Source organism: Acerihabitans sp. TG2, from assembly GCF_035013185.1.
Classification (GTDB): Bacteria; Pseudomonadota; Gammaproteobacteria; order Enterobacterales; family Enterobacteriaceae; genus Acerihabitans.
This window is the reverse complement of sequence record NZ_JAYGJO010000013.1, coordinates 1-57,671: the sequence shown is the minus strand read 5'-3', so window position 1 is coordinate 57,671 and position 57,671 is coordinate 1. Positions and strand designations below refer to the sequence as shown.

Here is a 57,671-nt window from a genome sequence, read left to right as displayed (position 1 = left end):
GAATTGATTACTACCGATGCGCGCGGCGATTTGAATAAACAGATCTCTGATGTTGAGGACATGATTTCCCAAGGCATTAATTATCTGGTGCTGAATCCGCAGGATCCCAAAGCCGGGATGCGCATTACACAAATTGCCAAACGCGCGGGTATTCCTACGGTGATCCTCGATAGCGATATTTCACTGGATGCGCCGGTCATTACCCGAGTGCAGGCCAACAACGCTAAAAATAATATCGCCATTGGCGAGTATGCGGTGGAACAGTTTGGTAATAAGCCAATGAACTGCGTCATTATCAGCGGCAACCAGGGCAACCTGGTCGGTGAAGCGCGCCGGAGCAACTTTATGCTCGGTGTCATGGAAGCCCAATTAAGAAAATATAACCACACCAGCCTGACCATTGTCAGCCAAGGTTGGGGCAACTGGGATCAGCAAGGTGGACTTAAGGCCATGGAAGATATCATCGTTGCCCAAGGTGATAAAATCAACTGTGTTTACAGCGAAATGGACGATATGGCCCTTGGCGCTATTTTATCGTTAAAGGGTGCCAATAAACTTCAGAACGTGAAGGTCTATGCTCACGACGGTTATAAAAAAGGTCTGGAAGCAATTGAACGGGGCGATTTGCAGGCCACTGCAGCGAATAACCCTAATGTCTTGACCGATACCGTACTGGACGTTATCGCTAAGTATCAGGCAGGTAATAAAGATTTTCCTGATTACGTTTATACCCCAACAGTGCTCATCACGAAAGATAACGTTAAGCAAATCTACGATCCTAAATCGCTGTTCTAACGTCATTCTCTCCCCCTTGTTACAAGGGGGGGTGAAAATGAGGAGTTTTTATGGACCAGTATGCAGTCGTTATCGATAAGGTAAAAAAAAGTTTTGGCGGCGTTCATGCGTTGAAAAGTATTAATCTAAAAGTGAAGAAGGGCACCATTCATGCCATTGTGGGCGAAAATGGTGCCGGTAAATCCACCCTGATGAAGATCCTGTCCGGTATCTATATTAAGGACAGTGGCACCATCTACATCAACGGCAAGGAAGTCCATTTCACTTCGCCAAAACAAAGCCGTGAAAACAACATCGGTATTATCTATCAGGAGCTGGCGCTGGCCCCCGATCTTACGGTGGCGGAAAATATTTTCTTGGGTGATCTGGGCTTTGGCGGCCAGTTTATCAACTGGAAAAAAATGAATCGGAAAGCCGGGCGAGTGCTATCCAATCTGGGTTTTCATATTCCGCCCACGGTGAAGCTGGGTACGCTAAGTGTCGCTTATCAACAAATGGTGGAAATTGCCAAGTCTCTAGCCCGGGATGTGAGGATATTAATTCTTGATGAACCTTCGGCGGTATTGTCGAACCGGGAAATCGACATCTTGTTTAGTCAGCTAAAATTATTAAAAGGGCAAGGGGTGACCATTCTTTATATCTCCCATCGACTGGATGAGATATTTGCCATCGCTGACGCCATTACAGTGATAAAAGATGGTGAGACCATTACCGATTTGGATCCTAAAACCTGTACTGAAGATGACATTATTTCCAATATGGTGGGACGTAAGTTTGAAAATCTCTACCCGCCTAAAAACATCCCGCAGCAGGAAATGGTGCTTGAGGTCTATGGCATGTCCACCAAATCGTTGTTGAAGGATATCAATCTGACCGCTAAAAAAGGCGAAATCGTCGGTTTAGCCGGGTTGGTGGGGTCTGGGCGTACCGAAATATCCCGCTGCTTGTTTGGCCTCGATCGCATGAGCGCCGGCCGGATTGTTAAAAACGGTAAGGAAATCACTATCCGCCATCCCGCTGACGCCATGCGTCAAGGTATCGGTATGGTGCCGGAAAACCGCAAAGAGCAGGGCGCTATCTTGTCCCGTCCCATACGGGAGAACATGACGTTATCCAATTTAAAACGGGTTTGCTACCGCTTCGGCATTATAAATTATCCCAAGGAACGAGCACTTAGTGAGGTGTCGCGTCAACGCTTGTCGATAAAATTAGGCTCGGTGGAAGATCCCATATCCAGTCTCAGTGGTGGCAATCAGCAAAAAGTGGTGATCGCCAAATGGCTGGCAACGCAATGCGACTTGCTGATCCTTGATGAACCTACCCGCGGTGTGGACGTCGGCGCCAAGGTGGAAATTTATAACGTCATTCATGAATTAGCTGAAAAAGGCTACGCCATTATTGTTATTTCATCGGAAATGATTGAGGTGATCTCCTTATCTCATCGGGTCTACGTCATGAGTGAAGGGGCGATAAACCAAGAGCTGCAAGGGGATCAGATCACCGAAGAGAACATTATGCGATTCGCCATACCTAAACGCGCTTTAGCGTAGCTGAGGAAACATTATGGAAACGGTAAACCCGACCACTAAAACCACAAGCTCGGTTTTGTGGGCTAAAACACTGAAATTTTTTGCCAGCAATTCCACGCTACTGGTGTTTTTTGTCATGCTGATTGTGGCTAATTTCTTGTCCGATCGCTTTTATAGTCCTGAGAATATCACCAATGTCTTAAGACAAAGTGTACCGTTGGGGCTGGCGGCAATTGGTATGCTGTTTGTGATTCTCACCGGCGGTATTGATCTTTCTGTCGGCTCGATAATGGCGCTGGTGTCGGTGTCGGTGGCGTTGCTGATCCCGGAAATCGGCGTATTGCCCGCCATCGTGGCTGGCGTCGGCGTGGCGACCCTGGTCGGTGCGGCGGCCGGGTGTCTGGTGACGTTTTTTAACATTGCGCCGTTTATCGCCACGTTGGCGATGATGACCATCGCGCGCGGTTTTGCGTTGATCGTCGCCAAAGGGCAACCCATCTTTATCGATGATGTGTCTTATGTGAATTTCGGCACGGGTTACCTGTTTGGGCTACCGCTGCCGGTGTATGTGTTTATTGCCTTTGCGTTATTGGCTCATTTTGTTTATCAGTACACGGTATTTGGCCGATTGGTGATTTCCATCGGATCAAATGAAACCGCCACGCGTTTTGCCGGGGTGCGCGTCGATTGGTATAAATTTGCTGTCTACGCCTTAAGCGGATTGGCCTGTGGCCTGGCGGGCGTACTGGCGTCCACCCGTACCGGTGTGGGTTCGCCGGTGATGTCCATTGGTTTTGAACTGGACGTCATTGCGGCGGTGGTGGTGGGGGGCGCCAGTCTGGCCGGTGGACGGGGCACGATAGTCAATACCATTGTCGGCGTGCTCATCCTGAGTATTATTTCCAATCTTATGAATTTGATGAATATTTCCGGCTATAACCAGCAGGTGGTGAAAGGCGCGATTATCATCATTGCCGTGATGCTGGAAAGTGTTAAATCCCGCGTGCGTGCTTAGGTTAGGGGTTTACATTGTTCGTAGAGCGCACGAAAACGGGTGTACTGTTCGGTGTAAAAAGGGTGGTTAACGTTATCGGGCTCAATGATCTCACCAAAGCGTACGCAGGCGCTGGCACCGTGCCAATCATCCCTTAGGCCGGTGCCGATGGCGGCGGTCCAGGCTGCGCCAAGGCATGATCCGGGGTGGCCCTCCAGGCGCTGTAACGGCACACCGAGCACGTCGGCGACGATCTGCATCCACAGTCGACTGCTCGACCCGCCGTCGGAGACAATATAACGCCGGGTGGGATAACCCAAATCGTGCAGGCTGTCCATATGATGCCTGATGGCATAGGCATAGGCTTCCAGCAGCGCGCGCCATATATGGCCAGCATCGTGGGACAATGTTAGTCCGAATACCACGCCGCGCGCTGCAGGGTCGTGCAATGGGGTTTTTTCTCCCAGAAAATAGGGCAGGCAGAGTACGCCGTCGGCGCCCGGCGGCCGTTGCTGCGCCAGACTGTCAAGGAATTGATGCAATGAGAGACCGGCCAGTTCGGCGGCCTCGCGGTGCTGGCCGGCGAAGTTTTCCGCAAACCAGTTGAGGCCGGACCCGCCGGTGGACATGCAGCCATTTGGCATATACATGCCGGGAATCAAATGATAATCAAGATACAGGCGCGCATCGGGATTGACCGTGACGGCGGCGGTCAACACATCCACCGAACCGCCGAACTTGAGCAACACATCACCCGGGTGGGTAACGCCGGCACCAAGTGCTGAGGCGATCATATCCGCCGCGCCGCCGATCACCGGTGTTCCCTCCGCCAGCCCGGTATGACGCGCTGCCCTCGCGGTTACTGCCCCCAGAATCTCATGTGAATGCACCAGGCGCGGCACTGCCCGGCGCGGCAGATGGGCCAGGGCGATCTGCTCATCATCCAGTGTATGGGTGGTGATGTTGATAAAACCCGCTTCCAGTGCCCAGTTTTGTTCAATGGCAGATTCACCGGTCAGGCGCCAGTTAATAAAATCATAAGAACCGAACACGGTGGCAATCCGTTGATGGATGTCTGGCTCATGCTGCTCCAGCCAGCGGATTTTAGCGCCGACCAACTGTTGATTGATGCCGTTGCCGCTGCGTTTAATAAACGCCGATTCATCCTGCTCGGCGCGGATGGCGGCGACCTGAGGTCCGCAGCGTCCATCGCTTTGCTGAATACTGGGACGCAGCAATGTGCCTTGATCATCAAGTAGCACTACCGCCGGCAGCATACCTGTGACGCCGATCCCGGCAATCTGCGCCGCGTTAATGCCACTGGTGGCCAATAACTCACGGCAGATCTCGCCGACGTTTTGCCACCATTGCTCGGGGTCTTCTTCAGTCCAGCCCGGCTGTGGCGAAAACAGTCGCACCGGACGCGATACAACGGCCAGCACCCGATCAGGCAACTGGAGCAACATACCGATGGTGGAGGTGGTGCCTATATCAATACCCAGCAAGCAGCTCATGCATACTCCCGTCCAGACGCCGTTGTGGCGAGTGTTAACGCAACTTTTCTACTACATCCATAAAGCGTTTAACCCGATCGCCATCAACTGCGTTCCAGGTATATCCATTAATTTTGAAATGTGTGCCGATGATCACGCCGCTGGCCAAACTCAGAACATCATGCACGTTATCGATATTGGTCCCAGTATTGGCAAACACCGGCACATCGGTAACCGCTTCACATACGTTACGCAAATGCGATTGATCCGCCGCCTCGCCGGTGATCGGACCTGAGACTAAAATGGCATCGGCCAAGGAGGAGAACACGGCGCTACGCGCGCGCAGTTCTATGGGGCGATTATCCAGTGAGTGAGCAAACTCGGCGTTGATATTAAACAACAGTTTCATGTCGTCGCGGCCGAGGTTGTGCCGCAGTCTGGACGCGGTGGCGCAGTCTGGCTGCCAGATGCCCATATCCGAAGCGAAGACGCCGGTAAATATTTCGCGCACAAAACTGGCGCCGGTGACCGCGCCGATGGCTACACTGGCTTTAGGATCCCATAGATAATTAACACCGAAGGGCACTTTTAGAACGGGTTTAATCGCCTGAACCACCGCAGACATGGCGGCAACACCTTCCGTTGCGGCGTTAAACACGTAAGGCCGGTCATTTTCATTGCCAAACATAATGGCATCAACACCCCCCGCCTGTAATTTTTCCACATCGGCTAGCACGTCGGTTATCAGCTTATCAATACCACCATCGGCATCGTAGAGCGGTGAACCCGGTAAGGCACCAATATGGGCCATGGCGATGACGGCTTTTTTCTTATTACCAAAAAATTCAAAAATCATGGGATACTCCAGACGACGTAATGAGGAACCTTTATGTCCTGTTTCGGGATTAGCCAGGTCCAGGTAAAAGGGGGGCAATCACCACTTTTATCCTGGCCGCCTCAAGCGCCAGGGCAATAGCCGGAGGCGGCGAGTTTTCTGTAATCAGCATGTCCACTCCTTGCAACGGGGCGATATTGACCAGCGACATGCGTTGGAATTTTGATGAATCGCACAACACCACTTTATAACCAGAACGGCTAAGATAGACCCGCTTTAGATCGACATCTTCAAACGAATAATCATAAAAGCCACTCGCGGTGATGCCAGAAATACCGATAAACGCCACATCGAACCACAATTGTTCAAACTGGGCGACGGCAATGGGGCCGCCCATGGCCATTTCGTCACCGCGCATATATCCGCCAGCCAGATAAATTTCCGGAGCACCGCTGCCCATGCGATGAGCGATACGAACGCTATTGGTGAAAATTTGCATCCGATTGCGTTCCACGAGTTTCTCCGCCACCAAATAGGTGGTGGTGCCCACATCCAGCGCTACTGTTCGGTAGCCGCAGGCAATGTCCGCTGCCACCGCTGCGATCCGCGCCTTGGCTCCGCTGTTGCGGATCAGGCGGGTGCTAAAGCTGGGCTCTTCGCGATCCATGTCCACCGGTGTGCTGTTTTCGGGTAATACCGCGCCACCGTGGATCCGCACCAATTTCCCTTCTGTTTCCAATTCAACCAAATCACGGCGTATTGTCATGTCCGATACGTCAAGCTCGGCGGCGATCTGGCTAACCGAGATAGAGCCTTGTTGGACCAGCACGTTGAGAATATACAGTTGCCGATCCTGTGCAAGCAACTTAGGTCGTTCCGGTTTTTCATCCTGAATCAGGGATTCGTCTTTGTGTACGTTCATACGATATCCATTTTGTCGCCATGTTCGAGTTAATGTGCAAATCAAACATTAATTTGAACATAATGCAGATTATTGAATTTTTATCAAACAAAATCCAGTGTAATTTGTTTTGATTTGTTTGATTAATTGTTGTAGATAATAGTACATCCGACAAAGGAGCGCAAAATGAGCAACGATAACCTCAGCCCCTGTCAATTTTCCGGTTTGGCGGGGCAGGCCGCCATTGTTACCGGTGGTGCCACCGGTATTGGTCGGGCCATAGCCCGCGCCCTCATCGCCCAGGGTGTCCGGGTTGCCATCGGCGACATCAATGAAGTCTCGGTCAAACGCACAGCGGAAGAGTTGGGCCGCGACAGCCTCGGTTTTTATCTGGATGTCAGCTCGCGTGCCTCGGTCAGTGACGCGTTTGCCAAGGTAAATGAGGCGTTTGGCAGCGTCCAGATATTGGCCGCCAACGCCGGTGTTTCCTCCATGCAGCACGCACTCAAACTCACTGATGAAGAATGGGATTTTAATTTTGACGTCAATGCCAGGGGCGTCTTTCTCACCAACCAAATTGCCGCCCGACAGTTCGTTTCCCAAGGCCAGGGGGTGATTGTCAACACCGCTTCGCTAGCGGCAAAGGTTGGCGCACCGTTATTAGCCCACTATTCCGCCAGCAAATTTGCCGTATTGGGTTGGACTCAGGCGCTGGCGCGGGAATTGGCGCCAAAAGGCATTCGGGTAAACGCTGTCTGTCCGGGTTTTGTGAAAACCAGCATGCAGTCGCGTGAAATAGAATGGGAAGCCGAACTGCGCGGGGTTTCTCCCGAACGGGTTATTGCTGACTACATTGCCCAAACGCCGCTGGGACGTCTGGAAACCCCAGAGGATGTCGCGGATGTGGTGGTGTTTCTTTGCTCAGATGCGGCGCGGTTTATGACCGGGCAGGGTGTAAATGTGACCGGTGGCGTCTATACCGGATAATTTGAAACAAAAAGCAACATAATGACTTATATCGAACATTCCGTCTCCTGGACTCCGGAGGCCGACGGCGCGTGTTGGCCGTGAGGATAAAAGACCGTTTGCCATTGTTTTTCGCAGGGTAGACGACAGTGGCGACAGCGTCGGGAGAGTACCAACCCATGGCTTCGATCGAATTACACAACGTGTCGAAAATCTACCAAAGTAACCAATACAGCGTGCGTGACGTTAATCTCACCATCCACGATGGTGAATTTGTCATCTTTCTTGGCCCGTCAGGCTGCGGTAAGTCCACTACTCTGCGTATGATCGCCGGCTTGGAAAGCATTACCTCCGGCGAGTTACGCATCAATGGACAAAATGTCAATCGGATGGCACCCCGGGATCGTAACATCGCGGTGGTATTCCAAAGCTATGCCCTCTATCCACATATGACCGTGGCGGAAAATATGGCCTTCGGTCTGAAAATGCGCGGCACTCCGGTTGGGGTGATTCGGAAAAAAGTTGCCGAAACCGCCGCCATGCTGGGACTTGATCAATTGCTGCACCGAAAACCGGCGGCGCTTTCCGGCGGCCAGCGCCAGCGGGTAGCGCTGGGACGGGCGATTGTCCGCGAGCCGCAGGCTTTTTTACTGGATGAACCACTATCCAATCTGGACGCACAGCTGCGTGCAGAGATGCGAACCGAATTGATAAAACTTCATCGCCGATTGGGAAAAACAATGATTTATGTGACCCATGATCAAGTTGAAGCCATGACAATGGGCGATCGTATATGCATTATGCGTGACGGTTACCTAGTGCAAAGTGGTAAACCCCTAGAGGTGTATGCTAACCCGGCCAATATTTTCGTGGCGCGTTTTCTCTCATCACCGCCAATTAACTTATTGCCTTGCGTGGTGCGGACTTGGGCCAATGGCGTCTCGTTATTGTTGACCGATGATTGTCGAATCCACGTGGCACATTATGCCCAGGCGGATTACCGCCGCTATGATGGACAGACCGTAACCCTCGGCATCCGGCCGGAAGATTTTCACGCCCGGCAACTCGATGCCAATTGGCAACCCTTGCGGTTCAAGGTGACCGGGGTGGAAGCGCTGGGCGCTGAGAATATCGTCACGGGCACCATAGACGATGTGCGTTTTGTGGTCCGCCTTGACCGGCATACCCTGCCGACACCGGGGGATAGCATCATCCTTTATATGGATCCCGAACCGCTCCATTTGTTTGACACCCAGACCGGCGATGTTCTACCGCGCCGGGCTTCGCCACTGCTTGCCAGTTAAGTCGGGAGCACGGTTATGTTACGCAAAATCGCACTGCATCTTGGACTGATTCTCGCCTGCGTTGCGGTGCTACTGCCGCCGCTCTGGGCATTGCGTACCAGTCTGGTTCCCGAGTCTTTGGCCTACAGTACCGACATTTTCCCCGGTTGGTCATGGGAAAACTATCACGCACTGATAACCAAAAATAATTTTCTCACCCACTACGGCAATAGCCTGATTGTCTCCTTATGCTCCGTGGCTGTGGCGATGCCCTTTGCCGCCGCGACGGGCTATGCGTTCGCCCGTTTTAGAACCGGTGGACCGGCGGCGCGTTTTATCATGCTGGCAACGCAAATGCTGCCAGCGGTGGCGCTGGTCTTGCCCGCGTTTGCATTGTTGCGCACCATGGGATTAACCAACTCGCTGGTAGGCTTAACGCTGGTTTACGCAGCGCTTAATTTGCCCTTTCTCACCTGGATTTTGATGAGTTTTTTTGAAGGTATTCCGGTTGATTTGGAGTGGGCGGCCATGACGGATGGTGCCACCGCCTGGGGAGCATTTCGCCATATTGTCCTGCCCATATCCTTACCAGGGCTGGCCGCGGCTGCGGTATTGGGCTTTATTTTGTCATGGAATGAATTTTTGTTTGCCTTGGTGCTCAGTGGGCCGCAAACCGCCACTATCCCGGTGGCATTGGCAGCGCTGCAGACGTCCAACGGCGTGCAAATCGGCAAAGTGTCGGCCGGCGTGATATTGGCCATTTTGCCACTGATTATCGCATCGCATTTTATCCAGAGGTACATCGTTAAGGGCCTGACTTTTGGTAGCGTTAAGTGACGCGCCTTTGGTATTTTCAGTAAAGAAAACACCCGTCTATCTAGACGAAACAGGAGAACACCATGTTGCTAAAGAAAAAAATAGTATGCATATCAGGATTGGTGATGTTGTCCGCCGCCATGGGGGTGCAGGCTAAAGAAGTGGTACTGCGTGCGCTGATGGAAGATGTCCCGGAAACCCATATTATCGAACAAATGTTACCGCAGTTTGAAAAAAAGACTGGAATAAAAGTCCAGTTTGAAAAAATTGGCTACGGCGATATGCATGATAAGCTGGTATCGCAGCTGATTGCGCCACAAAGTTATTATAATCTATTGGAAGTGGATTTTCTTTGGGCCGGAGAGTTCCCCACTGCTAATTGGCTGACTGATCTTACTCCACTAATTAAAAAATCAAAATTTGATACTCAAGCTTTTATTCCATCCATGGTTTCCTTGCTTAATCACGACCCCAAAAAAATATATATCCTGCCGATGTATAATTACTCTATGGGCCTGATTTATCGCACCGATCTCCTGGCAGATAAGACCGTGGCTCAGCAATATCAGGCCGCGACCCAAAAACCGCTGGCGCAGCCGAAAACCCTAGAAGATTACGTTACCCTGGCGAAATTCATTAAACAAACGCAAGGTATCGCCGGCGCGGCGATGCAAGGGCAACGGGGCGATCCCAATAGTATGGAGTTTTCCAATTATCTGTTTGCCGCCGGTGGCGAATATCTGGATGGGAATAATAACGTTGTCCTTAATAGTCCTGCGGGTAAGCAGGCACTGACATTATATGTCGACGCCATCAAAAATGCGGCTCAGGACGGTGCGCTGTCCGCCACCCTTGACGACACCATGCGTCTCATGTGCAGTGGTAAAGCCTTTAGTATGATCACCTATTGGTGGATGTTGCCGCAATTGGACAACCCCAAGACCTGCCCGGCGGTGGCGGGTAAACTGGCACTGGCACCGATGCCGGGTGGTCATGGCGAAAGCGGTGGCTGGGGATGGGGTATTCCTAAAAATGTCTCACCAGAGGAAAAACAAGCCGCCTGGACGTTTATCCAATGGGTACAAAATAAACATGTGGAAACCGAACGGGCATTACAAGGGCATGCGCCGGTGCGCGCCGATGTTTACAAAGATCCGGCGGTATTGGCTAAGTTTCCTTATTACCAGACAGCGGAACAGGTGGTGGCCACCGGGAAGTCTTTCCCGATATTCACCTACTCCGCCCAATATGAAGATGTGCTGGGTACCCAACTGTCTCAGGTGGCAGGGGGTAACGGTAGCATTGACGCCGCCCTGGCGGAATCTGCCACCCAACTTGAAACGCTGTTGAAAAAGTGATGGCTGATGCCGATTAAAACCTCCGCAGTCTCTTTGCGTAAACCTAAACCCGGCGTTGCCGGGTTTGACCGGTTTTGCTTAACCGGCTGGGCATTTGCTTCTCCCGGCCTGTTGGCGCTGGCCATTGTTTTGGGTTTCCCGGTTATTTACGCGCTGGTATTGGCGTTCTCGTCGTTCACGTTGTTACGGCCGACGCTGGCCCCCTTCGTCGGTCTTGACAACGTTATTGCCGTACTGAGTGACGATGCTTTTTGGTCAGCGGCCTGGCTAACGATAAAATATTCACTGATTACTGTTTCCGGGGAATTTATCGTCGGACTGGGCATCGCCTTGATGTTGAATCGGGTGGTGAAAACCCGGCCGCTTTATTTTGCTTTGCTGATCATCCCCATGGCGATGTCGCCGGTATGTGTAGGGCTAATTTGGCGCATGCTGTTGCAACCTAACCTGGGTATTGTCAACCATATGCTGGAAAGTTGGGGATGGCCGCGGGTGGATTGGCTTGGTAGCCCCACGTTGGCCTTTTGGACCATGGCGTTTATTGATATCTGGCAGCAAATGTCTTTTGTGGTGTTGATCCTGGTCGCCGGCCTTGCCGCGCTGCCCCGTGAACCTTACGAGGCAGCGGAAATGGATGGCGCACGAGGCTGGCAGCAATTTTGGTATATTACCCTGCCAATGCTGCGCCCGGTGGCGGCCATCGCCGTGGTGATTCAGTTAATCAATGAACTGCGGACCTATGATTTACCCTATGTGCTCACACGCGGTGGTCCGGGTACTGCCACCGAAGTGCTAAGCTTTTTTGCCTACCGCCGGGCGTTTCTCGGTCTGTCGATCAACGAAGGCGCGGCGGCGGCGTTGGCGTTATTGTTGATTGTGCTGGCCATGACGGTGGTGTTTTTCGCCATGCTTGAGCGACGTCGCTAGCGGCCAGACCGCCAGAGATTATTGGCCGATATCGCGCAGTTTTTTACCTGACATCAGGTTGTGCTCGATTTTTTCCAGCGTGATATTTTTGGTTTCCGGTATCAGTACGAAAGTGACCACCACAAAGGCAACATTCAGCGCGCTATAGAGCCAGAAGGTGGCGGCAGCGCCGATATGGCCGATTAACGTAAGGAAGGTGGCGCCAATAATCATATTGGACACCCAGTTGGTGGTGGTCGAGCAGGTGATGCCGAAGTCGCGGCTTTTCAGCGGCTGGATTTCCGAACACAGGATCCATACCACCGGGGCGGCGCTCATCGCGTAACCGGCAATACACATCATGGTCATGCCCACTGACAGGTAGGAGATACCAGCGGAATGATTGCCCCGGTCAATGAGTTGTAGGCAAATGCCCAGCATCAGTGTGCCAACGGCGATGACGCTAAAGCCAATTTTCAACGCGGGTCTGCGCCCGGCCTTATCCACCATGCCGATGGCGATAAATGTCGCCAGTACAAAGGTCAGACCGACAATCACGGTTGCCATCATTTGCTGATAGGTGGTGGTAAAACCCGCCAGGCTGAATATCTTTGGCGCATAATACATAATGATATTCATTCCGGTAAACTGCTGCATCGCCTGCAGCAACATTCCCAAATAAACCGCGCGTCGTACATTGCTATTGGTCTTGAATAATCCCCAGCCGTTTTGCTTTAATTTGAGACTTTCGCGGATATCGTTAAGTTCCTGGCGCGCTTTTTCCGAGGTGTCGCGTAGCATACGCAACACCTGCTCCGCCTCGATATGCCGCCCTTTCGACGCCAGCCAGCGCGGACTGTTGGGCAGAAAGAATACTGCCGCCAACAGGATCACTGCTGGTATACTCAGTACGCCTAGCATTCCCCGCCAGTTGCCGCTTGCACTAAAGGCGGTATCGGATAAAAAGGCTAATAAAATGCCCAGAGTCACCATTAATTGATACATGGCGATTAATTTACCGCGTACCGACTCAGTTGCCATTTCAGATAAATAGAGGGGGGCGGTATATGAGGCGATGCCGATGGCAAACCCTAGCAGAACCCGGCTTAGTAGCAATACTTCCGCCGATGGCGCCAGTGCCGAACCCAGGGAGCCGAAAATAAACAGTACCGCGCCGATCATCAGGCTATATTTACGCCCTAGTCTGGATGAGAACCAGCCATTGGCCAGCGCACCCAGTGCGGCGCCGAGCATCATGCTGCTGACAATCCATTCCTGTAGCTGGCTGCTTAAGGAAAAATGCTTGGCTATCAGTGGCAGCGCGCCAGCAATAACGCCGATATCCAGCCCGAACAACAGCCCTGCCATGGCGGCGGCAAAAGAGATAAAGGCATTCATAAAACGCGCATTTCCGGTTGTCTGCGGGCCGGATACGGCGTGAGAGGATTTATATTCTTCAGATACTGACATGGAGCGTCTCCACACTGCTTAATATTGGCGATATGCCGAGTAGAGGCTTAACATGGAGCATATCGCTGGCAACGGTGAGACCGGGTCGGCTAAAGATATATACATTCCTGCTACTAAAGCGAAATTTGTGATACATGTATCACAAAACATAGCGCATATGTCCCTAAGTAATGGATATTACAGCTGTAGGGGGACGTGTTAATATTTATCCAGGTTAATCCATCCGGTAGTAGCACGGTTGATAATAAAATAGCGATAAATAGGGTAAAGTACTGCCCGCCGGGCACGCTTTTAATGCTCAGGGTGAAGTGCTAGAGTGAGCTGAATTGCAGGTATTCCCGTCAGCGGGCTGATTTAAAATCCGCGATTCCCAACATAAGAACACGGCGGTAGAGAGCTGTATGGACTTTAAAGACTATTATGCCGCATTGGGTGTCGAACCCTCTGCCGATATTAAAACGATCAAAACCGCTTACCGGCGCCTGGCGCGGAAATATCATCCCGATGTGAGCACCGAGGCCAATGCCGAAAGCAAGTTTAAAGACGTTGCCGAAGCTTATGAGGTACTCAAGGATACCGCTCGCCGTGCGGAATATGACGACTTGCGTAAATACGGTCATGGCGGCCGGTTTGAAGCGCCTCCCGGCTGGCAGCCTGGTGGTCGGACACGGACGTCAAGCAGCGACGCGGGTGCTGGTTTCCAGGATCGTGATTATTCCGATTTCTTTGAATCGGTCTTCGGTGCTCGTACTCAGGGTGGGCCACGTGCCGGGACACCACGCCGCGGGCAGGATGTGGAAATTGAAGTGCCGGTGTTTTTGGAAGAAACGCTGGCGGATCATCAACGCACTATCAACTACCACCTCGCCGGTCCGGTGGAACAGGGGCGCCAGGGCGCACCGGTAAGCAAGACGCTCAAGGTTAAGATTAACGCCGGCGTGACCGACGGCGATCGCATTCGTGTGAAAGGGCAAGGACCGGCGGGTGTCAATGGCGGTGCCCACGGTGATTTGTATCTGATTATACGCATTGCTCCACATCCTCTGTTCGATCTTGATGGTGCCAACCTGCTGGTGACGTTACCTCTCGCACCATGGGAAGCGGCGCTGGGCGCCAAGGTTACCGTGCCTACTCTGACGGGAAAAATCACCCTGAGTGTGCCTGCCAACAGCCAGCCGGGCCAGCAGTTACGTATCAAAGGCAAGGGGCTTGTCAGTAAACAGGGCACTGGCGATTTGTATGCGTTAATCAAAGTGGTCATGCCGCCGCAGTTTGATGAACAGGCGCGGGAGCTTTGGACGCAGTTGGCCATGCACTGTGCATTTAATCCTCGAGCGGAATGGGAGTAATGGGTTATGAGCGAAGTCAGGCTAACGTTGGAAGTTGCTGAAATTTGCCAGTCCGCCGCTATTTCCCGCGATGAATTATTCGAAGTAGTTGCACTTGGTATTATTGTCCCCGAAGAGGACGACGATGACGGCGAATGGCGCTTTGAGCCCGTCGCGTTGCACGACTTGCTGCGGGCGCAACGCCTGCGGCGAGATCTTGAACTGGATTGGGAGGGTATTGCTCTGGCGGTTGGTTTGCTCGATGAAATTACCCGTCTGAGAACGGAAAATCGCCGTCTGTTGCAGCGGCTGGAACGGTTTACCGGTAAGAAACGTCCTTTCAATGTGAAAGATGACGATTGAACATGTTGATTAAACCGGTGTCCTACCTCCAGCCATAGGGATCATGCATCCCTTAACCAACGGTATGAGAGGGTTCATGAGAGCCTTGGTGATCTGTAGGGACAACATTGGGGACACGTTGTTGACGACCCCACTTATTAGCGCATTGGCCAATGAAGGCCATTACCAGGTCGATGTATTGGCCAACAGCTACAATGCTGAGGTACTGGCGTGTAATCCCGATGTGGCTACGGTCTTTATCTATAAAAAAATCCATCATCGTGCCGTCGGAGAATCCCGGTTTGCCGTTATTTTACAGCGGATAAAGATCATGTGGCGCATCCGCCACACCCGTTATGATGTGGCCGTGGTTGCCAAAAGCAACTGGAATCAACGGGTACTGAAATGGGCCACGCTTGCACGCGCGCGGCGTATCCTGGCGTTGGGCACTCTGCCGAATAGGGCAATCACCGATCTGATAAGTCCCCCCCCCGGCACGGAACATTTAGTGCAACGTTTTCAGCGGTTGTTAGTGCCCTTGGGCATCTATACCGAGGCGGGGCCGCTAGTGCTTAATGCCCGGCCTCAGAGCATTGCCGCAATGTCTCACCAGTGTACTATTGATGGTCTGGTGCCGGTGGTTGGCCTGCAAATCAGCGCGCGTCGGCCGCTACAGCGCTGGCCAGCGGCCAATTTTATTGCTCTCGCCCAGCTTATTGCTGCCGCGGGTCCTTGCCGAATTATTTTACTCTGGTCCCCTGGCTCAGCGGATAACCCTGCCCATCCGGGCGATGATGAGATGGCAGCCAAGATCGTGGCCGACTGCAAGTTATCCTGCCTTACGCCTATACCCACCCGATCGCTGGACGAGCTGATTGCCGCGATGCAGCTTTGCGATCGGGTGGTGACCAGCGATGGTGGAGCCATGCATATTGCGGCAGCTCTGGGGAAAGGGGTTGTTGCACTATTCGGCGATAGCGATCCGATCTGTTGGGCACCGTGGAAGGTGCCGCATCTGATATTGCATGCAGCCGATAATAATGTTGTTTCCATTGAGCCTGGACAGGTCTATCGATCATTAATGCAGTTGGCGCCAGGGAACGATAAGAGGGTTTAACGCCGCGCCTGGCTGACCCAGCGGCCGGTCACTGCCGCTTCCACCAACATACCCAGGGTCAGCGGCTGCGGGGACTCGACGGCACCAGCCCAACGCCCGAGGTAACTGATGATTTTCATCGGTAGCGGGCGAATATCCTCTGGGAAATAGGTCAGGTGATCGTAGTCGTCGGCATTGACCGCAAACTGAATAAAATAGTCGTTCATCAGATGGTCGAATTCGTCCCAGGACATATTGAGATCGTCACGTAGTGAAAAAGCCGGGGACAGCGGTCGGTATCTCCCCAACATACTGGGCTGACGTAACGGCCTGATAAACGCATAAACGCGTTCTTGCACCGCTCGCTGCAGGTCTCGATTTTGGCCCTGATTCTGACGTATTGTGGATGCTAACGCTATCATATTGCGCACCGATAAGTGTCTTCAAAACCTGGCTTATCCAGATGTAGTTTTACCAAGACCCCGGTAAATACCTCGTCGGGCGTAATGGCTATCATCGGAAAAGGGCTTCGCGCCAGTTCCGCAGGCAGGCTGTCGAGGGGGATGTAAAATACCCGATGTAGATTCAGATCTTGATAAGCACCGGTATCGCCGGTAAGTCAGCAATTGAGCGTCACGGCCTCACAGCCATCATGATCGCAAAAAATATACCGACATCCTGATAATATGGCGCTCAAGATAACATAAGGGGCATGGGAATGCAGAATAACCGCCAGTTGAGGTCGAAATCGCCAAAGATTGAAGATGACATTAACACTATTTTTGAACGTAGCATGCCATTGTTGCCAAGTTGTTTTATTTCTTCGTCGTTATTCCGCTGTCCATAATATAAATCACCTATTGCGGCGGTTGCAGTGATGCCGTTAACTGCAACACCCTAAGCCGGACTTAGCCGATCGGCTATGTGAATGGCCTTACCGCGAAGCTAAAAAATTCAAATTTTCGACGTTCATCACACTTTTTATGTGAGCTATGTCTAATTTCTTGCCTTTTGTTTACCCCCGAAGGATTATAGCCGTCTATGTTACCGGTAACATTTTTTGTGCCCCGCGTAATCCTGTCATCCGCCTTTGACAAAATATTCTTGCTGCAAGGTAAGGCGAGGCATAACGCATTGATTAAAAAGGGAGTAATAAGGTGATAGAACACAATTTGTCTCTATTCGACAGCGATTTTTTCGCTGCAGGCGGTCCATCCTTTGGTGGTAGTGTGTCTCTGCGCCACATTATCCCCTTGGTATGCTTGGCCGAAGATATGTGCAACCTTACGGGTTCTCCGCTATGAGTACGCTGACATTAATGATCACCGCTGTCGGCTCGGTGTTGATCCTGCTGTTTCTGGTGATGAAAGCGCGCATGCACGCCTTTATTGCTCTGCTGTTGGTTTCCGTTGGCACCGGAATCTTTTCTGGTATGCCGCTTGAAAAAATCGCTGATACCATGCAAGCCGGTATGGGCGGTACATTGGGCTTCTTGGCTATTGTGGTTGCCCTTGGTTCAATGTTTGGCAAGGTGTTACATGAGACGGGTGCTCTGGACCAGATCGCCACCAAAATGGTGCGCTGTTTCGGCGAAAGCCGCGCTTATCTGGCGCTGGGTGTGGTCGGATTGGTTTGCGCGTTGCCATTGTTTTTCGAAGTGGCCGTAATGCTGCTGATCGGGATGGTGTTTGCCGTGGCACGCCGTACCGACGGTAACCTGGTAAAACTGCTTGTGCCCTTGTTTGCTGGGGTTGCGGCGGCGGCGGCCTTTCTGCTACCCGGACCCACGCCAATGCTGTTGGCCTCGCAGATGCATGCTGACTATGGCTGGATGATAGCGATCGGCCTGGCGGCAGCCGTCCCCAGTATGCTGTTGGCCGGACCGGTTTACGGCAGTTTTATCAGTAAATATGTCACTATTCCGATGCCGGCGGAGATCGCCGAGCCAGGCCTGAAAACCGTCGCGCTGCCATCTTTTGGTTTTAGTGTCTCTTTGGTGCTGTTTCCGTTGATTCTGGTGGGGTTGAAGACCATCGGTGTGCGTTTTGTTGAGCAAGGCGGAGTGTGGTACCGTTGGATGGAGCTGGTCGGTCACCCGTTTATCGCTATTTTATTAGCCTGTTTGGTGGCCATTTATGGTCTGGCCTATCGACAGGGTATGAGCAAGGATAAGGTGATGAATATTTGCTCGGCGGCACTGCAGCCGGCGGGCATTATCCTATTGGTCACCGGCGCCGGTGGGGTGTTTAAGCAGGTACTGGTGGATTCCGGGGTCGGTTCGGCCCTCGGCCATGCCCTGGTTAGCACCGGTTTGCCCATTGCCGTGGCCTGTTATGTCCTGGCCGCCGCCATTCGTATTATTCAAGGATCGGCCACCGTTGCCTGTTTGACCACCGTGGGCCTGATCATGCCGGTGGTCGCGCCTCTGGGCCTGAGTGGTGCGCAGATGGCCGCCCTGTCGGTCTGTATAGGCGGCGGTTCCATTGTGTGCAGCCATGTTAATGACGCGGGTTTCTGGCTGTTCGGCAAATTAACCGGCGCAACCGAACTGCAAACCTTAAAAACCTGGACGGTCATGGAAACTATTCTAGGTACCACCGGGGCGGTGGTGGGGATGATCGCCTTCATGCTACTCTAAAATACCCGTCATCTTTCCCGCCACAGGGGCGTTGGCTGCGCGCGTTCACCCGGGTCACTTACTCGAGTAAGCTCCCCGGGGTTCTCTTGCTGGCCGCCTGCCTGTGACGCGAAATCTATAGGGTATTACCCGTCATCTTTCGTGCCACAGGTGCGTTGGCTGCGCGCGTTCACCCGGGTCACTTACTCGAGTAAGCTCCCCGGGGTTCTCTTGCTGGCCGCCTGCCTGTGACGCGAAATCTATAGGGTATTACCCGTCATCTTTCCCGCCACAGGGGCGTTGGCTGCGCGCGTTCACCCGGGTCACTTACTCGAGTAAGCTCCCCGGGGTTCTCTTGCTGGCCGCCTGCCTGTGACGCGAAATCTATAGGGTATTACCCGTCATCTTTCGTGCCACAGCCCAAATCTATACGTGTAGGTTAGAAGCGGTAACCGACACCGACGTTAAAGCCGTTCATTTTAAGTGTGGAATTATTCCCTAAGTTCTTTTGTGTACCTTCGTAACCTATATCCAAGGCCAGGTTTTTTATTGGGTTAATTTGTATGCCGGCACCGTACATGAATGAGGTAGTGCGAAAATGTGCACTCTTATTGTCGGAATTATCGTTCCCTTTATTGGGTTTTTGTGTAGTTTTAACATCAAATACATTCACCCCGGCCAGACCATAGATACTCACAAATTCATTAAAACGGTAAGCAGGACCTGCAGCTAACGAGTAGTTTCTAAATTTGTCTTCAGCATCAACCTTTTGTCCAAAGTCATTCACTCCATTGTAAGAGACATCATTCCCCATATAGGCTAAGGAGGTAATAAGACTCACCGAGCTATCGCCTTCGTAACGGTATTTGAGATTGACACCATGGAGAGCCACATTACCTAAATTCATCACCGGTAATGTACTTTGTGCATACCCTACTGTAACGGTATGATCGTTGGCCAACGTGTTTGTGCTTATTGCCAGGGTGACACAGGTCGCCAGAGATAATAACAACTTTTTCATTGTTCATTCCTTGATTGTAAAATCAATAGTTATTGATAGGTATAAAACGGAATAGCTTGCTAAACTGGGTATATCGTAGCGTAGGTTTACGGGGGGAACTTAAACAAAAGCTAACGCAAAAATAAAATAAAAATTTTTTTTGTGAAACCTTGTGTATAAATTATTTTTGTAAAAAATATATCGCCAAAATGTGTAAGAACCACTTATAATTTATTTAAGTGAATAAGTGAATAAGTGAATAAGTGAATAAGTGAATTTATATTAAAAATACAATGATAAATTATATATACCATTATGCCCATGGATTTGAGTTGAAGGTTGGCGGGGGAAAACAGTGACGATGTTTACTTTTTCTGTGGCGGTTAGAAACAATGAATAGAGCCCAATGCATCTGCTGCTTGGACGATAACGGCGGTGTGACCTTCAATTAAGGTTACCTGATGTGACATTGAGCACAATAAAACAGCACTGTGCCCTCGACAGTACGGGCCGAATTTTTTATAATGCCCATTAATTATTATATTCCACCTTCGCTGTTCGGGTTAAAAGAGGATGTCATGAGCATTGACCCCATCGCATGTCTGAAGAAAGGCCGTGGCCGACCAAAGCAGTTTTGCCGCGACATTGCCCTGGACAAGGCGCTGGAAATGTTCTGGCGCCATGGCTATGAAGCCACTTCCATGGCCGATCTGGTGGACGCAACGGGCGCAAAGGCGCCGACGCTGTATGCCGAGTTCGGAAATAAGGAAGGGCTGTTTCGCGCGGCGGTGGAGCGTTATGTCAGTAAGTTCGCGGAAAAAGGTAAGGCATTGCTCAGGCGTCCTGGCAGCACCGTTGCTGAAGCGGTAGAAGATTTTATGCGCGCGGCGGCGGCGATGTTCACGGATAAGAGTCTGCCATCAGGCTGTTTTATTATCTGTACTTCCGCGGCGTTATCCGCATCCTCGGATGATGTGGCTGAGTTGCTGCGCACTCGTCACCATTTGCAGGAAAACACGCTGCGCGAATTTTTATCAGACCGCCAGGCCACCGGTGAACTGCCACGCCATACCGATATTGCCGCCTTGGCCAAATATCTGGCCTGCACGTTGCAAGGTATGTCGGTACAGGCCCGCGACGGTGCGACCCATGAGGATTTGGACTCCATTGTTTCCTCTTTGATGGCAGTATGGCCGGAACTGATGCGTTCAGAAACCGATTTGCGGATGGCGGCCACCGATACCACCACCACTGTGGGCGTCTGAACAACAACGCCAGGCAGTGTCCTTCCATGGCTAAACACGTCAACGTGATGGTTTAGCCGTTGTTTTATCCTGCGATGATGATCAATGATAACGGTCCGAGGCAGATCAATCCTGACTGATCATGTCCTGCTGGCTTGATAGACCGCCAGGTGGGTATAGGCTGCGTTTAACAGCGGGCTGCCCAGTCCTACTCGATGTCCGATGGTCACCAAATCCCCCAGCACTTGCTCTGCCTCCACCGGATAGCCTTGCATCAAGTCCCGGTACATGGAGGATGTTTGTACCGAGTCTGTGCGGGTCAATAGGGCGGTGGTCTGTGCGATATACTGTTCATTGCGACGATAACCGGCGGAGGTGATAATCGCCAGCACTTCGTTAATCACCCCGTGGGCAAATTGTCCGCCGCCCACCGTCGAGGCCACCTGGCCGATATTGCCGCGCATCAGGCAGGTAATGGCGCCCAGGCTTGCCAGCAGTAGCCACTTTTCCCACATATCGTTGATAATTGACGTGGATAAAAAGGTGTCAAAACCCGCGCCGCTAAGCTGCTGATCCAGCGTCTGGATCCGTTGAGTGGTCGAACCGTCCAGTTCACCGTAGTACAGCTCATGAAGTGGGCTCATGCGTACCACATGGCCCTGCGAATTGAGGGTGGCGGCGATTTTGCACATACCGCCGATGACTGCCGATTTACCATAGCGAGTGGTCAGAATATCGAGATGCTTCATGCCGTTTAGCATCGGCATAATAAGGGTGTCCTGACCCATGGCCGGGGTGATGTCCAACAGCGCCGACTCCAGCGCAAACGCTTTGACGGTCAGGATAATAACGTCATAAGGCTGCTTGATGTCTTCGGCCAGCGTTAACTGGGGGCGCAGGCTGAATTCACCCTCCGGGGTCATTAGTCTTAAACCTTCTTTACGCAACGTTTCCGCGCGGGCGCCGCGCACCAAAAAGGTCACATCTCGGCCGGCCAAGGCCAGTCGGCCACCAAAATAGCCGCCGGTGGCACCTGCGCCAACCACTAAAATACGCATACCGCACTCCTTTATTGTTATCGAAAAGCTAAAATGTACCACCACTAAAATAGTTGCATGTGTAAGCTGTCGTCAAGGATGACGTTCACTGGCTATATAAATAAGTATTATTGACGCAACGATAATTCCATTAATAAATTCGTAATATATATGTAGTTAATGCACTAAATATACTTTTTAGCTTTAGTTAAGTTATAAATTAAAGCGGCGTTGATAAACGTGATGTCTTTTGTTATTTTGGCAATGACAGGTTTTTGTTATTGACTCCGGAGTGTATATGAATACAGACTATAAGCTGTACGGCCTATTTGTTGGCCTAATGGTCACGATTATGATTGTGTGTGATACGGTCGTATACAAAGTTATAAATATATATGACTTTAAAATTACTGCGAGTGGTATTATTTTTTCATTATGTTATCTACTTTCAACTATTTCTACCGAAGTTTACGGCTATAAGTTGGGCGGTCGAACGGTATGGATTATGGTGTTTAGTCAGACAGTATATGTTTTATTAATAAATTTATGCGCAATCATACAAAAAGACTCTAATCTAATATCGGAACACTACTATCACTTATTCCATAATTTCTGGCAGGTTATGGTTGGAACCTGGATCTCAGTGCCTGCATCTTATTTTTGTAATAGTTTATTGATTTCAAAATTAAAGATTTATTTTGGCGGCAGGTTTTTTATTATCCGTTACACATTATCGGCGATGATTGCACAAGCGGTGCTACTGCTGACATCCTACCCTATTAGTTTGTCTTCAAAATATAGTTTCCATGAATTGGTTAATATTATCGCAACCACCTGGTCATACAAGGTGGTGATGTCTATTTTATTGCTTCCTGTCGGTATCTATTTAGTTGGGGTAATAAAGAAAATAGAAAAAACCGATTATTATGACTGGGGTATTTCATATAACCCACTGTCGGTATTTCGGGAGACTAAAGATAATATCAATCACAATAATTTTGAAAAGGAAAAGAAATGAAAATATTACAATTGACCGACTGTCATATTTTTTCAACCCCCGACATGACGTTACATGGACATCCTACACATCGTCACCTGGAAAAAACGATTAACTATATACTTGAACACAAAAAGTTAGGTTGTGAAGCCGTTTTGGTTACCGGGGATATATCCCAAGACGGTTCGTTGGCGTCTTACCAATTGGCGTTACAACAAATCGAACGTTTGCAATTGCCCGTGTTTTATATTGCTGGCAATCATGACGATCCGGATCATCTTGCTTTTATATTCAACAGTTCCCCAGTGGTTAACGACATCAATCACCTATGTCTGGATAATTGGCGTTTTGTGGCGATAAACACAATACAGCCGGGTAAAGACACCGGTTGGTTAGCCGCGCAGGAGTTGGGCCGACTAGAACAACAGCTTTTAACCTATCGAAGCAAAAATATTGCGTTGATCATGCATCATCATCCCCTGCCAGTGGGCATACCTTTAGTGGATGATTACCGATTATTGAATGGCGCCGACATCATGGAGTTATGTCATGCTCATAGTCATATCAAAAGCCTGATTTGCGGGCATGCCCATACTGATTATACGGAAAGGCAAAATCAATGTCTGATAACCGTTGGTCCGGCGACCTGCTTCCAATGGCAGCCAGGAACCCAAGCGATACAAACCATAGCAAAAAGTGGATTTAACCTGCTGGATTTTTCTGAGGACATAACGGCGAACGCGGTCTTTATTTAATGTTTATTTTTAGCGGATTGTGACAATATTTCCACTTTTATAGTCTACAGGTGCCTGAATGTCGTTAATATTAGAAATCGTTTTAATGCTTAACGACATTTTCCTCCCTTGATGAAAACCCGTAGCATAACCTATTTTACACAGATCGTTAGGGTTTATATTTTGGAACATATCAATGTTTTTACAAATATATTCCCCTGAATAAATATTCTCATCCTGCATGTTTTTTATTTTAAATTTATTATTCCTTATTTCTTCTATAATATGATAAGTTTCATAACTTTTTTTAATCGATAGCTCATTTAAATGAATGTGTAAAAGATTTTTTGGATTAATGACACGTAACAAATTTGAATTATTCTTAATGTCAAGGAACGTCAAATGAACAAAGTCATAACTGCCATATTGCTTGAAGATATAGGTGGTTTTGTTAGGCTCGGGTGCATGAACAGTTTCGCTAAGTGTGAGTTGATATTTTGGGTTAAAAATAGATATTAACCAAACTTTTAATAAACGTAATCTCATATTAATCCTCAGCGGGTCATGTGGTTAAACATAATTTTTTATTGCTTTTAGTAAGATGCCGAGAATGTTGGCATTTTTATAGCTAGAGGGTTTTACATCGTGCTCTAAGGTAATAGTGGTAAATAAAAAATTATCATCTTCAATATATAATCGTCTAAAACATGGCGTGAAATCATTTATTTTAATCAAAACAATATCACCATCACAGGGTTCTTCTTCCATGGAAATAATACAAATGGTGCCGGATGAAAAATGTGGATAAAGAGCGTTGTTATGAATAAGTATAGCGATAACCGAGTGATTTTCAGTCGCATCAATTTCAGTGCTATACATAGCATGGTTTTTTAACGAGTTATCAAGAAACCTGTCTATCTCTCCCAGTTTGATTAATGGCATGGTCTGCGCGCGATTGGGTCTGACCTGCTGACGATCTAAATCGGTTTCCGTTAACTCGCTCAGGCTAACATCAAAAAAATGCGCTAGGCTGACAATGGTTGCAAGGGTGGGATTTCCGCTGCCTCTGCGTAAACTATTTATTGTCGCCACGCCCAATCCAGTTATGTTACTTAAAAAAGCACTATCAATGTCTTTTTTAATCATTAGGTGAGACAAGTTTTTTCCTAGGGTATTTAGGGTTTCATTGTCATTCTGTTGTGTTTTAGAATTTGAATTCTGCATTATATTGTCCTTGAGATTTTTTATTATCTCCAAAGATCTTATATCATCGGTTAGAATGAAAAAAGATTTTTTATCATCAAAAAGGCGGTTTTTACATGCTAAACTTCACAGCAAACATTATTGTGTTATCCATTATTATGATGAAGTTATAATAATTAAATATGAAAAGTACCTCAATTCACATGCTCATCTCTTTTTATGTTCGTGAGTATTTTAGATTCCTTATTATTTTAATGAAAGAAATTAATTTTTTTATTATTTCCAAGATAAAATATTGTGTCATTTTATTGTATATCAATGTGGGCCTATCATTTTGCCGATGAGCCCTTTAATTATAGTTATCTCAAAAGGAAATACGATTGTCTAACTTTTTTGAATTACTGATGGCAAAAAATATCGGTTTTACCCGCACCGCCGGTGGGTTGACGTTGATCAGTGAAGATCTTGACCTACGTGGCTGTGCTATTGAGTGTCTGCCAAACTTTTTGATTGTCGTTGGATCATTGATTCTTAACCAATGCCCCTTGGCACGGTTGCCCAATGACATGATGATTTATCACAATCTAGATATAAAGAATACCTTGATAAAAACCTTGCCAAGCAATCTTAAGGTCGGCGGAGCGTTATTAATGGAAAATACGCCGCTAGAATCGCTACCTGAGGCGTTTTATACCGAGTCGACCTTAGACCTTGAAAACACCGCGTTAAGCGTGTTGCCGGAGAATCTGCATGTGGGTGGTTATCTGAATATCCGCAACACCTCAATTCGAGAATTGCCTAAAAACTGGTATCTGGGTGGCCCACTGTTGTTAGATGTGGAAAATATTCGCAGTTCCCTTGCCTGGCGTCGGGTTAATCTTGATGAATTGTACAAAGAAAAAAATAACTTTATCGATTTTTTTGAAAGGTGCGGTTCAGTTAAACCAACAAAAAATCATCAAGATAGCCATGATATCTTTGCGGTTTGGGTATCGGGTCAAATTCAGGTATCCGTCGGGCATTTTTTTGGCTGCCCTCAGTGGTTCGTGCGGCATTGCTATCACAAAAAATTGAATCGTCTGGTGAGTGAATGTGTGCAAGAACTAAAGAATAAGCTCACCGCCGATTGAGGGGAAAAGGGTGTTGAGTTGGATAACCCCCAATCCATTAAGTTGATTAATATAATATTTAATTTTTTTAAATTTAATAGACAGGCACCACCCAGTCCAGTGATTTAGACCGGTGGGCAGCGGGCCGTTTTACGTCTCATTAGCCGACCACCAAACACATTAATGATCAACCCTAGCATAATCACGGCAACACCAATGAGTTGTGACCCGTTGAGCTGTTCACCCAAAATCAGCGCGGCGCTGGTTAACCCTACCACCGGGACCAACAGTGCAAAAGGGGTGACGCGCCAGGTTTCATAACGTGACAACAGTGTACCCCACAGGCCATAACCTATAATGGTGGAAATAAAGGCCAGGTAAATCAGGGATAACACCGTGGGTACCTTGATATTTACCAGACTGCTAACCATAACCGCCTGGCCTTCAAATATCCACGAGCACAACAAGAACGGCAATACCGGGATTAACGCGCTCCAGACCACTAGCGACAAGATCGGGGTTTTGGGTGCGGTGGTCATAATGACTTTATTGGTGATATTGCCAAACGCCCAGCACAAGCCGGCGGTCAGCGTCAATAACAGCCCAACCGGTGGCATCGCCGACAGCCGATTGGTCATGCCGCCTTCAGCCAATACCACCATGCCGGCAGCGGCGATAAGTGTGCCCAGGATCTGGATGATTTTGATTTTTTCCGCTAAAAACACGGTACCCAAAATGATGGTGAAAAATACCTGCGACTGCAACACCAGTGAGGCAATGCCGGTGGGCATGCCCAGATTGATGGCGCAAAACAGAAAAGCAAACTGTAGGAAGCTGATAGTTAAGGCATAGAGCGCTAACCACTTCAACGGGATTTTAGGCGCGGGAATAAAAAATACCGCCGGAATAGCCACCAACAAGAAACGCAGACCACCCAGTAAAAAGGGCGGCATGCCGTGCAAGCCCAATTTGATTATCACAAAATTAACGCCCCAAATCACCACTACCAGCAGCGCTAATAACGTATCTTTTACGGCCATTGCCCATTCCTTGTTTTTACCGGCATCATGGATACCCGAAAGTGGATCCCCCTCAGCTAATGATTAAAAATACCTGCTTAATGAATTATTTTAAACATACAGTTCTGATTAAAATCAGCAGTACAGCTTGGTGTGATAGACGGCCATTCAGTGTTGGACAACTCGACGTGCTCTGCACCATCGGCTAACGCCTCGCGCCCACCGCAGTGAGGGATATCAGCGTCAGGCGAATGGCTGGTGTTTTCCGCTAACGCCACGCGCCCACGGCAGTATGATAACCGGGTGTTTTTTCACCGCAGCCGGGTCAGTCTGGGGCTACAATCCCGGCGCTTTCCACATTGAGGTGGTCAATCCGAGGTCCACCAAGGCCAGTTGATCGGCATACACCGCCTGCCAATGGGTTTTCATCGTCTGGTAATGCTGGTGATTTTCCATATTAGGCTGGTACTCGCGTTGCCAGCGCACCAGTTGTTCGCCGGTTTGTGCCAACGAGGGATAAATACCGGCGCCGACACCGGCTGCAATGGCGCAGCCCAAGGCGGTAGCCTCCTTGACCACCGGTACCTTGACCACCAATCCGGTGACATCACTGAGAATCTGGCACCATAACGTGCCTTTGGAGCCCCCGCCGGCGAACACCAGTGACGGGGTTTTTACCCCAGAGAAGCGGGCAATTTGCTCCAGGTTGCAGGCCGACACGATGGCTGCGTTTTCTTCCAGTGCGCGAAACAGCGTTTGTTTGTTGCAGCGTTCGGGATCGATAGAGAGGTTGATAAACGAGGGGGCGGCGTGGTACCAGGTTTTAAAGTGCATGGCGTCGGAAAAAATCGGCATCACGCCATAGGAGCCCACCGGTACCCTGGCGGCCATGCCTTCCAGCAGACTGTAGGTATCTACCCCCATACGCTCAGCGATCAGTTTCTCTTCTGCGCAAAACGCATCGCGAAACCAGCGCATGGTCAGTCCGGTAAAAAAGCTGATGGACTCGGCTTGGGACATGCCGGGGATCACATGGGGATTGACGCGGATATTCATTTGCGGATCGGTCAGCGGCGCGGGCAGGTTGACCACTTGCTGCCAAAACGTGCCGCCTAGCACGGCGGTTTGACCGGGCCGCACCACTCCCAGTCCAAGGCTGCCGAGCTGCACGTCACCGCCGCCCATCACCACCGGCGTGCCGGCGGGTAGGCCGCAGGCATGGGCGGCGTCGCGGGTGACAGCACCGAGCAACGTGCCGGTTTCCCGCACCGGCGATAAGATATCGGCCCGCAGGCCGGCAATGTCCAGTAAACTGCGCTGCCAGTCGCGATTGGCCAGGCTAAGCATGCCGGTGGTTCCGGCATTGGATGGATCGACTGCCAACTCGCCGCTTAGCATATAAGCCAGCCAGTCGCTGATCATGGTGAGTGTTGCCGCACGGCGATAGATCTCGGGCCTATGGTGGGCCAGCCACAGGAGACGCGGCATGGCGCCTAGCGCCAGCGTTTGCCCCGACACCTCATACACTTCACGCTCGAAGCCATAGTCATGCAATTCTTTCAGCTCGCTGACTTCCCGGCTGGCGCGGGCGTCCACGTTGGCGCAGGCCCAAATGGGTTTGCCATGGCGGTCGTAAAGCACGATGCCTTCGCGCATTGAGCAGGCGGACACCGCGCGGATCGCCTGAGGTGGCAGGTTGGCCTGTTGCAGCGCCTGGCGGATGCAGTCGCAGGCCAGATGCCAGTTGTGTTCCAGATCGAAGTCCATCGAGCCGGCGATGGTCGGATCGGCCAAATGACGCCATTCCGCCTGACCGACGGCGACCTGATTGCCGGCGGTATCAAAAATCACTGCGCGGATGCTGCCGGTGCCGGCATCCAGCGCCAGCAGATAATCTTCCCCTTTAACGGGTGTATTGGACGTAGGATTACACAGTGAGGTCATGGCGTTATCTCTGTGTCATGGGCGCCGGGGCGCCGTTTGGGATCGGGGTAATCACCGGTAAGCCATTTTTGTTGTCATGCCGATACCCGGTCCGGGACGATGGCAATCGATTTTTACCGCCGCACCATCACCGGTGTTTCCGTGCGGCTTAACGTCATGCCAGCATGGCGCGAACCGTGCTTTCCTCGGTGATCAACGCATTAATATGTTTACCCGTGAGGGCGGCCAGGATCGCCTCGGCTTTTTCTGCACCGCCGGCGACGCCGATCACCTGCGGGATGCTAGCCAGATCATGCAGCGAAACACCGATCAACTCCTGGTGAATCGGCATTTCTTCGGCCAATTCACCGTTACGCTGCATAAAGTAGCCGAGGATATCGCCCACCGCGCCTTTGCGGCCAAACATCAACTGCTCACCTTCGCTGATATAACCGGAGCGCATAATAGTGGCATCCCGTCGCTGGCTGAGCGATCCGATGCCGACCACCGCGATATCCGCCGCGCGGGCGGTCAGTAGTACATCCTGCACGCTACGTTCCTGGCGGAAAATATCCGCTACGCTCGCCGATGAAGCCCGCAGCGGCGTCGGGATAATACTGATACTACAGGCGGCGTCCAACTGACCGATACCGGTCATATAAGGACCCACACCGCCAGACAGGGTGACCAGCCGGATTTGCTGTGAGCTAATAAAACCGCTCAAATGCTGAAGCGTACTCATGGCGGTTTCACCAAATCCCACCGCCAACAACTGCTGCGGCTGTAGGTGTTTCATGATTTCATGGGCCGCGCCGATGCCGATGCGCTGGTTGATTTCCCGTTGTGGCAGCTCAGGCAATACCCGGACATGCTTAAGTGAAAAACGTTCCAGCAGTTCATGTTCCAGCGCCAGACAGCCTTCGTAGCGCGAGTTTATCTGCACCCGAATGACCCCCGACTGCCGGCCCTTTTCTAACAGACGCGACACTTTCAGACGGGTCAGTCCGAGATGATCGCCAATTTCTCCCTGGGTCATACCGTCGTGGTAATAGAACCAGGCTATCCGCGCTAAGAGTTCCTGTTCGGCCATGCTGCTGTCCGTTAGGTTGGAATTATCAAAATTATTTTTATTCATATAGAACACTTATTAAAATTTAAATCAATTGTTCACTCAAAAACAACGACAAATTGTGACGAGCCTGGCAAAAGCCGCATTGTTATGCCGCATTGTGCTAGATGGGAAAGAGATATGAATGAAATGTGATCAATCTTGCGGTTTTATTATAACGTCCCCTCTAGGCTAATGAACAGTTATGAATATAAAATTCATTTGTTCACATCTGGCCGAGGGCAGCATGATGGTACAACCCCTGACATCCACCACGCCATTACTGCGTGCGCACAACGTCAGCAAGCAGTATTCCGGGGTGGCGGTATTAAAAAATATCGATTTTATCCTGATGCCGGGGCAAGTCCATGCGCTGCTTGGTGGTAACGGTGCCGGCAAGTCGACGTTAATGAAAATCATCGCCGGGGTGGTTACTCCTGATAGCGGCACCCTTAACGTGTTGGGGCAAAACTGCGAGCGTCTGACGCCGGCCAGAGCGCATCAGCTCGGCATCTATCTGGTGCCGCAGGAGCCGATGCTGTTCCCCAATATGACGGTAAAGGAAAATATCCTATTCCGGTTACCGCACCACCAAGCTGATGGCAAAAAGTTGCAGGTTCTGCTTGAGGGCTTGGGTTGTAAGCTGTCTTTGCCGGTGGCAGCCGGCACACTGGAGGTGGCGGACCAGCAGTTAGTGGAAATTTTGCGTGGATTGATGCGCGATGCACGCATCCTGATCCTCGACGAACCTACCGCGTCCCTGACCCCAGCAGAAACCCAGCGCCTGTTCCAGCAGGTGCGCGGATTAAAACAGCAGGGAGTGGGGATTGTATTTATCTCCCATAAATTACCCGAAGTGCACGCCCTGGCGGACTGGGTCAGTGTGATGCGCGACGGCGCCATAACGCTGAGTGGGCCAGGCGGCCAATTCGACAGCGACGCATTGATCCAGGCCATTGCTCCAGTGGCCCATGACGCCAGCCTGCCCGCCGCGCAAAAAATGTGGCTGGATTTACCGGGACAACGTAATACCGCCGCTGCCAGCGTACCGGTGCTGGATGTTGATTGCCTGAGCGGCGAGGGGTTTAAAGACGTGTCGTTTAGCGTGCGTGCCGGAGAGATCGTCGGCCTGGCCGGCGTGGTCGGCGCCGGTCGCACCGAACTGGCGGAAAGCCTGTATGGCCTGCGCCCACTCAGTGGTGGCCAATTGTGCCTTGAAGGTCGTGATATCGGCCAGTTGACCCTAGGCGAACGGCTGGCTGCCGGACTGGTCTATTTGCCGGAGGATCGCCAGGCGTCAGGGTTATATCTCGACGCGCCGCTGTATTGGAATACCGGCGCCCTGGCCGCCAGCCGCACCCAATGGTGGCTTCACCCGCGTAAAGAGCGGGCGATTCTTGAACGCTACCATCGCGCGTTGGGCATTAAATATACCCGAGCCGATCAGCCGGCGCGCACGCTCTCCGGCGGCAACCAGCAAAAATTGCTGATCGCCAAATGTCTGGAGGCGCAGCCCCGGCTGCTGATTGTTGACGAACCGACGCGTGGTGTCGATGTGTCGGCGCGGGCTGATATTTACCAATTGTTGCGCAGTGTGGTACGGCAAAACGTGGCGTTACTGTTGATCTCCTCTGATCCAGAGGAGATCGCCTTGTTAGCCGATCGGGTGTTGGTGATGCACCAGGGCCGGATGAGTGCGCCGATGGAACGGGGGGCGGTGAGTGTGGAACAGATGATGTCCATGGCCTTTGGTTCGTCATCGAGCATGGACACGACCACGGAATTGACGTCGGAGGGTGCCAGTGATGCGTAAACTTTTGCAAAACAACCGTGAACTGACGGCTTTAATGGCCATCCTGGCACTGTTTGTACTGCTGGGTACATTGGATCGCAGTTATATCAGTCTGCAGACGCTGACGATGATTTTCAGCAGCGCGCAAATCTTGATGCTGTTGGCCATGGGCGCGGCATTGGTGATGTTGACGCGCAATATTGACGTGTCGGTGGGATCGACCGCCGGCCTGTGCGCGGTGGCGTTGGGATTGTTGCTCAACGCCGGCTGGGGATTGACCGCCGCCATCCTGGCAACCTTGTTGGTGGGCGGGCTGGCAGGTCTGTTTAACGGGGTGCTGGTAGCCTGGCTGCGGATCCCGGCCATTGTCGCCACGCTTGGCACCCTGGGCCTGTACCGAGGATTGATGCTGTTGTTAACCGGCGGCAGATGGATTGAAGGATTGCCCTCGGGACTGAAAAGCCTATCCAGTCCGATTTGGCTGGGCATTTCCCCTATCGGTTGGTCAGTGATGGTGCTATTGGCCGGTCTGTTTTGGTTATGCGGGCGTACCGCCTATGGCCGGGGGTTTTACGCGGTGGGGGATAATCTGCAGGGCGCACGCCAGTTGGGTGTGCCGGTGGATACGCTGCGTATCGCCGCGTTCGGCATTAACGGCCTGATGGCAGCGCTGGCCGGCATCACCTTCGCTTCGCAGATTGGTTTTGTGCCCAATCAAACGGGCAGCGGACTGGAAATGAAAGCGATCGCCGCGTGCGTTTTGGGCGGGATCAGCCTGTTAGGGGGAACGGGTACGGTGGTTGGGGCCATTCTTGGTGCCTATTTTCTGACGCAAATCGACAGTGTACTGGTACTGCTGCGGTTACCGGCCTGGTGGAACGATTTTATCGCCGGGCTGGTGTTATTGGGGGTGCTGATCTTCGATGGTCGGCTGCGTCGGGCGCTGGATCTCAGTCGGCGCCGGCAAAAATATGCCCGTTTTCTGCCTGAACCAACGGCGGTTAACAGCAAAAAAAAACCGACTGGCGGCGCACACGTAAACGTTCACGACGCGGATAAAAAAGGCGGGGTGGCCTGATGAAGATCACCGCATTGGGTTGGGAAGGGGCACTGGTTTTGCTGCTGGTGATGGAAATCCTGCTGTTCGGGGTCATTAACCCACGCATGCTGGATATCAATATGCTGCTGTTCAGCACCAGTGATTTTATCGCCATTGGCATTGTTGCTCTGCCGCTGACCATGGTGATTGTGAGCGGCGGCATTGATATCTCTTTTGCCTCGACGGTCGGGCTGTGTGCCATTGCCCTGGGGGTATTGTTCCAAAATGGCGTGCCCATGGCGGGCGCCATCCCATTAACCTTACTGTTGGGTTTGGCCTGTGGGTTATTGAATGCAGGGTTGATTTTGTATACCGGCGTCAATCCCCTGGTGATCACCCTGGGCACGCTCTATCTGTTTGGCGGCAGTGCCCTGTTGTTATCGGGGTTGGCGGGGGCCACCGGTTTTGAAGGCATTGGTGGTTTCCCCACCGTGTTTAGCGATTTTGCCAACCTTGCTCTGGGCGGGGTGCCGATGCCGTTGCTGGTATTTTTATTTACCCTGCTGGGTTTTTGGTTGCTGATGCACCGCACCCGGCTTGGTCGCAACGTGTTTATGATTGGCCAAAATGCGCGAGTGGCACGTTATAGCGCGGTGCCACTGGGGCGCACCCTGTGCGCGGTATATGGGCTGACCGGGCTGGCATCAGCGGTGGCATCGGTGCTGCTGGTGTCTTATTTCGGCTCGGCGCGTTCCGATCTTGGCAGTTCGTTGCTGATGCCGGCCATTACGGCGGTGGTGCTGGGCGGTGCCAATATCTACGGTGGTTCCGGCTCGATCCTCGGCACCGCGCTGGCAACATTGCTGGTGGGTTTTTTGCAGCAGGGTCTGCAAATGGCTGGGGTTGGCAACCAAATCAGCAGCGCTCTCTCCGGCGCATTGCTGATCCTGGTGGTGGTTGGCCGCTCGGCCAGCCTGCATTGGGATCTCATCACCCGCGTTCTGGCCCGCTGGGCACACCCGCGGGCTCCTCTGTAACCTATTACAGCACTATGGAGTAAACACCATGGAACATACAATTTGGCGTAACGCGGTATTGGCGGGCGCGCTGTGTCTGGCGGCGGGTATCACGTCCGTCCAGGCGGCCGAGCGCATTGCCTTTATCCCCAAGCTGGTGGGAGTGGGATTTTTCACCAGTGGGGGCAACGGTGCCCTGGCCGCAGGCAAAGAGCTGGGCATCGACGTGACCTATGACGGCCCGACCGAACCCAGCGTCGCGGGGCAGGTCCAGTTAATCAACAATTTTGTCAATCAGGGCTATAACGCGATTATTGTGTCGGCGGTATCGCCGGATGGGCTGTGCCCGGCGCTTAAGCGCGCGATGCAACGTGGTGTAAAAGTCCTGACCTGGGATTCCGATACCAAACCGGAGTGCCGTAGCCTGTATATCGACCAGGGCACGCCGAAACAGCTCGGGTCACTGCTGGTGGATATGGCGGCCAAGCAGAACCTCAAGGATCAGGCCAAAGTGGCGTTTTTCTACTCCAGCCCTACCGTAACCGACCAAAACCAATGGGTTAAAGAAGCCAAGGCGAAAATCGCCGCCGATCATCCCGGTTGGCAGGTTGTCACCACGCAGTTTGGTTATAACGATGCCACTAAATCACTGCAAACCGCCGAAGGTATCTTAAAGGCCTATCCGGATCTGGATGCCATTATCGCCCCGGACGCCAATGCCCTGCCGGCTGCCGCCCAAGCTGCGGAAAATCTCGGCCGTCACAACGTGGCTATCGTGGGGTTCAGTACCCCCAATGTGATGCGTCCTTATGTTGAGCGCGGCACGGTGAAAACCTTCGGCCTGTGGGACGTGGTTCAGCAGGGAAAAATCGCGGTGTATGTGGCCCATGAAATGCTGCAAAAAGGCGCGCTCAATGTGGGCGACACGTTGACCATTGCGCAGGTGGGTCAGGTCACTGTCTCCCCGAATAGCGTGCAGGGTTATCAATATGAAGCGAAGAATAACGGTATTGTCTTGCTGCCACAGCGCGTGCAGTTCACTAAAGACAATATTGATAAGTATGACTTTTAATTCCCACTGGGTGGAGGCGTAGTGATGGCTGATTTGGATGATATTAAGGACGGCAAAGATTTCGGCATTGGCGTAGCGCAGCAAAACACCGCGTTTTACCTCAAGGGGAGCGGTGCGCTGGACTGGGGAATGCAGTCGCGTTTGGCGCGGATATTCAATCCCGCATCCGGACGTACGGTGATGTTGGCCTTCGACCATGGGTATTTCCAGGGACCGACCACCGGTCTTGAACGAATTGACCTGCATATTGCACCGTTGTTTGCACACACCGATGTGCTGATGTGTACGCGTGGCATACTGCGCAGTGTGGTATCCCCGGCGGTGAACAAACCCGTGGTGCTGCGTGCATCCGGTGCCAACTCCATCCTCGGCGAGTTGTCGAACGAAGTGGTGGCGGTCTCTATCGAGGATGCGCTGCGCCTCAATGTGGCGGCCATGGCGGCGCAGGTTTATATTGGCAGTGAGTATGAGCATCAATCTATCAAGAATATCATTCAATTGGTGGATCAAGGCACCCGCTATGGTATGCCCACCATGGCGGTAACCGGCGTCGGTAAGGATATGGCGCGCGACCAGCGTTATTTCTCGCTGGCCACGCGTATCGCCGCCGAGATTGGCGCGCAGATGATAAAAACCTACTATACGGATACCGGATTTGAGCGGGTAGCGGCTGGGTGCCCGGTGCCTATTGTTATCGCCGGCGGCAAAAAATTGCCTGAGCGCGATGCGTTGGAAATGTGTTACCGCGCGATTGACCAGGGCGCTTCTGGTGTGGATATGGGGCGTAATATATTCCAATCTGTCGCGCCGGTGGCGATGCTAAAAGCCGTGCAGGCCGTGGTGCATCATGGCGAAAACGCTGAGCGTGCTTATGAACTGTTCCGTAATGAACAATCTGCTTCAAGGGGAAACTGATGCATGTCACTTTAGTGGAAATTAACGTCAAAGCCGATCGGGTGGATGAGTTCCTGGCGGTATTTCGCCAAAATCATTTGGGTTCGGTACAAGAGCCGGGCAATCTGCGCTTTGACGTGTTAAGGGATGAGCAGTTGCCGAATCGGTTTTACATCTACGAGGCCTATCGGGATGAGCAGGCCGTGGCGGCGCATAAAAAAACCGCCCATTATCTGCGCTGTGTTGAGCAGTTGGATCCCTTGATGACCGGCCCACGTAAAAAAATCACCTTTATTGGGCTGTTGCCCGAATAAGCCGATTGGCCAGCGGCCGGGCATCTCCGGCGCTGGCTATTTTGGTACGGCGGCGAAGGGTAAATCCCACCTAGGGCTGCCACTGGGGGGTATCGCGGCTGAGTTTGCGATCGAGAAAAAACGCGGCGCTGATTAACGCCAAATGAGTCAATCCTTGGGGAATATTGCCCAGGGGATACCCTCGCGCGTCGAATTCCTCGGCGTATAGGCCGAGCGGGTTGGCGTAGCTGAGTAATTTTTCAAACTCGAACTGTGCCTCTTCCAGTCGATCGGCGCGGGCCAAACACTCAACATACCAAAATGAGCAGGCGGCAAAGGCCCCTTCCTGTCCGCGCAACGGGTCGGCGGGGGTGTCATGCGCTTGGTAACGGCGCACCAAACCGTCCTTAATCAGCGTATTTTTTATCGCGTCCAACGTGGCCAGCCAGTCAGGATCGGTAGCGCTAACGAACCGGAACAGCGGCATGAGCAGCATGGATGCGTCCAGATTGGTGCCATGGCGGGTGGCGGTGAAATGGCCGAGATCCTGGTTCCAAAAATGCGTCCAGATATCGTCGCGGATAGCCGCACGCGCCTGATTCCAGCGTTCGTAGGGCATGGATAACGACCGTTTGGTGCCTAGGCGGAGTGCGCGGTCGATGGCCACCCAACACATCAATCTGGAATGTAAATAATGCTGCGGTTCGCCGCGCATTTCCCAAATTCCCGCATCTGCCTGTTCCCAGATGTCGCAGACATGGTCAATCATGCGTACCACGTGCTGCCAGCCGCGGTGGGAAATGGATTCGCCATATTTGTTGCCCAAATAAATGGCATCCATCAGTTCGCCATAAATATCCAACTGTAACTGCCGGTATGCCTCATTACCGATACGTACCGGCTTGGAGCCGGCATAGCCGGAAAGATGGGGCAGATTGATTTCCGGCAGGTCGGTGCTGCTGTCCAGACGGTACATCACCTGTAGCTTACCCGGTTGAAAACAGCTGTTTTCCATGCAGCGGCCTACCCACTGACCAAAGGCGCTCGCCTCTTCGGTATATCCCAGGCGCATTAAGGCATAGACGCTGAACGAGGCATCGCGGATCCAGGATGCGCGATAATCCCAGTTACGCTCCCCGCCTATATGTTCCGGCAGGCCGAAGGTGGCGGCAGCGGCGATAGACCCATCGCGTCTCGAGGTTAATAACTTAAGCGCCAGCGCTGATCGGTTGACCCTTTCCCGCCAGCGTCCCCGGTAAGTGCTTTTGGCACACCAGCGCTGCCAATAGGCCAACGTGGTGGTATACCTGGCCTGGTTGTCGGCGACATTGACCTGTTTATCCAGGGCACCGCCAAAGACAAATTCGGCACTTTCACCGGTTTTTAGCACAAAATGCGCCTGTGCGCCGGCGCCTTTGGTATGCAGTGCGACGCTTGCCGCCAGGCGCAGGGTGGGCTGGCCTGGCGCGGTGAAATCCACCACTCCCTGGTGTAGACTCGCGCAGGGGGCGGCACGGGCATAATCCTGCACCGGTGCGCAGCGCAGTGTAAATCTGGCTTCACCCTGCCGGACCACCAGACGGCGGACGATCCGCGGGGTCCCATCCTCGGCGGGGTCAATCGGCATAAAGTCAGTGAGTTCCACCAGGCCATTGTCGTCCAACCAACGGGTCTGCAGGATATTGCTGTCCGGCAGATACAACTGCTGGCGTCTGGCGTTTGGCCAGTCAGGGTAGAGGTGAAAGGCCCCCGCGTCATCATTGTCCAGCAGGGCGCTGAACACCGAAGGGCTGTCGAGGTTCGGCCAGCATAAAAAGTCGATGGTGCCATCGAAGGCGATGAGAGCACAGGTACGTAAGTCGCCAATAATGCCATGTTCGCCGATACGGCGCAGCGGCTCATGATTTGGTCGGTCAGCCATGAAAGTGGACTCCAAAACGGGTGCATATGCCGTTGATGCGTTGGTCGGTTAGCTCATTATAGTCAACCTCACCGACTTAGCGGGCAGATCCTGGTTGGGTGTTAGACGTGTTGAGCAGATTAACGGTGAAAATCTATAGAGTATCAATAAAAAATATAAAAATTATTTTTATGATAAAAATGGTGCAATGAATAAATAGCGGTTTAATGGCTTGTTGGGTGAGTTTATTCGATCAAATATGGGTATTTTTTTTAATTTTTTGCGTTAGAATGTTATATTCCCAATGCCGGAAAATAAGACAGAGTAGACATATATTAATTGAAAGTTGTAATAATAGAATAATATAGCTTAACCACTACATTGATTTTGAATGTTAATGAATGCAATTGATATTAAAAGCTGATGTACAACAAAAAACAGAATAGAATAACTCTCGCTATCCTGATGTGGTTATATTGCTTGTTAATTAACTTAACTAATATCGATTTTTAATCGCTCTATTTATTTAGAACCCTTTATCTAAAGGACCTGCTGGCAACGGCAGTAAAACGTATTGACTATTTATAAGGATATTGGAATGGAAAAGACAGGAAATGATTACTCGTGTTCTCGTGTGCCACCGGGAGAACGCTGTGGGCTGTTTACCGTCGCGATTATTCGCATTGGCGCCACCACCGCGCTAGGGCAATTTTTAATTGGTGCGATGCTGGGCCATTCTCTCACCTTTTACCAAGCACTGCTGGCGACGCTGCTTGGGAGCCTGATCCTGGAATTCGTCTCCTTTGGCCTGGGTGTGGCGGCCTCGCGCGAAGGTTTATCCACTAGCCTGTTGGCTCGCTGGTGCGGATTTGGCCAGATGGGATCGGTACTGATTGGCGTATTGATTGCCGTCAGTTTGCTCGGGTGGTTCGGGGTACAAAATGCAATGCTTGCCAAAGGCCTCGACTTTGCTTTTGAAGGTAAGTTGGGATTTGCCTGGGCAGCGGTGTTGAGTGGTATGACTATCACGCTGTTGGTCTCGTTTGGCTTTCGTGCCCTGGGCTGGATCGCGTTTTTGGCGGTGCCGCTGTTTTTCCTAGTGGTAGGGTGGATTGCTCTGGATCTGGTATGGGAATATAACCCCATTGAATTGATATTCTCCGTGCCCAGTGGTGAGCCTATGAGCATCGGTTTCGCGGCTACTGTCGTCGCGGGCGGGTGTATTGTCGGCGCGGTGTCTGCTGCGGATATGGGGCGATATTGCCAAAACGGTAAGCATGTCTTTTGGATGATTACCTCATCGATATTGGTGGGTGAATTCGTGGTCAACATTGTGGCGATTTTGATTGCGCATGCGTTGGACACCTCGGATGTGCTGACCGCCATGACCCATACCGCCGGCTGGGTTGGACTGTTGGCATTGGTGTTATCCGCGATTAAGGTCAATGATCTGAATTTGTACTCCTCCTCGCTGGCCATCGTTAACGCAGTGCAAGGCATTAGCGGGCGCCAGTATGGGTACAAAACCATCACCCTCGTGTTGGGTATCTGCGGTACGGGCCTGTCGGTTCTGGGTATTCTGGACGGGATCCAGCATTTTTTGATCCTGTTGGGTGTGGTGTTCCCACCCATTGCCGGGGTGATGCTGTGTGATTATTATATCCTGCGAACCAGCCGGGCGATCCTTGATCATTCTCGTGCACACAATACGCTCCCTCCCTCCACGTCTACGCCGGCGATTGGTTGGAACGCCATTGTCGCCTGTCTGGTGGGTACGGCGGTGGGAGTGAGTGTGGATTGTGGCATTGCATCACTGAACTCATTATTAACCGCGGTGATGGTTTATGGTGTGTTAGGTCTCGCCAAGCTGCAGTTAGCCAAGGTGCAGTCGGTTAAAAAACAATGTGATTGACCTTCAATAATGCCGAGGACAACAGCGCGCTGATGTCGACTGAATGGGGTGACCTGCAGACGGGGGCTGTGTTAAGGCGGATATATTGATATATTCGCAGGAGGCCCGATGCTGGAAACCTTACGGGCCTTAACCCCTTTTGCCTCGGAGGCATCGGCATGACGCATTTCATCAACGGCCATTGGCAGCGTGGCCAAGGTGAGCTTTTCACCAAGCTCTGCCCGGTCACTGGCACGCTGTTATGGCAAGGTTTTGAGGCTGACGCGCAGCAGGTGGCACAGGCCTGCCAGGCCGCCCGCGCCGCATTTCCTGCTTGGGCAAGGCGCCCGTTGGCTGAGCGTCTGCAACTGTTGCAGGCGTTCGCCAGTTTGCTCGAACGCGACAAACTGAACCTGGCGAGCACGATTGCCAAGGAAACCAGCAAACCGCTGTGGGAAAGCCAAACCGAAGTACAGGCCATGATAAATAAGGTGGCGATTTCCCATAGCGCGTATCAGGTTCGTACCAGCGAGAGTTGTGTACCCCTGGCTGATGGCCATGCCAGTTTACGTCACCGACCGCATGGTGTGTTGGCGGTATTCGGCCCCTACAATTTTCCCGGTCATTTACCCAACGGCCATATTGTTCCGGCGCTGCTGGCGGGCAATACCGTAGTATTTAAACCCAGCGAACTCACGCCGATGACCGCTGAGCTGACCCTGCGGTTATGGCAGGAAGCCGGGCTGCCGGCGGGGGTGATCAATCTGGTACAGGGCGGCCGGTCAACCGGCATGGCGTTAGCCTCCTCAGACGAAACCGATGGTCTGTTGTTTACCGGCAGCGCCCATACCGGCTACCAACTCCATCGGCAATTGGCCGGACGGCCGGAAAAAATGTTGGCGCTGGAAATGGGCGGCAATAACGCCCTGATCGTTGAACACGCGGATGATGTTGACGCGGCGGTGCATGTGATTATTCATTCAGCGTTTATCTCCGCCGGTCAGCGCTGCACCTGCGCCCGTCGCCTGTTGGTCAAACGCGGGGCGGCGGGTGATGCGCTATTGCGTCGTTTGGTTGTCGTCAGCGCCGGGTTACGCATTGGCGCCTGGGATAGTCAGCCACCGCCATTCATGGGGGGGGTGATAAGCGTGCAGGCAGCCGATAATCTGCTGGCAGCGCAGCAGCAGTTAGTGGCCAGCGGTGGCAGGGCCCTGTTGCCCATGACCCGTATCCGGGATGGTGCGAGCCTGCTGACCCCGGGTATTATCGATATCACCGACGTGGCGAATGCGCCGGATGAAGAGTATTTCGGGCCGTTGTTGAGTGTTGTCCGTTATGACGATTTCACCCAAGCCGTGCATATCGCCAACCGTACCCGTTTCGGGTTGGCCATTGGCCTGATTTCCCCTCATCGAGTCCATTTTGAACAGCTGTTGCTTGAAGCCCGCGCCGGGATTGTCAACTGGAACAAACCCTTGACCGGGGCGGCCAGTAGTGCGCCTTTCGGCGGGATCGGTGCTTCCGGCAACCATCGACCCAGTGCCTACTACGCCGCTGATTATTGCGCCTGGCCCATGGCGTCGCTGGAAACTGAGCATCTGGTCCTGCCGGATAGCCTGGCGCCAGGTATAACCTTTCCCGCAGACGTCGATCATGAGTAACCGCGAATTTCTGCACCACACGCTGGCCGGTACCCTGCCTGCGCAGCGCCAGGGTGAAGCTGCGGGAGTCGCCTGGCGCTGGCTTGACCAGGGAGTGATGGAATTAAGCCCGTCCGGGGCGGCGACGGCGACGGTGGTCCTGTCGGCGGGCGTGCATGGTAATGAAACCGCACCGGTGGAACTGCTCGCCGATTTGTTGGATGAACTCTTGTCGGGCCGGCTGAGGCTGGCGGTACGCCTGCTGGTGATCTTGGGCAATCCGGCGGCGCTGTGCGCTGGCCAGCGTTATGTGGTTAATGATATGAACCGGATGTTTGGCCAGGAGGGGACGGCAGGTTTCACTCCAAGCGGGGAAACCGTCCGCAGCCAGGTATTGCGCCAACATCTGTTACGCTTTTTTGCCGTTGACAATGGGTTGCCACGCTGGCATCTGGATTTACATACCGCCATTCGCGGTTCCCTGCATCCGCGGTTTGCCCTGCTACCCTTCCAGGTGCAGGGTTATGCACCGTTACTGTTGTCATGGCTTGAGGCGGCAGCGCTGGATGCGCTAGTCACTCATCGCACGCTGGGCGCTACCTTTACCCATTTCAGCAGCGAAAGCGTCGGTGCGCTCAGCGCGACTCTGGAACTGGGCAAGGCGCTGCCGTTTGGTGCTAACGATCTCCATCAGTTTCACGCCATTCGCCGGGCGCTGGCGGCGCTGGTCAGTGGGGCACCGCTGCCGGAACGTGACGGCCCGCCGCTCAGGCGCTATCAGGTTAGCCAGCAAATCACCCGACACTCACCAGCATTTGCCCTGTTGATACCGGAAGATACCCTGAATTTCACCGCATTTGCGCGGGGAGAACTGCTGGCCAGGGAGCCTGGTCGGGAGTATCGGGTGGAGCAAGCACAAGAGTGGATCTTATTCCCCAACCCTGCGGTGGCATTAGGATTACGCGCTGGACTGATGCTGGTGGAATCGCCAGGAGAGGCCGGTTAAATATCAGAATTAATATGCTCCTTGCAGTAACGCTTTTTATACTCCAAAGGCGTGAAACCGGTCAGGCGACGAAACAGCCGGCGAAAATAGCCGACATCCTCGAACCCGCAGCGCTGGGCCACCTCGGCAATGGAACCGCTGTCCGCTACCAGCAATTTCTCAGCGTTGCCGATACGACGGCGGTGGATAGCTTCGGTAATGGTCATGCGAAAAGTGAGTTTAAATACCCGGCCAAGATAGTCTGCATTGCAATGGAGTCGGGCAGCCAGAAGCGAGGCGGTGAGTGGCAGGTGAAAGCCGGTACCTATCAGCCGTTGGGCCTTCCAGGCCAGCGCCATTCCCGGTTCCGCCGGCTCGTTGCTGCCGGTCCAGCCATCCGCGACCTGTTGCAGCAATAATAGCAGGATTAATTCCAAGGCGGCGGAAGGTGAATGATTTTCCTGTTCGCTAAGGAATAAACGAAATAGAGTAAGAAACCGCTGTGGATCGCGAATTTTCCCATATTGAGGTATGGATAAATGTAATGGATTTTTAGCGGATATCGAGGTTGGAATAATAGTGAAATGTAGCCAGTAAAATTTTAAATCTGGTGGAAAATCGCCAATACCTCGATGTTTTTTTCCCGGCAATAAGACCAGAACTTCTCCAGGTTTAACTGCAAAATCATCATCCTCTTCACATAACGCTAATATCCCCCGCTCAACATATATCAGCTCCCAGGATGGTAAGACGCGCGTGGGATGATGACCCAGGCCGCGAGAAATAAATAAGCCGCCGTTTTCGATTCGTATGTTGTAATTTGCTAATATATCTATCATTTTTAAGTGTTTTCAGAAAAATAGTGATTCACTCTAGCAGCGCTACACGGGATATCAAGGTGGTGGGATTAGAGAGTTGATCTGCTTCACACTTTCTCCTATAAGTCGGAATCATCCCTTTTTTCTACATTTCCCACCTCTTGTTGGCCATGATTAACTATGCGAAGTTTTATGGGTCCGAATACATGTCCCAAGGGGATTTTTAGCATTAACGTTCGGATCGTCTTTTTTATCGATATTCCCATATACCCAATAGATTTCGAGCTGTGGGCAGGCAGTAAGTGTGTGAACTCCAATAAACCGACTGAAGTAAGTGGTGCGGATAAACGTGCGTAGCCAATGCAGTAGCGGCTGGGAAGAAGAAGGGCATAGCTCGTATTTAACGAGGAAAAAATAATGTCATCTACCTCTATTGCCTCATCGACAGTTGCACCGACTAGCGTCGGTGGATATTTATCCATACGTGAAAAAATAGGTTATGGTTTAGGTGATGCGGGCGGAACCGTAATGACCTGCCTGATCATGAATTTTCTCACCTTCTTTTATACCGATGTATTTGGCCTAACACCGGCACTGGTAGGCACACTGTTTATCGCTTTACGCGTTATCGACGCCGTATCCGATCCTTTGATGGGCATGGTGGCCGACAGAACCAATAGCCGCTGGGGTCGTTTTCGCCCTTGGCAGCTATGGGTTGCAGTGCCCATAGGGGTTATCGGTGTGTTGACGTTTACGGTTCCCGACGTCAGCATGAATATGAAAATTCTCTGGGCCTTTGTGACCTACCTTTTATTATCCATGAGTTATACCGCCATTAATGTACCTTACTGCGCATTGATTAATTGCATGACCACAGTGCATCGGGAAGTGATTTCCTGTCAGGCTTGGCGTTTTGTCTTGTGTGGTATCGCCGGTTTTCTGGTATCGGTAGGATTGCCCTGGTTGGTGGAGGCGTTGGGCGGCGACAATGTCGCCCAGGGATACCAGCGTGGTGTGGCCATCTTATGTGTGATTGCTGTGATCATGTTTTTATGCTGTTTTTTCTGGGTGCGAGAAAGAGTACCGCTGGACGTTATGGGGAAATTTTCCCCACGCGAACATTTGAGCGGATTGCGTAAAAATGAGCAGCTGTTGTTAATGCTGGTTATGTCGTTTCTGCTTATTAATGTTTTTAATATTCGTGGTGGCGGCTATATGTATTTTATTACCTACGTGTTGCACGGCTCCGCCGTCTATGCGTCGCTGTTTTTTACCTCGGTGACAGTCGCGTCCATCCTCGGTGCCATGATCGTTAATGGATTATCCCATCGTATTGATACCGTCAAACTCTACTTTTATACCAATCTTGTGTTGGCGGCACTGGGTGTGATGATGTGGTTTATCCCCGCCGGGCAGGTTTATCAAAACCTGTGGCTGGTGGTGATCTTCATTAATAATATTATTTTAGGTTTCACGCTGACGCTGCATTTTTCTCTGATGGCGTTTGCCGATGACTATGGTTTTTGGAAAACCGGCATCCGCTCCTCCGGCATGAGTTTTGCCTTTAATCTATTTTTTATCAAGCTGGCTTGGGCATCGAGCGCCGGAATCATCAGTCTGGTGTTTATCCTGGTGGCCTATACCCCCGGCACTGGCCACCAGACCCCGGCGTCGCTGCAGGGTATTACACTGATGGAAACCCTGTTACCGGCGGTCTTTCATTTATTATTGGCACTGGTGCTGCGTTTTTGCCGATTGGGTAATAAGACCATGGCGCGCATTTCCGAGGATCTGCAAGCCAGGCAGCTGTCATAGCACGCTATTAAGGACGTAAATTATGAAACAGTCATCGGATATTGATCTGCACTATCTTACGTTAACCGACCCGTTTTGGCGGGATTACCAGCGCCTGGTCCGGGACGTGGTGTTGCCCTATCAATGGGCGGCGTTAAACGATCAGGTTGCCGATGCGCAGCCCAGCCATGCCATCGAAAATTTCCGCATTGCCGCGGGCCAAAGCCAGGGTGAATTTTACGGTATGGTGTTTCAGGATAGCGATGTGGCGAAATGGTTGGAGGCGGTGGCTTGGATGTTATGCCAGCAACCGGACGAGGGTTTGGAAACCACTGCTGACGGTGTTATTGAGCTTATCGCCGCAGCCCAACAACCGGATGGTTATCTCAATACCTATTTCACCGTTAAGGCGCCTGAGGCACGCTGGACTAACTTGGCAGAATGCCATGAACTTTACTGTGCCGGGCATATGATCGAAGCCGGAGTAGCCTATTATCGCGCCACCGGTAAACCTCTACTGCTGCAGGTGGTCTGCCGTCTGGCCGACCATATCGATGGTATCTTCGGCCCAGGCGAACACCAACTGCACGGTTACCCCGGCCATCCGGAGATCGAGCTGGCGTTAATGATACTTCATGAAGTGACGGATAATCCGCGTCACCTGGAACTGGCACGTTATTTTGTGGAGCAGCGGGGTAGAGAACCGCATTTTTACGATAGTGAATATCAACGGCGCGGTTGCACGTCTTATTGGCATAATTATGGTCCCGCCTGGATGGTGCTTGACAAGGCTTATAGTCAGGCCCATCTGCCCATAGCACAACAGGAAACCGCGGTGGGACACGCGGTACGCTTTGTGTATCTCATGGCCGGCGTTGCTCATCTGGCCCATGTCAGCCGAGATGAGGAGAAACGCCAATCCTGCCGCCGTCTGTGGAACAATATGACCCAGCGGCGGATGTATATCACTGGCGGCATTGGTTCCCAAAGCCAGGGCGAGGCGTTTACCGGCGATTATGACCTGCCCAATGATACCGCCTATACCGAAAGCTGTGCGTCTATCGGATTGATGATGTTTGCGCGACGGATGTTGCAAATGGAAGCCGATGGCGAATATGCTGATGTGATGGAGCGCGCTTTGTACAATACGGTGCTGGCGGGCATGGCATTGGACGGCAAGCACTTTTTTTATGTTAATCCGCTGGAAGTGCATCCCGCAGCCATCCGGTGCAACCATATCTATGATCATGTTAAACCGGTGCGCCAGCAGTGGTTTGGCTGCGCTTGCTGTCCGCCGAATATTGCCCGGATCCTCGGATCGTTAGGCCACTATATCTATACCCAAACCGAGGATGCCCTGCTGGTTAATCTGTATATCGGCAGTGAGCTTACGGTTGACCTGGGATCGCAGTCTCTCACCTTGCGTCAGCGGGGCAACTACCCTTGGGATGAGGTTATCGAGTTGTCGGTGGACTGTCCCGTGCCGGTGACCACTACCCTGGCGCTAAGGTTGCCTGCTTGGTGTCCCTCCCCCAGCCTGATTCTCAATGGGCAGGCGATCCTGCTTGAGGCGCGCCGTGGTTATGCCTATCTGACGCGCCAATGGTCGGCGGGGGATACGCTTCGTCTCACGTTGCCGATGCCGGTACGACGGGTCAGGAGCCATCCAGGGGTGCGCCAGAACCAAGGCAAGGCGGCATTGCAGCGCGGGCCGCTGGTGTACTGCCTGGAGCAAGCCGATAATGGCGCCGATCTGCACAATCTGCGGTTATCTGAACGGCAAGACTATCAACTGGTGGCGGGGGAGGGCGTTCTGGCCGGTAAAACCCTGATCCGCGCCTCGGGAGAACGTGTCGCGGCGATCGAGGGCGCAGCACAACCGCTTTACCGCTTTGATGGCGATATCGCCCCGCGACAGGCGCATCCATTGCTATTTATCCCTTATTTCTGCTGGGCAAATCGGGCGGAAGGGGAGATGCGGGTGTGGGTAGATGAACAGTCACCGACGGTACCCTGTCGGTGACTATCCGTCGGCGTTTGACTGGGTTTTTGTTAAAAAGCCTGTCTATTGTGTATTTGTCACTGACGAACTGGGTTATGGCTGATATTATTGTCCAGAACATGGGCGCGCCGCTGACGGGGCGCCTTGGCTTGTAAGGCGGCAATAAGGCGGCGATATGGATATCTGTAAAAGTATCTTGATGGTGGCGCTGGGCCTATTGCCAGGCACAAGCGCCACGTCTTCAACACGGGTTCCCCTGACGGCCATGACTACACCTAGTGCAGTTAAACCCTGTGTCCAGCCCGCCAATATCCATGATCAAGAGTATTACCAGGCCAGTAAACAGGCCTATCTTGACGCGGGTATGGATAACGAATTAAGCGCCTATCTGGCCACCACCGCTACCGCCATGACCCTGTGCCTCTGGGACGGTGATTTCAGTAAATTTAGTGGCCAGACCTGCTCGGTGGAACTGGATTTCAGCGGCACCCGGCCGGTCAGGCGTTTTGTCGGCGACCGTCAGCTTTGCGACTTCATCCAACGGTATACGGACTCGTTGCCTATCGCGACTCCCCCGGCTTCCTACCTGCGGCAGCACAAGAACCTGTCCATCGAATTTACCCCAGGGTGAGGGGCGGATGGCTGTTTTGCGTAAAAAAACGGCAGGGTGTGACCAGGTATACTCAGGATTCCTGGCCGGGGGGTATTGACGCTCGAACGTCTATGCGATAAGCCATTGATAGACCGCAGGCAACTGGGAAAATAGATACAACATCAGGCCAATAAACCCGCCGACCAAGGTTCCGTTGATACGGATAAATTGCAGATCCTTGCCGATATTGAGCTCGATTTGTCGTGACATGTCCCTGGCATCCCAGCTTTTCACCGTGTCGCTGATATGTTGGGTAAGAAAAGCAGAAAAATCGGGTGCCATATTGTGAGCCGCCGCCTCGATATGTTGATTAAGCGAGGCGCGCAATCCGGCATCTTGTGCCAGCGTTTGGCCAAACCAACGCCCTGATGCGGCCACTTTGCCACGTAATATCGAATCCGGACGGTCTAAATCCTGTTTTAGCCAGTCGCGCAGATCACCCCATAATGCGCTGATATAGCCATTCAGCACCGCGTCGTTTTTCAGGTAGCTCTTGATGATTTCTGCTCGGTGCACTGTGGAGGGGTCATGCTTGAGCCGTTCGATAAGTTTTTGCGCCAGCCGATCGAAACGATGGCGCAGTGCGTGGCCGCGATCGCTGCCAATCTCATCAAGCAGTGAGTTGACTGCGTTGGCCACCGCCGCGGCACTATGCTCGCCGAGCCACTCCGTAGGCAACATCTTTTCTTTTAACGGGTGTTCACGTTTAAGCCACTGGATAATCTGGTCGGCAATAAACGCCCGGGAGGAAGGTTTGTTGAGCAGCGTAATCAATTGACGTAAGGCCGCGTCCAGCAGCTCTTGATGGCGGCCATCTTTGGTTAAACTGTCCAGAACGGTGGCGATGGACGCGGATAAATCCATTTTATCGATCGCCGCATGCAGCGCGTTGCGGATCAATCCCTGGATCCGGTGATCGTCGGTAAAATCAAGCAGTCCGCGCGTCAACTGCAAGATATGCCCACCCAGACGGTCGGCGTTGTCAGGGGCGGTAAGCCAGCCAGCGATGGTTGCAGCCGGATCCTGTTTACGTAGTAGTTCGGCGATGGAGGAGGTATCAAGAAATTTTTCCCGCACGAAGCGCGCTAAGTTATCAGCGATTTTATCCTTATTGCGCGGAATAATGGCGGTACGACCGCTGATAAAGGGGATAGGTATGCGCTGAAACAGCGCGACCACCGCGAACCAATCGGCCATAGCCCCCACCATAGCGGCCTCGGAGATGGCCTTGAGGCCATCGCGCCAAAAACCCGGTGGAAAAAACAGGGTCAGAACAAAAAGCCCCGCCGCGCTTGAAAGCAGCAGCAGGGCAATACGTTTAATACTATCCAGTTCCGCGTGTTTCGTCATGGTGCTGTCAATTATCCTTGCCGGACGCGGACGGTGCAACCTCAACCTAGATGTCAGTCACGCACTGATTGACTGAACGCATCCACGGCGAGAATGGCCTGGGCCACATCTTGTGCTGTCAGGTTGGGGTTGAGGTTGTGCAACGTATCCCCTTCGCTGCAGGCCAGCGCGCCGACTTTGAGTAAGTTGTCAAAACTTTCGTTTTCCAAATGAATATCTTTAAGTGTAGTCGGCATCTTGATCAGACGATAGAACCGAATATATCGCGCTATTTCTTCATCAGGACGCTGCTCCAGCACCATTTGCGTCAAGGTACCATAAGCCACCTTTTCGCCATGGGTCAGATGATGAATATCGCCTTTGATGGCGGTAAAACCATTATGAATGGCGTGTGCTGCGGCCAGCCCCCCATTTTCGAAGCCCAGGCCCGACAACAGGGTATTGGCTTCGACCACCGCTTCCACAGCGGGAGTAACGCAATGTTGTTCCACCGCTTTATAAGCACTGTAACCGTAAGTCAGCAGGGTTTCTTCGCAAGCACGGGCAATGGCCATGCCAGCGATGGTTGGTTTGCCGCCCACCATAGACTGGGCATGGCTGCGTTTTACCGCCAATGCCTCCACATAGGTCGCCAAACCGTCGGCGATACCAGAAGCAAACATGCGTACCGGTGCCTGGGCACAGACCTGAGTATCGACCAGCACCAGATCCGGGTTTTTATGATAAAAGCGATAAGTGTCGAAAACCCCTTGATCGGTATAGATCACCGACAGGGCACTGCAGGGGGCGTCAGTGGAGGCAACGGTTGGCACGATAGTCACCTGTTGTTTTAATTCATCCGCCACCGCCTTTGCGGTATCCAGGGTTTTACCACCGCCCAGCCCGACAACAATATCGGTACCGGCTGCGCGCGCGACGCCCGCCAGGCGCACAATTTCGTTGCCGGAAGCCTCGCCATTAAAATGCTCATAATGGAAATCAATCTTCGCCTGTTCAAGAGAAGTCTTAACGCGTTTACCGGTAATTTGCCATACGATATCGTCGGCAATCAGCAGCGCTTTTGTGCCCATGGTGGCAAGATGCTGACCCAATTCATCCAGTATCCCTCTGCCCTGCACGTATTTAGCGGGGGATGAATAAATAAAATGACTCATAATATTGGCCTCGTGTGTTATTAAAGATAATGATGATAACAATCCATCACTCAGCACCGTTCCGTGTAATACAATTGATGCGGTATCGTCGCCGGGGCTCTCGACGTGTTTTAGTCAGAGCACCTTGAATTAACTTAATTGTAGTGCAAAAAAAAACAGACCTTTTCCCGAAAGTGTGCAGGGTTGTGTCTGATGGTGTGGCCTATGGCTATGGGTCATCGGACTTTATCAACAACAGCCACTACTGCACTCCTGTGGGGAATCAGTATGATCATAGATGGTGCCCCACAATCGGCCGTGTAGGCTGTCCCATAGCAGGTTATGGGCGGTGTAAACGGTTTATCAGTGTGGGTTACCGCTATGCGGGTAACAACATAAAAGAATGTCGCATGTAGACTAACCGGCGTAGCGGCCATGGCATCGTTGATTTTCGGAATAATGTATTCTATGCATAAGCTCGTAAGAACCGTTTCACATTGTTGTCTCGGGTGGGTCATTGTCATGGCGGCAGTACTTGCGCCAATGGGCGGCGCCAGTGCCGCCGACGCTACTGCACCGGTTGCCACCGCAGCCCCGGCCGCGCAAGTTAAACTGGTTGCGAACGTAGAGCTGCCCAAACTGCAAAAACAGCTTGATACGCTTAAGCAGCGAGTTTCCGCCGCCACCAGTGACAATCAGTTGAGCACCCTAAACGAGGCTACGCAGAAACTGTCCGTTGCAGCCGATGCGCTGGTGGCCTCAATCCAGCCCGACCGTGCGCAGGTACAGGGGCAGTTGGATGTTCTCGGCCCGCCACCCGCCGAAGGCGCCATGGCGGAGACCAGTGTGGTGGCCCAGCAGCGCATTGTCCTGAACAATCGTAAGACCTTGATAGATTCACAACTTGAGCATGCCAAGGCGATCAGTACCAGCGCGACTAATTTGTCGGCACAAATTGCCGATATCCGCCGTAATGCGCTGCGTACCCAAATGGCATTGAACTCCGGCAGCATTTTGGCGGGCAGTTTTTGGACCCCATTGTTCAATCTGTCCCCCGAAGATAAACAACGTCTGGATAACCTCGGTGAGGATTTCGTCGATGCGTGGCAATCCGCCTGGGAGCCCGACTGGCGAGTCGGTTCTGCCACGCTGCTGGTGATGGCACTGGCCATTTGGATCTTCGGTTCCCGTCTGCTGGATAAGTTGTTGGAATGGTTTAGTATCCACCTTCTGCCGGAAGGGCGTTTACGTCGAAGTTTCCTGGCCTGCGCCAGCGCCCTGGCCACGGTATTTAGCGTTGGGGTGGGGGCAGAGTGTCTCTTTTTGCTGTTTACCCGCCATCCTGACGTGCCGCAGACGGTGATAGACTTTGCCAACGAGCTGTTTATTCTGACCCTGTTCTCGGCTCTGGTGTCAGGCCTTGGTCGCGCGTTCCTATCGAATAAGCGCCCTTCCTGGCGCCTACCGGCGATCTCCGACCCGATTGCCTTAGCCATGCGGTCATTGCCGCCGATGTTGGCCTCGTTTATTTTGATTTTTGGCACCGTGGAGCAAATAAATAATCTGGTGGGCACCAGCGTAGCCACCACCATTTTCGGTAACGGCATCTCCTCTTTGCTTATGGCATTGACCGCTGGTTATGCGCCGCTACGCACCAACCGCGCCCGACGCAGGCTGCTGGCGCAAGGGGGGCAGCCGGAGGCGCGCACCTTGATTGCCGGGTTGATTCATCTGAGTATTACGCTCACGGCTATCGCTATTCTGGTTTCCTTACTGGTCGGCTACATTGCCCTGGCCCGTTTCTTGAGCTATGAGCTGGTATGGGTAGGGCTGATCCTGTGCAGCCTGTATCTGCTCATCCACCTGGTGGTGGATCTGAGTGACGCGCTATTCTCTCCCACCACCCTGATTGGCCAGCGGATCAAGCATTCGCTGGGACTCGACGACCGCCATTTATCCCAGGCGGCTACGGTGATGTCGGCTATCGGCAAAACCGTATTGATTCTGCTGGCGGCGGTGGCCTTGATCAATGGCACCTTTGGATCAACTACGCCGTTGTCATTGTTAAGCAAAGCCATCGATATGTGGGGCGGCAAAGGGCTTGAAAAGCTCAATATTGTGCCGGCCCATGTGATGAATGCACTGATTTTTCTGGCCATTGGCGTGTATGTGCTGCGCTCCGTGCGGCGCTGGTTGGATAAGGACTTCCTACCGCACACCATGATGGAACCCGGTATGCGCGCCTCGCTGGTGATTCTGTTTAGCAACCTGGGTTATATTCTTATCACCTTGTTAACGCTGTCTACCCTGGGTATTCAGTGGAACAACCTGGCCTGGATTGTTAGCGCCTTGTCGGTGGGTATCGGTTTTGGTTTACAGGAGATCGTGAAGAATTTCATCTCCGGCCTGATCCTGCTCATTGAGCGCCCGGTGAAAGTCGGGGATTTGATTACTATCAGTGGTGTTGAAGGCGATATCCGGCGAATTAATGTCAGGGCGACGGAAATTCAACTGGGGGATCGCTCAACGGTGATTGTGCCAAACTCGCAGTTTATCTCGCAGAATGTGCGTAACGTCACTATGGGTAATGCACAAGGGGTGGTGACCATCGCCTTGACCTTCCCGTTGGATATCGACCCGGAAGCGGTACGTAACCTGTTGCTTGAAACCTACCATGATCATGAATCAATCCAGGAAACGCCCGCACCATCGGTGAGTTTTAGCCAGCTTGGCCCAAGCGGTATCGTGCTGAGCGTGACCGGATTTGTTCGCAGCCCGCGCATTGTCGCCTCCACCAAGAGCGATCTGTTGTTCGAGTTACTTAAGCGTATGCGTGCTGGCGGTATTGTGTTGTCCAGCCCGCAGAAAATGATTTTTGAAAACTCCCCCCTGGGCACCACGCCAGTGATAGTCGATCGCAGTGCGCAATAGTCCCGGGAGGGGTTAAACGTCTAACGCAAGCGTTAATCCCATTGCAGTTGAACGCTTTTACCGTAAACTCATTGGGGCTGTCATATGTTTTGCTGGAATTGTTGGTGGAATTATTGCAGCCACTCGATGTCGAAAAATCTGAACCTCGTGGAACGGCGCGTCCGATGCCCGGCGCGTCGCCAACCGACGAACGGCTCCGCGTGGATAATACTTTGTAATATATAGGAACTTTTTCCGGCATGGAACGAAGATCATTTATTAAAGCGTCATTGGCACTGGCTGCATACTGCGGTACTCCCGCCATGGCTTCGTTGTTTATGCGTTCGGCGCTGGCTGCCGACAATGTCGCCGATGGCAGTGCCAGTGCATTCGATTTTTCCACGCTGAAAACCATGGCCGCCAATCTGGCGGGGCAACCCTTCGGCGGTCCACCGGCGGAGTTGCCCAAAACGCTGGCGGACCTGACCCCCCAGGCCTATAACGATATACAGTACGACGCTAACCACTCCCTGTGGCATGACGTGCCAGGGCGGCAACTGGATGTGCATCTGTTTCACGTGGGCATGGGATTTAAGCGTCGGGTGCGCATGTATTCAGTGGATCCACAGTCCCATTTGGCCAAGGAGATCCATTTTCGCCCCGAATTGTTCAATTACCATAATGCCGGGGTGGACACGGCCCAGCTCCAAGGCCGCAATAATCTGGGTTTCGCCGGCTTCAAGGTCAATAAAGCACCGGAGTTGACCCGGCGGGATGTGGTGTCGTTCCTGGGCGCCAGCTACTTCCGGGCGGTGGACGACACTTATCAATATGGCCTGTCGGCCCGTGGTCTGGCGATAGATACTTATACCGATCAGCGCGAGGAATTCCCTGATTTTGTCGCGTTTTGGTTCGACAAACCCAAACCTGCCGATACCACGTTTACCCTGTATGCGTTGCTCGATAGCCCCAGCGCCACCGGTGCCTACCGTTTTGTCATTAGCTGCGAAGCACAACGGGTGGTGATGGATATCGAAAAACATATCCACGCCCGCACGGCAATTAAACAGCTTGGTATCACGCCGATCACCAGTATGTTCAGCTGTGGTACCAACGAGCGGCGCACGTGCGATACCATTCATCCGCAAATCCACGACTCCGATCGCCTGGCCATGTGGCGCGGCAACGGCGAGTGGATCTGCCGACCACTGAATAACCCGCAAAAGCTGCAGTTTAATTCGTTTGTGGATGAGAATCCCAAGGGCTTTGGCTTATTGCAGTTAAATCATAATTTTGACGATTATCAGGATGTTATCGGCTGGTATAATAAACGACCCAGTCTATGGGTCGAGCCGATTGGCGACTGGGGTAAAGGGGCGGTCAACCTGATGGAGATCCCCACCACGGGTGAAACGCTGGATAATATTGTGTGTTTCTGGCAGCCCGCAGAACCCATCCAGGCCGGCGGGGAGTATACCTACAGCTATCGCCTGTATTGGAGCGGGGAACCACCCGTCCACAGCCCGCTGGCGCGGATAAAGGCGACCCGTACCGGTATGGGGGGGTTTCCGGAGGGCTGGGCACCTGGTGAGCATTATCCGGAAAAATGGGCACGCCGCTTTGCCATTGATTTCGTCGGTGGTGATATCATCGCCGCTGCGCCCAAGGGCATCGAACCGGTGATCACCACGTCCCACGGCAAAATCGATAGTATTGAAATTTTGTTCGTGCAACCGATGAACGGTTACCGCGTCCAGTTTGATTGGACGCCGGACAGCGACTCAGTGGTTCCGGTGGAGCTACGGATGTTTTTACGCTGCCAAGGGCAGGTGCTCAGCGAGACCTGGCTTTATCAATACTTCCCGCCGCCGCCAGATAAACGCCAGTATGTTGACGACCGGCAGATGAGCTAACCGATCCGTGCGGCTTCTGGTGGATGGGGCTGGACGCTCCGTACGCTGGAAGCTGGAAGCTGGAAGCCGGAAGGCTACGGCGAGGTCAGGTGAGTGAGCTAAGCTAATGCGGATGACACCTTATTCATTAGCGATGACCACCATCAAGATAACGCCGGCCTTGACCGTCAGCCGGTGGTGGGGTGCCCGCCGGCAGTTTGCCGAACCACCGATAACGGTTACGGGCTACTGCGTAATAGACTGCGTCGCGCAGTGCAGGTGGGAAAAAACGCATGATCCTAAGGGCTCGCCACGGCCAGCCAAGCTGTCCCAGGATGGCGATAAATGCATCTGATTTTACCGTAACGTCGCCGTTGGCGATGTAGGCGATGGTCGTGAAGTTATCCGTGGGCAAACCCGCCCAGCGCAACAAGTCCTGGCCAGTCGGCGATTGCACCGTCGCCAAATGTATTTTTTTACCAGGATCAACGCGGTTAAGCCACCGCACCAGACGCTGACACAATACACATTCCCCATCAAACAGCATCACTCGCTCACCGGCCAGCAAATGGGGTGGCGGCGTCAGTCGCTCGTTACGAATAACATACAAATTCGGTGGGGTGACTTTGCGTTTGGCGTTCGGCATAGTGCTTACCTCGGTGTGAAACCTATCCCACGCATTGCGCGTTCTCATGTTCCTCGCGCCATGTAACGACCGTGGAGCCTGCCGGGTCAGTCTCGGCCACTGGAAATACCTGTTTGAATATCGGGCCTTTTCAGCATAGGCATTTGTAGGGAAAATGCAGGGATCACCATCACATTGCCACTATGCGACACCATAATCAGCTGCATTAATTGTAATGATATAACCTATATATTAGCAGCACATTTTGGGTTACTGCGCCCAAGGATTGTGATTATCATCCTGATGTAAATAATATGTCCTACACTTATCACCTTACCAACACAGTATAATTAACTCACCGTGCCCGGCTTATCACTCCGGATGGACTGGGTGAGTATTACGCAAACCACCCTTATCCTGGCAATAGCGGTCACAATTCATTACCCACACTACACTTGGCAACGTCGCGCTCATCGAGATGACACCGCCATAAACCTGGGTTGAAACACTGGAGAAAAAACATGTCCTTTACTATTCTCGGTTACGCCGCACAGTCCGCAGATACCAAATTGGCCGCCCACAAATTTGCTCGGCGCGATCCCCGTGCCGATGATGTGGTCATTGATATTCTTTATTGTGGCGTATGCCATTCCGATCTGCATCAAACCCGAAATGACTGGGGCGTGAGTGTATTCCCCATGGTTCCTGGGCATGAAATTATCGGCAAAGTGACCCGCGTCGGATCCGGTGTCAAAAAACACCACGTAGGCGATCTGGTCGGCGTGGGTTGTCTGGTGGATTCCTGTCAACACTGTATATCCTGCGAACACGACCTGGAACAGTATTGCAAAGAGGTGGCCACCCAAACCTATAACGACAAAGACCGCCACGACGGCTCGCCAACCTTTGGCGGTTATTCGGAAAAAATCGTGGTGTCTGAAAAATTTGTACTGAAAGTACCGGAAAAACTGGATATTAAATCCGCTGCGCCATTACTGTGCGCCGGCATTACCACCTATTCCCCCCTGCGCCACTGGAACGTCAAACCGGGCAGCAAAGTGGCGGTAATCGGCCTTGGCGGGCTTGGCCACATGGCGCTCAAACTGGCGAAAGGCATGGGGGCGGAAGTCACGCTTTTTACCCGCTCGGCGGGCAAAGAAAACGAAGCACGCCGTTTAGGCGCCGATCACGTGGTACTGTCTTCCAAAGCGGATCAAATGGCGAACGTTGCCGGCCAGTTTGAACTGATTATCGATACCGTGCCCTACCAACATGACGTCAACCCCTACATGTCTACCTTAAACCTTGACGGTACTCTGGTGTTGGTCGGGTTATTGGGTCAACTGGAACCGGCAGTACAAACTGCGCCGATGATCATGGGACGCCAATCCATCGCCGGATCGCTGATTGGCGGTCTCGCCGAAACCCAGGAAATGTTGGAGTTCTGCGCCGAAAAAGGCATCACCTGCGATGTGGAAATGATCAATATCCAAGACATCAACGAAGCCTATGAACGCATGCTGAAAAGCGATGTTAAATACCGCTTTGTCATCGACATGGCATCACTAAAGAAAACTGCCTAAGGCGTTCCACCCACCTCTATGGTGCACTGGGCCGGCAAACGCTGAACTTACAGCAGTTTGTGTCAAAGGCCCAGTGCGCCCCTGGGGATAAAATAATCTGTTTCGGTTTTGCCTGCACCGTGGCAGGCCGTCAACATGAGTACCAAGAGCGAACCGGTCAGACGCGTTATTTCCATAGCTTGTTTCCATCCCTATTATGGACCGTCAAGATTATAAGGATCTTATGGATCCATTTGTACTGTATCACTCAGGCTTCCAGAGCAGGTAGGGACTACCAATTACCATAC

48 protein-coding genes (1 of these 48 running past the window's edge) are annotated in these 57,671 nt (G+C 52.2%); 31 read left to right on the top strand and 17 right to left on the bottom strand.

Annotated elements, in window-relative coordinates; all coding sequences use genetic code 11:
• From SJI19_RS13155 to SJI19_RS13145, 3 genes are all read left to right on the top strand, one after another.
• A protein-coding gene (locus SJI19_RS13155) for a substrate-binding domain-containing protein (RefSeq protein WP_323478722.1) crosses the window boundary here: on the top strand, positions 1–795 show its 3' portion. Its footprint begins 165 nt before the window's first position; 795 of the gene's 960 nt are visible here — the last part of the coding sequence; its start codon lies beyond the left edge, outside the window; it ends in the stop codon at positions 793–795.
• A 50-nt stretch (positions 796–845) separates the two neighbouring features.
• Entirely contained in the window at positions 846–2,345 is a 1,500-nt protein-coding gene (locus tag SJI19_RS13150) for a sugar ABC transporter ATP-binding protein (protein ID WP_323478721.1), read from the top strand.
• Positions 2,346–2,460: 115 nt separating this feature from the next.
• Complete coding sequence (locus SJI19_RS13145) at positions 2,461–3,339, top strand: ABC transporter permease (protein ID WP_323478781.1); 879 nt, start codon at positions 2,461–2,463, stop codon at positions 3,337–3,339.
• Here SJI19_RS13145 and SJI19_RS13140 read toward each other — a convergent pair.
• The 3 genes from SJI19_RS13140 to SJI19_RS13130 are packed head-to-tail and all read right to left on the bottom strand — an operon-like array spanning position 3,336 to position 6,568.
• A complete protein-coding gene (locus tag SJI19_RS13140) occupies positions 3,336–4,832 on the bottom strand; it encodes an FGGY-family carbohydrate kinase (protein ID WP_323478720.1) in 1,497 nt (498 codons plus the stop codon). The genes SJI19_RS13145 and SJI19_RS13140 overlap by 4 nt on opposite strands.
• Before the next feature lie 34 nt (positions 4,833–4,866).
• Positions 4,867–5,667 carry a BtpA/SgcQ family protein gene (locus SJI19_RS13135; protein WP_323478719.1) on the bottom strand — a complete coding sequence of 267 codons (801 nt, stop codon included), beginning with the start codon at positions 5,665–5,667 and terminating at the stop codon, positions 4,867–4,869.
• 49 nt (positions 5,668–5,716) lie between these two features.
• Positions 5,717–6,568 (bottom strand): DeoR/GlpR family DNA-binding transcription regulator, encoded by an 852-nt coding sequence (locus tag SJI19_RS13130; RefSeq protein ID WP_323478718.1) that lies wholly within the window; start codon positions 6,566–6,568, stop codon positions 5,717–5,719.
• Positions 6,569–6,733: 165 nt separating this feature from the next.
• On the opposite strand from SJI19_RS13130, the gene SJI19_RS13125 reads away from it, so the two are divergent.
• The 5 genes from SJI19_RS13125 (at position 6,734) to SJI19_RS13105 (ending at position 11,897) form a co-directional block, all read left to right on the top strand.
• Positions 6,734–7,534 (top strand): SDR family NAD(P)-dependent oxidoreductase, encoded by an 801-nt coding sequence (locus SJI19_RS13125; RefSeq protein WP_323478717.1) that lies wholly within the window; start codon positions 6,734–6,736, stop codon positions 7,532–7,534.
• Positions 7,535–7,692: 158 nt separating this feature from the next.
• Positions 7,693–8,817: a sn-glycerol-3-phosphate ABC transporter ATP-binding protein UgpC gene (locus SJI19_RS13120; RefSeq protein ID WP_323478716.1), complete on the top strand. Its 1,125-nt coding sequence runs from the start codon at positions 7,693–7,695 to the stop codon at positions 8,815–8,817.
• Between the two features lie 15 nt (positions 8,818–8,832).
• Entirely contained in the window at positions 8,833–9,633 is an 801-nt protein-coding gene (locus tag SJI19_RS13115; RefSeq protein ID WP_323478715.1) for a carbohydrate ABC transporter permease, read from the top strand.
• Positions 9,634–9,695: 62 nt separating this feature from the next.
• Positions 9,696–10,970, top strand: a complete 1,275-nt coding sequence (locus tag SJI19_RS13110) for an ABC transporter substrate-binding protein (protein ID WP_323478714.1) — start codon at positions 9,696–9,698, stop codon at positions 10,968–10,970.
• 6 nt (positions 10,971–10,976) lie between these two features.
• Positions 10,977–11,897: a sugar ABC transporter permease gene (locus SJI19_RS13105; RefSeq protein ID WP_323478713.1), complete on the top strand. Its 921-nt coding sequence runs from the start codon at positions 10,977–10,979 to the stop codon at positions 11,895–11,897.
• Between the two features lie 18 nt (positions 11,898–11,915).
• Here SJI19_RS13105 and SJI19_RS13100 read toward each other — a convergent pair whose 3' ends face one another.
• The gene (locus tag SJI19_RS13100) at positions 11,916–13,346 is read right to left on the bottom strand and encodes a sugar porter family MFS transporter (RefSeq protein WP_323478712.1); all 1,431 of its coding nucleotides are present in this window, start codon (positions 13,344–13,346) and stop codon (positions 11,916–11,918) included.
• A 401-nt stretch (positions 13,347–13,747) separates the two neighbouring features.
• Between SJI19_RS13100 and cbpA the strand changes: the two genes are divergently transcribed.
• The 3 genes from cbpA to SJI19_RS13085 all read left to right on the top strand — a co-directional run bounded on the left by cbpA (position 13,748) and on the right by SJI19_RS13085 (position 16,133).
• Positions 13,748–14,695, top strand: coding sequence for a curved DNA-binding protein (gene cbpA / locus SJI19_RS13095; protein WP_323478711.1), 948 nt, complete (start codon positions 13,748–13,750; stop codon positions 14,693–14,695).
• Between the two features lie 6 nt (positions 14,696–14,701).
• Entirely contained in the window at positions 14,702–15,037 is a 336-nt protein-coding gene (locus SJI19_RS13090) for a chaperone modulator CbpM (protein ID WP_323478710.1), read from the top strand.
• A gap of 121 nt (positions 15,038–15,158) precedes the next feature.
• The gene (locus SJI19_RS13085) at positions 15,159–16,133 is read left to right on the top strand and encodes a glycosyltransferase family 9 protein (protein WP_323478709.1); all 975 of its coding nucleotides are present in this window, start codon (positions 15,159–15,161) and stop codon (positions 16,131–16,133) included.
• Here SJI19_RS13085 and SJI19_RS13080 read toward each other — a convergent pair.
• The gene (locus SJI19_RS13080) at positions 16,130–16,534 is read right to left on the bottom strand and encodes a DUF1493 family protein (protein WP_323478708.1); all 405 of its coding nucleotides are present in this window, start codon (positions 16,532–16,534) and stop codon (positions 16,130–16,132) included. The two genes, SJI19_RS13085 and SJI19_RS13080, sit on opposite strands and share 4 nt — an antisense overlap.
• 878 nt (positions 16,535–17,412) lie before the next feature.
• Here SJI19_RS13080 and gntU point away from each other — a divergent pair.
• Entirely contained in the window at positions 17,413–18,750 is a 1,338-nt protein-coding gene (gene gntU / locus SJI19_RS13075) for a gluconate transporter (protein WP_323478707.1), read from the top strand.
• Positions 18,751–19,168: 418 nt separating this feature from the next.
• On the opposite strand, the gene SJI19_RS13070 is transcribed toward gntU, so the two are convergent.
• Positions 19,169–19,750 (bottom strand): Ail/Lom family outer membrane beta-barrel protein, encoded by a 582-nt coding sequence (locus SJI19_RS13070; protein ID WP_323478706.1) that lies wholly within the window; start codon positions 19,748–19,750, stop codon positions 19,169–19,171.
• A gap of 557 nt (positions 19,751–20,307) precedes the next feature.
• On the opposite strand from SJI19_RS13070, the gene SJI19_RS13065 reads away from it, so the two are divergent.
• Positions 20,308–20,994 (top strand): TetR/AcrR family transcriptional regulator, encoded by a 687-nt coding sequence (locus SJI19_RS13065; protein WP_323478705.1) that lies wholly within the window; start codon positions 20,308–20,310, stop codon positions 20,992–20,994.
• 119 nt (positions 20,995–21,113) lie between these two features.
• Here the strand turns inward: SJI19_RS13065 and SJI19_RS13060 are convergent, their stop codons facing one another.
• Positions 21,114–22,031: a ketopantoate reductase family protein gene (locus tag SJI19_RS13060; protein WP_323478704.1), complete on the bottom strand. Its 918-nt coding sequence runs from the start codon at positions 22,029–22,031 to the stop codon at positions 21,114–21,116.
• A gap of 277 nt (positions 22,032–22,308) precedes the next feature.
• Here SJI19_RS13060 and SJI19_RS13055 point away from each other — a divergent pair, with 277 nt between their 5' ends.
• Together SJI19_RS13055 and SJI19_RS13050 are read left to right on the top strand one after the other, a co-directional pair.
• Positions 22,309–23,028 (top strand): VUT family protein, encoded by a 720-nt coding sequence (locus SJI19_RS13055; protein WP_323478703.1) that lies wholly within the window; start codon positions 22,309–22,311, stop codon positions 23,026–23,028.
• Positions 23,025–23,762: a metallophosphoesterase gene (locus SJI19_RS13050; protein WP_323478702.1), complete on the top strand. Its 738-nt coding sequence runs from the start codon at positions 23,025–23,027 to the stop codon at positions 23,760–23,762. Before SJI19_RS13055 ends, SJI19_RS13050 begins: the two co-directional genes overlap by 4 nt.
• Positions 23,763–23,771: 9 nt before the next feature.
• Here SJI19_RS13050 and SJI19_RS13045 read toward each other — a convergent pair whose 3' ends face one another.
• Both SJI19_RS13045 and SJI19_RS13040 read right to left on the bottom strand, forming a co-directional pair.
• The gene (locus SJI19_RS13045) at positions 23,772–24,287 is read right to left on the bottom strand and encodes a hypothetical protein (protein ID WP_323478701.1); all 516 of its coding nucleotides are present in this window, start codon (positions 24,285–24,287) and stop codon (positions 23,772–23,774) included.
• Between the two features lie 24 nt (positions 24,288–24,311).
• Positions 24,312–24,965 (bottom strand): helix-turn-helix domain-containing protein, encoded by a 654-nt coding sequence (locus SJI19_RS13040; protein WP_323478700.1) that lies wholly within the window; start codon positions 24,963–24,965, stop codon positions 24,312–24,314.
• Positions 24,966–25,324: 359 nt separating this feature from the next.
• On the opposite strand from SJI19_RS13040, the gene SJI19_RS13035 reads away from it, so the two are divergent.
• Complete coding sequence (locus SJI19_RS13035) at positions 25,325–26,074, top strand: hypothetical protein (protein ID WP_323478699.1); 750 nt, start codon at positions 25,325–25,327, stop codon at positions 26,072–26,074.
• Between the two features lie 104 nt (positions 26,075–26,178).
• Here SJI19_RS13035 and SJI19_RS13030 read toward each other — a convergent pair whose 3' ends face one another.
• The 3 genes from SJI19_RS13030 to lsrR form a co-directional block, all read right to left on the bottom strand.
• Positions 26,179–27,093 (bottom strand): EamA family transporter, encoded by a 915-nt coding sequence (locus SJI19_RS13030; protein WP_323478698.1) that lies wholly within the window; start codon positions 27,091–27,093, stop codon positions 26,179–26,181.
• Between the two features lie 315 nt (positions 27,094–27,408).
• A complete protein-coding gene (lsrK, locus tag SJI19_RS13025; RefSeq protein WP_323478697.1) occupies positions 27,409–29,016 on the bottom strand; it encodes an autoinducer-2 kinase in 1,608 nt (535 codons plus the stop codon).
• A gap of 154 nt (positions 29,017–29,170) precedes the next feature.
• On the bottom strand, positions 29,171–30,130 hold the full coding sequence (gene lsrR / locus SJI19_RS13020) for a transcriptional regulator LsrR (protein WP_323478696.1): 960 nt from the start codon (positions 30,128–30,130) through the stop codon (positions 29,171–29,173).
• 223 nt (positions 30,131–30,353) lie between these two features.
• On the opposite strand from lsrR, the gene lsrA reads away from it, so the two are divergent.
• Genes lsrA through lsrG form a run of 6 tightly spaced genes read left to right on the top strand, consistent with a single transcriptional unit; the run spans position 30,354 to position 36,230 of the window.
• Positions 30,354–31,916, top strand: coding sequence for an autoinducer 2 ABC transporter ATP-binding protein LsrA (lsrA, locus tag SJI19_RS13015; RefSeq protein ID WP_323478780.1), 1,563 nt, complete (start codon positions 30,354–30,356; stop codon positions 31,914–31,916).
• Positions 31,909–32,973, top strand: a complete 1,065-nt coding sequence (gene lsrC, locus SJI19_RS13010; RefSeq protein WP_323478695.1) for an autoinducer 2 ABC transporter permease LsrC — start codon at positions 31,909–31,911, stop codon at positions 32,971–32,973. Before lsrA ends, lsrC begins: the two co-directional genes overlap by 8 nt.
• Positions 32,973–33,971, top strand: a complete 999-nt coding sequence (gene lsrD, locus SJI19_RS13005; RefSeq protein ID WP_323478694.1) for an autoinducer 2 ABC transporter permease LsrD — start codon at positions 32,973–32,975, stop codon at positions 33,969–33,971. The genes lsrC and lsrD overlap by 1 nt, the downstream gene beginning before the upstream one ends.
• A gap of 28 nt (positions 33,972–33,999) precedes the next feature.
• A complete protein-coding gene (lsrB, locus tag SJI19_RS13000) occupies positions 34,000–35,022 on the top strand; it encodes an autoinducer 2 ABC transporter substrate-binding protein LsrB (RefSeq protein ID WP_323478693.1) in 1,023 nt (340 codons plus the stop codon).
• A 24-nt stretch (positions 35,023–35,046) separates the two neighbouring features.
• Positions 35,047–35,937 (top strand): 3-hydroxy-5-phosphonooxypentane-2,4-dione thiolase, encoded by an 891-nt coding sequence (gene lsrF, locus SJI19_RS12995; RefSeq protein WP_323478692.1) that lies wholly within the window; start codon positions 35,047–35,049, stop codon positions 35,935–35,937.
• The gene (lsrG, locus tag SJI19_RS12990) at positions 35,937–36,230 is read left to right on the top strand and encodes a (4S)-4-hydroxy-5-phosphonooxypentane-2,3-dione isomerase (protein ID WP_323478691.1); all 294 of its coding nucleotides are present in this window, start codon (positions 35,937–35,939) and stop codon (positions 36,228–36,230) included. The genes lsrF and lsrG overlap by 1 nt, the downstream gene beginning before the upstream one ends.
• Before the next feature lie 70 nt (positions 36,231–36,300).
• Here lsrG and SJI19_RS12985 read toward each other — a convergent pair whose 3' ends face one another.
• Complete coding sequence (locus SJI19_RS12985) at positions 36,301–38,130, bottom strand: glycoside hydrolase family 15 protein (RefSeq protein WP_323478690.1); 1,830 nt, start codon at positions 38,128–38,130, stop codon at positions 36,301–36,303.
• A gap of 577 nt (positions 38,131–38,707) precedes the next feature.
• Between SJI19_RS12985 and SJI19_RS12980 the strand changes: the two genes are divergently transcribed.
• From SJI19_RS12980 to astE, 3 genes are all read left to right on the top strand, one after another.
• The gene (locus SJI19_RS12980) at positions 38,708–40,021 is read left to right on the top strand and encodes a cytosine permease (protein ID WP_323478689.1); all 1,314 of its coding nucleotides are present in this window, start codon (positions 38,708–38,710) and stop codon (positions 40,019–40,021) included.
• Between the two features lie 158 nt (positions 40,022–40,179).
• Positions 40,180–41,661, top strand: a complete 1,482-nt coding sequence (astD, locus tag SJI19_RS12975; protein ID WP_323478688.1) for a succinylglutamate-semialdehyde dehydrogenase — start codon at positions 40,180–40,182, stop codon at positions 41,659–41,661.
• A complete protein-coding gene (gene astE, locus SJI19_RS12970; protein WP_323478687.1) occupies positions 41,654–42,646 on the top strand; it encodes a succinylglutamate desuccinylase in 993 nt (330 codons plus the stop codon). Before astD ends, astE begins: the two co-directional genes overlap by 8 nt.
• Here the strand turns inward: astE and SJI19_RS12965 are convergent.
• Entirely contained in the window at positions 42,643–43,464 is an 822-nt protein-coding gene (locus tag SJI19_RS12965) for an AraC family transcriptional regulator (protein WP_323478686.1), read from the bottom strand. The two genes, astE and SJI19_RS12965, sit on opposite strands and share 4 nt — an antisense overlap.
• 396 nt (positions 43,465–43,860) lie before the next feature.
• Here SJI19_RS12965 and SJI19_RS12960 point away from each other — a divergent pair, with 396 nt between their 5' ends.
• The 3 genes from SJI19_RS12960 (at position 43,861) to SJI19_RS12950 (ending at position 47,870) form a co-directional block, all read left to right on the top strand.
• Positions 43,861–45,258, top strand: coding sequence for an MFS transporter (locus SJI19_RS12960; RefSeq protein WP_323478685.1), 1,398 nt, complete (start codon positions 43,861–43,863; stop codon positions 45,256–45,258).
• Positions 45,259–45,280: 22 nt separating this feature from the next.
• Positions 45,281–47,260: a glycoside hydrolase family 127 protein gene (locus SJI19_RS12955; RefSeq protein WP_323478684.1), complete on the top strand. Its 1,980-nt coding sequence runs from the start codon at positions 45,281–45,283 to the stop codon at positions 47,258–47,260.
• A 154-nt stretch (positions 47,261–47,414) separates the two neighbouring features.
• Positions 47,415–47,870 carry a hypothetical protein gene (locus SJI19_RS12950; protein ID WP_323478683.1) on the top strand — a complete coding sequence of 152 codons (456 nt, stop codon included), beginning with the start codon at positions 47,415–47,417 and terminating at the stop codon, positions 47,868–47,870.
• A 90-nt stretch (positions 47,871–47,960) separates the two neighbouring features.
• Here SJI19_RS12950 and SJI19_RS12945 read toward each other — a convergent pair whose 3' ends face one another.
• Entirely contained in the window at positions 47,961–49,241 is a 1,281-nt protein-coding gene (locus SJI19_RS12945; protein ID WP_323478682.1) for a DUF445 domain-containing protein, read from the bottom strand.
• A 53-nt stretch (positions 49,242–49,294) separates the two neighbouring features.
• Positions 49,295–50,395: a glycerol dehydrogenase gene (locus SJI19_RS12940; RefSeq protein WP_323478681.1), complete on the bottom strand. Its 1,101-nt coding sequence runs from the start codon at positions 50,393–50,395 to the stop codon at positions 49,295–49,297.
• A 501-nt stretch (positions 50,396–50,896) separates the two neighbouring features.
• Between SJI19_RS12940 and SJI19_RS12935 the strand changes: the two genes are divergently transcribed.
• Both SJI19_RS12935 and SJI19_RS12930 read left to right on the top strand, forming a co-directional pair.
• Positions 50,897–53,305 (top strand): DUF3772 domain-containing protein, encoded by a 2,409-nt coding sequence (locus SJI19_RS12935; RefSeq protein ID WP_323478680.1) that lies wholly within the window; start codon positions 50,897–50,899, stop codon positions 53,303–53,305.
• A 239-nt stretch (positions 53,306–53,544) separates the two neighbouring features.
• On the top strand, positions 53,545–55,197 hold the full coding sequence (locus tag SJI19_RS12930) for a glucan biosynthesis protein (protein WP_323478679.1): 1,653 nt from the start codon (positions 53,545–53,547) through the stop codon (positions 55,195–55,197).
• Positions 55,198–55,324: 127 nt separating this feature from the next.
• Here SJI19_RS12930 and SJI19_RS12925 read toward each other — a convergent pair whose 3' ends face one another.
• On the bottom strand, positions 55,325–55,822 hold the full coding sequence (locus SJI19_RS12925) for a thiol-disulfide oxidoreductase DCC family protein (protein WP_323478678.1): 498 nt from the start codon (positions 55,820–55,822) through the stop codon (positions 55,325–55,327).
• 500 nt (positions 55,823–56,322) lie between these two features.
• On the opposite strand from SJI19_RS12925, the gene SJI19_RS12920 reads away from it, so the two are divergent.
• Complete coding sequence (locus tag SJI19_RS12920) at positions 56,323–57,384, top strand: NAD(P)-dependent alcohol dehydrogenase (protein ID WP_323478677.1); 1,062 nt, start codon at positions 56,323–56,325, stop codon at positions 57,382–57,384.
• Positions 57,385–57,671: the final 287 nt, after the last annotated feature.

What these genes read in the sequence shown, in the direction of transcription:
- SJI19_RS13150 (WP_323478721.1), top strand. Translation starts at nt 846, where the DNA reads ATGGACCAGTATGCAGTCGTTATCGATAAGGTAAAAAAAAGTTTTGGC.
- SJI19_RS13145 (WP_323478781.1), top strand. Translation starts at nt 2,461, where the DNA reads ATGCTGATTGTGGCTAATTTCTTGTCCGATCGCTTTTATAGTCCTGAG.
- SJI19_RS13140 (WP_323478720.1), bottom strand. Translation starts at nt 4,832, where the DNA reads ATGAGCTGCTTGCTGGGTATTGATATAGGCACCACCTCCACCATCGGT.
- SJI19_RS13135 (WP_323478719.1), bottom strand. Translation starts at nt 5,667, where the DNA reads ATGATTTTTGAATTTTTTGGTAATAAGAAAAAAGCCGTCATCGCCATG.
- SJI19_RS13130 (WP_323478718.1), bottom strand. Translation starts at nt 6,568, where the DNA reads ATGAACGTACACAAAGACGAATCCCTGATTCAGGATGAAAAACCGGAA.
- SJI19_RS13125 (WP_323478717.1), top strand. Translation starts at nt 6,734, where the DNA reads ATGAGCAACGATAACCTCAGCCCCTGTCAATTTTCCGGTTTGGCGGGG.
- SJI19_RS13120 (WP_323478716.1), top strand. Translation starts at nt 7,693, where the DNA reads ATGGCTTCGATCGAATTACACAACGTGTCGAAAATCTACCAAAGTAAC.
- SJI19_RS13115 (WP_323478715.1), top strand. Translation starts at nt 8,833, where the DNA reads ATGTTACGCAAAATCGCACTGCATCTTGGACTGATTCTCGCCTGCGTT.
- SJI19_RS13110 (WP_323478714.1), top strand. Translation starts at nt 9,696, where the DNA reads ATGTTGCTAAAGAAAAAAATAGTATGCATATCAGGATTGGTGATGTTG.
- SJI19_RS13105 (WP_323478713.1), top strand. Translation starts at nt 10,977, where the DNA reads ATGCCGATTAAAACCTCCGCAGTCTCTTTGCGTAAACCTAAACCCGGC.
- SJI19_RS13100 (WP_323478712.1), bottom strand. Translation starts at nt 13,346, where the DNA reads ATGTCAGTATCTGAAGAATATAAATCCTCTCACGCCGTATCCGGCCCG.
- cbpA (WP_323478711.1), top strand. Translation starts at nt 13,748, where the DNA reads ATGGACTTTAAAGACTATTATGCCGCATTGGGTGTCGAACCCTCTGCC.
- SJI19_RS13090 (WP_323478710.1), top strand. Translation starts at nt 14,702, where the DNA reads ATGAGCGAAGTCAGGCTAACGTTGGAAGTTGCTGAAATTTGCCAGTCC.
- SJI19_RS13080 (WP_323478708.1), bottom strand. Translation starts at nt 16,534, where the DNA reads ATGATAGCGTTAGCATCCACAATACGTCAGAATCAGGGCCAAAATCGA.
- gntU (WP_323478707.1), top strand. Translation starts at nt 17,413, where the DNA reads ATGAGTACGCTGACATTAATGATCACCGCTGTCGGCTCGGTGTTGATC.
- SJI19_RS13070 (WP_323478706.1), bottom strand. Translation starts at nt 19,750, where the DNA reads ATGAAAAAGTTGTTATTATCTCTGGCGACCTGTGTCACCCTGGCAATA.
- SJI19_RS13065 (WP_323478705.1), top strand. Translation starts at nt 20,308, where the DNA reads ATGAGCATTGACCCCATCGCATGTCTGAAGAAAGGCCGTGGCCGACCA.
- SJI19_RS13060 (WP_323478704.1), bottom strand. Translation starts at nt 22,031, where the DNA reads ATGCGTATTTTAGTGGTTGGCGCAGGTGCCACCGGCGGCTATTTTGGT.
- SJI19_RS13055 (WP_323478703.1), top strand. Translation starts at nt 22,309, where the DNA reads ATGAATACAGACTATAAGCTGTACGGCCTATTTGTTGGCCTAATGGTC.
- SJI19_RS13050 (WP_323478702.1), top strand. Translation starts at nt 23,025, where the DNA reads ATGAAAATATTACAATTGACCGACTGTCATATTTTTTCAACCCCCGAC.
- SJI19_RS13045 (WP_323478701.1), bottom strand. Translation starts at nt 24,287, where the DNA reads ATGAGATTACGTTTATTAAAAGTTTGGTTAATATCTATTTTTAACCCA.
- SJI19_RS13040 (WP_323478700.1), bottom strand. Translation starts at nt 24,965, where the DNA reads ATGCAGAATTCAAATTCTAAAACACAACAGAATGACAATGAAACCCTA.
- SJI19_RS13030 (WP_323478698.1), bottom strand. Translation starts at nt 27,093, where the DNA reads ATGGCCGTAAAAGATACGTTATTAGCGCTGCTGGTAGTGGTGATTTGG.
- lsrK (WP_323478697.1), bottom strand. Translation starts at nt 29,016, where the DNA reads ATGACCTCACTGTGTAATCCTACGTCCAATACACCCGTTAAAGGGGAA.
- lsrR (WP_323478696.1), bottom strand. Translation starts at nt 30,130, where the DNA reads ATGAATAAAAATAATTTTGATAATTCCAACCTAACGGACAGCAGCATG.
- lsrA (WP_323478780.1), top strand. Translation starts at nt 30,354, where the DNA reads ATGGTACAACCCCTGACATCCACCACGCCATTACTGCGTGCGCACAAC.
- lsrC (WP_323478695.1), top strand. Translation starts at nt 31,909, where the DNA reads ATGCGTAAACTTTTGCAAAACAACCGTGAACTGACGGCTTTAATGGCC.
- lsrD (WP_323478694.1), top strand. Translation starts at nt 32,973, where the DNA reads ATGAAGATCACCGCATTGGGTTGGGAAGGGGCACTGGTTTTGCTGCTG.
- lsrB (WP_323478693.1), top strand. Translation starts at nt 34,000, where the DNA reads ATGGAACATACAATTTGGCGTAACGCGGTATTGGCGGGCGCGCTGTGT.
- lsrF (WP_323478692.1), top strand. Translation starts at nt 35,047, where the DNA reads ATGGCTGATTTGGATGATATTAAGGACGGCAAAGATTTCGGCATTGGC.
- lsrG (WP_323478691.1), top strand. Translation starts at nt 35,937, where the DNA reads ATGCATGTCACTTTAGTGGAAATTAACGTCAAAGCCGATCGGGTGGAT.
- SJI19_RS12985 (WP_323478690.1), bottom strand. Translation starts at nt 38,130, where the DNA reads ATGGCTGACCGACCAAATCATGAGCCGCTGCGCCGTATCGGCGAACAT.
- SJI19_RS12980 (WP_323478689.1), top strand. Translation starts at nt 38,708, where the DNA reads ATGGAAAAGACAGGAAATGATTACTCGTGTTCTCGTGTGCCACCGGGA.
- astD (WP_323478688.1), top strand. Translation starts at nt 40,180, where the DNA reads ATGACGCATTTCATCAACGGCCATTGGCAGCGTGGCCAAGGTGAGCTT.
- astE (WP_323478687.1), top strand. Translation starts at nt 41,654, where the DNA reads ATGAGTAACCGCGAATTTCTGCACCACACGCTGGCCGGTACCCTGCCT.
- SJI19_RS12965 (WP_323478686.1), bottom strand. Translation starts at nt 43,464, where the DNA reads ATGATAGATATATTAGCAAATTACAACATACGAATCGAAAACGGCGGC.
- SJI19_RS12960 (WP_323478685.1), top strand. Translation starts at nt 43,861, where the DNA reads ATGTCATCTACCTCTATTGCCTCATCGACAGTTGCACCGACTAGCGTC.
- SJI19_RS12955 (WP_323478684.1), top strand. Translation starts at nt 45,281, where the DNA reads ATGAAACAGTCATCGGATATTGATCTGCACTATCTTACGTTAACCGAC.
- SJI19_RS12950 (WP_323478683.1), top strand. Translation starts at nt 47,415, where the DNA reads ATGGATATCTGTAAAAGTATCTTGATGGTGGCGCTGGGCCTATTGCCA.
- SJI19_RS12945 (WP_323478682.1), bottom strand. Translation starts at nt 49,241, where the DNA reads ATGACGAAACACGCGGAACTGGATAGTATTAAACGTATTGCCCTGCTG.
- SJI19_RS12940 (WP_323478681.1), bottom strand. Translation starts at nt 50,395, where the DNA reads ATGAGTCATTTTATTTATTCATCCCCCGCTAAATACGTGCAGGGCAGA.
- SJI19_RS12935 (WP_323478680.1), top strand. Translation starts at nt 50,897, where the DNA reads ATGGCGGCAGTACTTGCGCCAATGGGCGGCGCCAGTGCCGCCGACGCT.
- SJI19_RS12930 (WP_323478679.1), top strand. Translation starts at nt 53,545, where the DNA reads ATGGAACGAAGATCATTTATTAAAGCGTCATTGGCACTGGCTGCATAC.
- SJI19_RS12925 (WP_323478678.1), bottom strand. Translation starts at nt 55,822, where the DNA reads ATGCCGAACGCCAAACGCAAAGTCACCCCACCGAATTTGTATGTTATT.
- SJI19_RS12920 (WP_323478677.1), top strand. Translation starts at nt 56,323, where the DNA reads ATGTCCTTTACTATTCTCGGTTACGCCGCACAGTCCGCAGATACCAAA.